The organism is Pantoea sp. S62 (assembly GCF_016658625.1).
In the GTDB taxonomy this organism is placed as follows: domain Bacteria; phylum Pseudomonadota; class Gammaproteobacteria; order Enterobacterales; family Enterobacteriaceae; genus Pantoea; species Pantoea vagans.
The window spans coordinates 55,728-113,398 of the sequence record NZ_JACVVI010000016.1 but is presented as its reverse complement, the minus strand read 5'-3'; the positions used below and the strand labels follow the sequence as shown (position 1 = coordinate 113,398).

Below are 57,671 nucleotides of genomic sequence, written 5' to 3'. Positions count from 1 at the left end.
GCGGCTGATACTTCACATAGCCCTGATGCGACAAGGTCACGACAACATCTTCCTGATTAATCAGGTCTTCGATATTAATATCAGCGGTGTTTGCGGTGATCTCGGTACGACGATCGTCACCAAACTGATCGCGCATCAGCTCAAGCTCTTCGCGGATCACTTCCATCAGACGCTCGGCGCTTGACAGAATGTGCAGCAACTCAGCGATCTGCTCCAGCAGCGCCTTATACTCATCCAGCAGCTTCTCGTGCTCAAGGCCGGTCAGTTTCTGCAGACGCAGATCCAGAATCGCCTGAGCCTGCTGCTCGGTCAGATAGTACTGCCCGTCACGGATGCCGTACTGCGGATCCAGCCACTCAGGACGCGCGGCGTCATCACCGGCACGCTCCAGCATCGCTGACACGTTACCGAGATCCCACGCCTGGGCAATCAGACCCGCTTTCGCTTCTGCCGGGTTTGGCGCACGACGAATCAGCTCGATGATCGGATCGATATTCGCCAGTGCAATCGCCAGACCTTCCAGGATATGCGCGCGGTCACGGGCCTTGCGCAGTTCAAAGATGGTACGACGCGTTACGACTTCACGACGATGGCGAACGAAGGCGTCCAGAATATCCTTCAGCGCCATAATCTTCGGCTGGCCCTGATGCAGCGCCACCATATTGATACCAAACGAGGTCTGCAGCTGGGTCAGTGAATAGAGATTATTCAGGACCACCTCACCGACCGCATCACGCTTGATCTCAATCACGATGCGCATGCCGTCTTTATCAGACTCATCGCGCAGTGCGCTGATGCCTTCGACACGCTTCTCTTTCACCAGCTCCGCAATCTTCTCAATCAGGCGGGCTTTGTTCACCTGATACGGCAGCTCATGAATGATAATGGTCTCGCGGCCCGTTTTCGCATCGGCTTCCACTTCGCCACGCGCGCGAATGTAAATCTTGCCGCGTCCGGTGCGGTACGCTTCTTCGATGCCACGGCGACCATTGATAATGGCGGCGGTCGGGAAATCAGGCCCCGGAATGTGCTCCATCAGCGCTTCAATGCTGATGTTCTCATCTTCAATGTACGCCAGGCAGCCGTTGATCACTTCACGCAGGTTGTGCGGTGGAATGTTGGTTGCCATACCCACGGCGATACCGGACGAACCGTTCACCAGCAGGTTAGGGATTTTGGTTGGCAGAACTTCAGGGATCTGCTCAGTGCCGTCATAGTTCGGTACGAAATCGACGGTCTCTTTTTCCAGGTCAGCTAACAGGTCGTGGGCGATTTTCGACATGCGAATTTCGGTATAACGCATCGCTGCAGCGGAGTCGCCGTCGATGGAACCGAAGTTGCCTTGTCCGTCCACCAGCATGTAACGCAGGGAGAAAGGCTGGGCCATACGTACAATGGTATCGTAAACGGCAGAATCACCATGCGGGTGATATTTACCGATAACGTCACCGACGACGCGGGCAGATTTTTTATAGGGTTTGTTCCAGTCGTTACCCAGTACGCTCATCGCATAGAGTACGCGACGATGAACCGGCTTCAGGCCATCACGCACATCGGGTAAAGCTCGGCCAACGATGACCGACATGGCGTAACCGAGGTAAGAATTTTTTAATTCTTCTTCGATATTGACCGGTGTAATTTCTCTCGCAAGGTCGCTCATGGAGCCGCTATCCCTCTACTTAATCCCGGATTTTAAAGGTGCGAAAGTATATCACACTGCAATGCCCGGGTGAACGTTAACCACCGATATCGCCCGCTTTTCCTTACGCCTGAAAGGTGTGCCATCCGCGGTTAAGCGTTTATACTGTGGGCACATTTTGTCAGGAGTTACGATTCAATGAATGCACAACCGCAGAATCATCAGCAGAACGTCGATGCGCAGGAAATTGCCAAGTTTGAGGCGGTGGCCTCGCGCTGGTGGGATCTGGAGGGTGAATTTAAACCGCTGCACCGCATCAACCCGCTGCGCCTGGGCTATATCGCGCAGCACAGCAACGGTTTGTTTGGTAAAACCGTGCTCGACGTGGGATGCGGCGGCGGCATTTTAGCGGAGAGCATGGCGCGTGAAGGCGCAGTGGTGACGGGCCTGGATATGGGCGCTGAACCGCTGGCCGTGGCACGCCTGCATGCCCTTGAGAGCGGCGTGACGCTGGACTACGTACAGCAGACCGTTGAAGAGCATGCCGAACAGCACACCGGAAAATATGATGTGGTGACCTGCATGGAGATGCTGGAGCATGTGCCGGATCCGCGCTCGGTGATTCACGCCTGTGCGAAACTGGTCAAACCCGGCGGCGAAGTCTTTTTCTCTACGCTGAACCGCAACCCTAAAGCCTGGCTGCTGGCGATCTTTGGCGCAGAATATGTGCTCCGCATGCTGCCACGCGGTACGCATGACGTGAAGAAATTCATCCGCCCTTCCGAACTGCTGGGCTGGGTCGATGAAACGACGCTACGTGAACGTAATATCATCGGCCTGCACTACAATCCTGTGACCAACCGCTTCAAACTGGCCCCGGGTACTGATGTCAATTATATGGTGCACACGCATCGCGCGGTATAAGTGAAAATACCCGCCTGAACGCAGGCGGGTATAAATAATGTCTGAGTCGAATTAACAGAAAATTTAAAATTATTCGCTGATTCAACATCACAATTTTCGCATTGCGTTACACCTCACCTTAAATATATGTAAGCGCTTCATACCAGCTATCTGCCTGATAACATTTATCGGAACATCAAGATAACAACCCTTACCAAAAAAGAATAAATTTCATTTTCACCACCTATTGATAATTAAATTTAAACCTCACAATTCAATTGAAAATAAACTGAGGTGACGGTTTAAAATCCAGTAATTTCAATATATAAAATAAAAAATCTCATCAGTGAAAACTGCCAGCATCATTAATGATCAGATAAAGATCTGCAAAATAAAAATACCTCAACGCGGACCAAAGCAGTGAATTAATAACACTGTGACAGGCTTCAAAAAACCTATCCTGCAATTTAAATATACTAGAATGGTAGGATTGCAAATCGTTTCTGCCTGCAAAAGATTAACCTCAACTTTTAAGGATAACTATGACGCCCTTTTTATCACTCTTTTGCGTATTAGCAGGTATCGCAATATTAGTCGTGCTCAATCTTAAATATAAATTTCACAACGTATTTTCTCTGCTGATTGCAGGCATGTTCGTTGCCATCATGGTTGGTATCCCGGCAGATAAAATAGTCGGCGTCGTCCAGCAGGGTATCGGCAGTATCATGGGCCACCTGGCGCTAATCATTATATTCGGTGCGATTATTGGGAAGTTCATGACCGAATCAGGCGCCAGCCAGCAGATAGCGGATACCGTCATCCGCCATTGTGGCACCCGCTTCCTGTCCACCGGACTGATGTTTATCGGCGTTATATTCGGTATTGCGATGTTTTACGAGGTGGCCTTCCTGATTGCAATGCCGCTGGTGATGAACATCGCTAAAAAAGCGGATATCCCCTACATGAAACTGGTCATCCCTACGGTGGTCGGTGCAACAATGGGACACAGCCTGTTTCCACCGCAGCCAGGACCGGTTGCTCTGATCAGCGCATTCAACGCAGATATCGTGCAGGTCTATCTTTACGGCGTCATGGTGATTATCCCTGCGCTGTTTTGTGCAGGCGTTTTACTGCCCCGCTTCCTGCCAGGAATCAGCCGTATGCCGCTGAACTCCATGATCAAACCAATCAAAGAGCTGGCTCCTGCAGATCTCCCTTCTTTCAGAATCAGTATCCTGATCCCACTGATCCCTGCGGTGCTGATGATCCTGGCTTCGGTCATCAAGCCGCTGGCTGGTGAGGTATCTGAACTGACACGCGTCGTTAAGCTGCTGGGCAGTGCGGAAGTCAGCATGCTGTTCGCTACGCTGGCTGCGATGTGGTTTCTGGGTGTTAAGCGGGGAATGACCTCCGAAGGCATCACGCATAACGTCACCAACTCAATTTCACAGATTTCCAACGTGCTGTTCGTCATCAGTGCCGGGGGTATCCTCAAGCAGGTGATCATTGACTCTGATGTGGGCAACAGCATTGTCCAGCTTATGAGTCATGTGCCCTTCTCACCCTTTATTATCGCCTGGTTAATCACTGCGGTAATCCGCATTCTGACCGGCCAGGGTGCGGTGGCCGCCATTACCTCAGCGGGCATCGTGGCGCCGATGATAGAAGCCTTCCATCTTAATCCGGCGCTGATGGTGCTGGCAGTCGCCTGCGGCAGTAACACCATTACACTGATGTATGATGGCGGCTTCTTACTGTTCAAAGAGACGTTTGGAATCTCAATGAAGGACACCTTCAAAACCTGGGGGCTGCTGGAGTTGATAAACTCAGTTGTCGGTCTGGGTATGGTCATCCTGGTCAGCCAGTTCATCTAGTTTTATGCCTCTGTCGTAAAGGAGTTGCAGCAAAGGCAATCCTCATACACTCGGAACAAAGCGAGTACTCCGGATAAACAGACGAAAAGGTATTCTTTTGTCTGCCAGAGAGTTACGTCGTTATAGCAGTGAACTGTCATAAACCGCGGCAGCGGACTCCCTGCAGTTTCACATCCCGCTAGCGGCTTTTTCCCATTTTTCATCCCTTTTTCTGCTGAATCCTGAGGATTGAATAAGAAATACGCGTCCGATCAAAGTTAGAAAAAAAAGTGTGATCTGGTTGACATGTTGCCAGGCCTTACAAGGCATGGCCTAAGAATTTTCGCCAAAAATACAACCCCTCTATCCATCATTTTTTGCTCTTGTTAAGCGGCCGTAAAATACTAAAATAAGCCCCCATGTAGTTATGGTACTTCCCATCACCCCCAAGATGTAGTGTTTATCCACACATTATTCACAATGAATATGCTGTGCATAAGCCGGGATTTCTTTTAATTTTTGGATACTCACGCAAAGGTAAAAACGCGACATGAACCAGAGTCTGCTCGTTACTAAACGCGATGGCCGCCAGGAGCGCATTGACCTCGACAAAATTCACCGTGTGCTGGACTGGGCAGCTGAAGGGCTGAACAACGTCTCAGTTTCACAGGTGGAGCTGCGCTCCCACATTCAGTTCTATGATGGCATCAGAACCTCTGACATTCATGAGACCATCATCAAGGCCGCAGCAGACCTCATCTCTCGCGATGCCCCTGACTATCAGTACCTGGCTGCCCGCCTGGCGATCTTCCACCTGCGCAAAAAAGCGTATGGTCAGTTTGAGCCGCCGAAGCTTTATGACCAGGTCGTTAAGATGGTCGACATGGGCAAATACGATCGCCACCTGCTGGAAGATTACAGCCAGGAAGAGTTCGCACAGATGGACGAATTCCTCGACCACTGGCGTGACATGAACTTCTCCTACGCCGCGGTGAAGCAGCTGGAAGGCAAATATCTGGTCCAGAACCGCGTCTCGGGTGAAATCTACGAGAGCGCGCAGTTCCTCTACATTCTGGTTGCTGCCTGCCTGTTCTCTGGCTACCCGCGCGACACGCGTATGGATTACATCAAGCGTTTCTATGATGCGATCTCCACGTTTAAAATCTCGCTGCCGACGCCAATTATGTCGGGCGTGCGTACCCCGACACGTCAGTTCAGCTCCTGTGTGCTGATCGAGTGCGGCGATAGCCTGGACTCCATCAACGCCACCTCCAGTGCGATTGTGAAATATGTCTCTCAGCGTGCCGGTATCGGCATCAACGCCGGTCGTATCCGTGCGCTGGGCAGCCCGATTCGCGGTGGTGAAGCGTTCCACACCGGCTGTATCCCGTTCTATAAGCATTTCCAGACCGCAGTGAAGTCCTGTTCTCAGGGCGGCGTACGTGGCGGCGCAGCGACTCTGTTCTACCCGATGTGGCATCTGGAAATCGAAAGCCTGCTGGTGCTGAAAAACAACCGTGGCGTTGAAGGCAACCGCGTGCGTCACATGGACTACGGCGTTCAGCTTAACAAGCTGATGTATCAGCGCCTGCTGAAAGGCGAAGACATTACTCTGTTCAGTCCGTCTGACGTCCCTGGCCTCTATGACGCGTTCTTCGCCGATCAGGATGAGTTTGAGCGTCTCTACACCAAATATGAGCAGGATAAGAGCATCCGCCAGCAGCGTGTTAAAGCGGTCGATCTCTTCTCGCTCATGATGCAGGAACGTGCTTCAACTGGCCGTATCTACATTCAGAACGTCGATCACTGCAACACCCACAGCCCGTTTGATCCGCGCATCGCGCCGGTTCGCCAGTCTAACCTCTGCCTGGAAATCGCCCTGCCGACCAAACCGCTGGAAGATGTTAACGACGAAAACGGTGAGATCGCGCTTTGTACGCTTTCTGCGTTTAACCTCGGTGCCATCGAAAGCCTGGACGATCTGGAAGAGCTGGCTACCCTGGCGGTGCGTGCACTGGATGCCCTGCTCGACTATCAGGATTACCCGATTCCGGCTGCCCAGCGTGGTGCCATGGGTCGTCGTACCCTGGGTATCGGCGTCATCAACTACGCCTACTATCTGGCGAAGCACGGTGTGCGCTACTCCGATGGCAGTGCTAATGGCCTGACCCACAAAACCTTTGAAGCGATTCAGTACTACCTGTTGAAAGCGTCAAACGAGCTGGCAAAAGAGCAAGGTGCCTGCCCGTGGTTCAATGAAACCACCTATGCGCAGGGCATTCTGCCAATCGACACCTACAAGAAAGACCTGGACGCAATCAGCAACGAACCGCTGCATCTCGACTGGGAGAGTCTGCGTGAAGAGATTAAAACGCACGGCCTGCGCAACTCGACCCTGTCTGCGCTGATGCCGTCTGAGACCTCGTCGCAGATCTCCAATGCCACTAATGGCATTGAGCCGCCACGTGGCCACATCAGCATCAAAGCATCGAAAGATGGCATCCTGCGTCAGGTAGTGCCGGAGTATGAGCGTCTGAAAGATCAGTACGAGCTGCTGTGGGAAATGCCGAACAACGACGGCTACCTGCAACTGGTGGGTCTGATGCAGAAATTCATCGACCAGGCGATTTCGTCCAACACCAACTACGATCCGTCACGCTTTGCCAACGGTAAAGTGCCGATGAAACAGCTGCTGAAAGATCTGCTGACGGCGTACAAGTTCGGCGTGAAAACGCTCTACTATCAGAACACCCGTGACGGTGCGGAAGATGCGCAGGATGACCTGGCACCTTCTATCCAGGATGATGGCTGCGAAAGCGGCGCCTGTAAGATCTAATGGTCAGGCGGGAGATTCTCCCGCCTCATTCATTTCACGAGGCCTGGCTTCGTCTACTTTTGGACAACTTTTATGGCTTACTCCACTTTCTCACAGAACAAAAATGATCAGCTGAAAGAGCCGATGTTTTTCGGTCAGTCAGTCAACGTGGCGCGTTTTGACCAGCAGAAATATGACATCTTTGAAAAGCTGATCGAAAAGCAGCTCTCCTTCTTCTGGCGTCCGGAAGAGGTGGATGTCTCGCGCGACCGTATCGACTACCAGGCGCTGCCGGACCACGAAAAGCATATCTTCATCAGTAACCTGAAGTATCAGACGCTGCTGGATTCGATTCAGGGTCGCAGCCCGAACGTTGCCCTGCTGCCGCTGATCTCGATTCCTGAACTGGAAACCTGGATTGAAACCTGGGCATTCTCTGAGACGATTCACTCCCGTTCTTACACCCATATCATCCGTAACATCGTGAACGATCCCGCGGTGGTGTTTGACGATATCGTCACCAATGAGCAGATTCTGGCGCGTGCTCAGGATATCTCACGCTATTACGACGATCTGATTGAGATGACCAACTACTGGCATCAGCTGGGCGAAGGCACCCATCAGGTCAACGATAAGCAGGTTGTGGTCAGCCTGCGTGCGCTGAAGAAGCAGCTTTATATCTGTCTGATGAGCGTCAATGCGCTGGAAGCAATCCGTTTCTATGTCAGCTTCGCCTGTTCCTTCGCTTTCGCCGAGCGCGAGCTGATGGAAGGCAACGCTAAAATCATCAAGCTGATCGCCCGCGATGAAGCGCTGCACCTGACCGGCACCCAGCACATGCTGAACCTGCTGCGCAGCGGTGAAGACGATCCGGAAATGAAAGAGATTGCGGCAGAGTGCCGTGAAGAGTGCTTTGAGCTATTTAAGAAGGCGGCGCTGCAGGAGAAAGAGTGGGCAGAATATCTGTTCAGCGGCGGCTCAATGATCGGCCTGAACAAAGACATTCTCTGCCAGTACATTGAGTACATCACCAATATCCGTATGCATGCAGTTGGCCTTGATCTGCCTTTCCAGACGCGCTCTAACCCGATTCCATGGATCAACTCGTGGCTGGTGTCTGACAACGTGCAGGTTGCGCCGCAGGAAGTGGAAGTGAGCTCTTATCTGGTCGGTCAGATCGACTCTGAAGTAGGCGCTAACGACTTCGACGACTTCCAGCTTTAATCATGAGCCGTGACGTTGTTATTCTGCGCACTTCCGGCACCCGACTGGAATGCACAGACGAGCACACCAACCTGCTGACGCTGCTGGAAGCCAACAATCTCTGCGTGGAGTTTCAGTGCCGCGAAGGCTACTGTGGCTCCTGCCGGATGCGGCTGCTGAAAGGCGAAGTGCATTATCCACAGCGGCCGCTGGCCTTTGTGCAGCAGGATGAGATCCTGCCCTGCTGCTGCAAAGCTAAAGGCGAGATTGAGCTTGAGTTATAACTGAGGCGGCGTTCGTCAGATTGCTGCCCAGGTCAAATGCGGGTGAACCTGACAGCAATTGATTAGCCAGAAGCGCAGGGAACACGGTCAGAAGAGGAAAGCGTCCCACGCCATGGATGGCGTGGGTAGAGCAGGTCAGGGATGACGGGTTTTGCGTCTTTCCGATCTGACCGTGTTCCCTTCGCAGGCTCGGTCTGAAAGCCACCAAGGCTAAACTGGTCAGCATCCTGAAGTAAAACGGGCGCCTCAGGCGCCCGTTTTATTTTCACTGACATTACTGTCTGACAGTTTCAACCACATCAATCCAGCCGTGACCGGTGCTGACTTCACTGCCGTGCAACCAGCGACGCAGCATGTTCATCGCCATCATCGCCACCACCTTCTGCCGCGTTTCAAGGTTATAGCGACCGGTGCTGAACTTCACGCGCTGACCAAAACTGCCCTCTGGCGTATGCAACGCTACCGAAATCTCTTCCTGTTCAAGGCTACCAACAGAGAGTGCCAGCGCTGCCTGCTGCTGCGCGGCAAGATCGCGGGTGCGGCTCACCTGCTGCTCCAGCCCCTCCGACTTTGGTGGCAGAATGTCAGCGCCCCTCAACGGCACGCTGGCGGCCGCCAGTTGCCAATAAAGCAGACCGGCGGTGTATTGCTCGCTGACCGCCAGTTGTTCACCGCGCTGCTCCAGCTCGCGGGCCAGCAGTGCCGGCAGACCTTCGGTGCCTTCAAAAATGGTGCACTCCGCCAGCAGCAGACGCACCTGTTGCCACACCTGCTCCATCGCCACCCGCTGGCTGGCCGGGCCGGTCAGTTTGATCTCAATGATTGGCATCGATGAGCGATACCCCATCACCACCCCTTCCGGCAGGGCGAGTGGCTCCAGTTCGGCGGCTATATCACTTTCACCGCGACCAAAGGTGGTCAGCCGCAGACAAACCGGCGGTTCGGGCGGCGAGAATTTTGTTTTCAGACGCGGAATGATCTGTTGCTCCACCATCACTTTAAATTCAGACGGCACGCCAGGCGTGAAGAACATCCAGCAGCGATTGAGTTGCAGGGCAAAGCCACAGGCGGTTCCGACCGGATTATCAATCAGCTCCGCATTGGCCGGGATTTCAGCCTGCTTGCGATTGCTGGCCGCCATCACCCGTCCACGGCTGGCGAACCAGGCTTCCATCTGCTCCAGCCACTCCTGCTGCATCGCCAGTTCAACCCCACTAGCGCGGGCCGCAGCCAGCGCACTAAGATCATCACTGGTTGGCCCCAGACCGCCATTGACTATCAGCACATCGGCCTCATGACTGCGCGCCTGCAGCGTAGCGATCAGCGACTCGAGTGAATCCCCTACCGTGGTGCGACTGGTCATGGGCAAACCCTGCTGGAACAGCATATCCGCCAGCCAGGCTGCATTGGTGTCGACGATTTGGCCATGCAGCACCTCATCCCCGGTTGACAGCATCTCTACTCTAATCACGTCGGATTCTCCTTTTCACGTTTGCTTCACTGTATGAAGTCCACCCGGGAAACACAATCGGCATGACCAGCGATTGTGATTGTTGCGGCTAAGGCAGCACGTTGCGCTTAAATGTCAGAGGGTTGAGCGGGATTCAATGGCGCAGATGAGTGAATTCAGGGCAGTAAGAAGTCAACAAAAACGGCGGGATTTCCCCGCCGTTTTTCACTGCAGTTGTCTGCTACATCTGAATGAGCAGGTCGCGATTAGCGACGGGCCAGCAGCAGACCGAGCACCAGACCGGCAGTTGCGCCAATACCGACGCCCTGCCACGGTTTTTCATGCACGTAATCGTCAGCGCGGTAAGCCGCCTGTTTAGCGCGATAGTAATAGCTATCTGACGCCTGGCTGACACGGGATTTCACATCGTTCAGCGCCTGTTCGGCTTTGCTTTTGAGCTCAATGTACTTCTGATCGGCCGGATCGCCTGATGCCTTAAGCACTTCTTCCAGCGTTTCGGTCAGTAACGCAATATCGTCATCGAGGTTCGTTTCGAATTGATTTGTCTGGTTTACCATCGTTTCCTCCGTGTGAATTGCAAAGCAGTTCATTAACTATAGTCATAATCTGGCGCTCTGCTGTTTTCCTGATCCAGGAATCACCTGATTTTTCATCTGCTAAAGTTGCTCAACTCAGGCGGTGCACCGTTTCGCTGCGCAAAGAAGTGTAAGACGCCACGGCAACCGCCGAATTTCGCTTCGCTTCTTTGATTAATCTGATAAATTTTGTCGGGACTGAATTTTCCAGTAACCCTACTGTCGTACCCCTCTGTTGCCTGTGATTATCGGGCCATAAAAGTGCATTTGGCACAACAGTCACGACACCCTCGAACAGCTAAGGAATGATCTCTGGCATGAATCGAAGAATGTTTATGAAAGCGTCAATGGCCTTCTCCGCCGTCAGCGGCATGACCGGCCTGTCAACGCTGTTTGCGCAATCCGCATGGGCAGAAGATGGCATTGCTGACGGAACCGCCGTACGCTTCGATTTTGACGTACTGAAGAAAAACGCGGCCGCGCTGGCGAAAAAACCCTGGGGCGGTGCACCAGGCGCACTGCCGGAGACGCTGGCTACACTGACCCCGCAGGCGTACAACGAAATTCAGTATGACGCTAACCACTCACTGTGGAATAACCTGCCTGACCGTCAACTGGATGTGCAGTTCTTCCATGTTGGTATGGGCTTTAAGCGTCGCATCCGTATGTTCTCTGTTGACGGCGCAAGCCGCGAGGCGCGCGAAATTCATTTCCGCCCCGAGCTGTTCAACTACAACAACGCCCACGTGGATACAAAGCAGCTGGAGGGCAAAACTGACCTCGGCTTCGCCGGTTTCCGCGCCTTTAAAAAGCCGGAGCTGGCCCGTCGCGACATCGTCTCTTTCCTCGGCGCAAGCTACTTCCGTGCCGTTGACGATACCTTCCAGTACGGTCTCTCGGCGCGTGGCGTGGCGATTAACACTTTCAGCAACGGTCAGGAAGAGTTCCCGGACTTCACCGCCTTCTGGTTTGAAACGCCAAAAGCGGAAGATACCACTTTCACCTGTTACGCCCTGCTGGATGGTGCCAGCCTTACCGGTGCTTATAAGTTCATCATTCATTGCGAAGAGAAACGCGTGGTGATGGAAGTAGAAAACCACCTGTTTGCCCGTAAAGAGATCCGTCAGATCGGCATCTCGCCAATGACCAGCATGTTTAGCTGTGGCACCAACGAACGTCGCATGTGCAACACTTACCATCCACAGATTCACGATTCCGATCGTCTGGCAATGTGGACCGGTAAAGGCGAATGGATTGCCCGCCCGCTGAATAATCCGCAGCGTCTGCAGTTCAACGCCTATGAAGATGAGAATCCACGTGGATTTGGCCTGCTGCAGCTGAATCACGACTTCAAAGATTATCAGGATGTGATTGGCTGGTATGACAAACGTCCGAGCCTGTGGGTTGAGCCGGTTGGCAAGTGGGGCAAAGGCGCGATCAACCTGATGGAGATCCCAACCACGGGTGAAACGCTGGATAACATCGTCTGCTTCTGGCAACCGGCGGAACCGGTCAAAGCGGGCAGCGAGCTGAACTTCTCCTACAAACTCTACTGGAGTGGTCTGCCGCCAGTGCGAAGCGGTCTGGCACGCGTGGATGCCACCCGTACCGGTATCGGTGGCTTCCCGGAAGGCTGGGCGCCTGGCGAGCACTTCCCTGAAACCTGGTGCCGTCGCTTCGCCATCGATTTTATTGGTGGTGATCTGCAGGCTGCCGCGCCGAAAGGCATTGAGCCGGTGATTACTGTCTCATCCGGCAGCGTGAAGCAGGTTGAAATTCTGTATGTCGATCCGCTGAAGGGATACCGCATTCTGTTTGACTGGTATCCGAACAGTGATTCCACTCAGCCGGTGGAAATGCGTCTGTTCCTGCGTAGCAAGGATGAGACGCTGAGTGAAACGTGGCTTTATCAGTATTTCCCGCCTGCGCCGGATCAGCGCAAATATGTCGATGACCGTCAGATGACGGTGGGTTGATGGAAACAGGCGAGGCTCAGGCCTCGCCTTTTTTATAGCGCAGTTTTCACCATATCAATATGCGGAATGCCATCTTCCAGGTAGCTCTCCCCTGCCGCCACAAAGCCATACTGCCCGTAAAAATTTTCCAGATGTGCCTGAGCGGAGAGAAACAGATCGTGACCCGGCCAGTGCAGCTGACAACGGCTGATCGCCTTTTCCATCAGACGGCTGCCCAGCCGCGCACTACGCACCCGATCGGACACAATCACCCGTCCGATTTTTACCGGGCTGGTCTTATCTTCCGGCGAGAGAAGTCGCGCATAGGCCACCAACTGGCCATCCGCTATCCCCAGCAGATGCCGGTTTCCTGCCTGCAAATCTTTGCCATCCACATCCTGATACGCGCACTGCTGTTCCACGACGAACACGGCACTGCGCAATGCCAGTAAGTCATAAAGTTCCCGGGCGGTGAGTTCGCTATGGTGTTTATCCTGCCAGTCAATGTTCATGGTCTCTCCTTGCTAATCACAACACGCTACATCAGAACGGTGCCGCCATCCAGCATCGGCAGGGTTACCTCGTCTTAAAGGCAAAAAAAAATCAGGCCCGGAGGCCTGATTCATCAGTTGCAGATACCTGCTTACATCAGCGGCTGAGCCATCTGCACAAGTCTGATCAGCGGCTGCGGGTAAACCCCTAACAGCAGCACCAGAATGGCGGAGATCAGCACGACCACACCACCGGCGGTAAATGCCCAGTTAGCCGGGGTGTCACGGGTGTGCAGTTCCGGCGGGCTGAGGTAAAGACTGACCGTCACGCGCAGATAGTAGTAGAGGCCAATCGCGCTGCCCGCGACCACGGCACCGGTCAGCCACCACAGGTGAGCACTGACACCTGACGCGATAACGTAGAATTTACCGATAAAGCCCAGCGTCATCGGGATACCCGCCAGCGACAGCATCATCACTGTCATCACCGCTGACAGGACAGGACGATGCCAGAACAGGCCACGATAAGAGTAGAGTGAGTCGGCATCCGGGCCACGATACGGGCTGGACATCAGGCTCACCACACCAAAGGCACCCAGGCTGCTGAACAGATAACCGGCCAGATAAACACCTGAGGTTTCCAGCGACAGCTGATGATCTTTCACCGCAATCAGCGCCACCAGCAGATAACCAAGGTGGGCGATAGAGGAGTAACCCAGCAGACGCTTGATGTTGCTCTGCGAAATCGCCATCAGGTTACCGAACAGAATCGACACGAAGGCGATCATGGCCAGCACTGTACGTACCGCTTCGCTGTCGGTCACTGGTGCGTACATAAACAGACGCATGATGACACCGAAGATCGCAATCTTGCTGGCGGTGGCCAGGAAGGTTGAAACCGGTGCAGGCGCACCCTGATAAACATCGGGCGTCCAGAGGTGGAACGGAACCAGCGACAGCTTGAAGCCCAGACCGATAATCATCATGCCCAGACCCACCAGCAGCAGTGGCTCGTGGATCATGCTGTCTGTCAGGCTCTGACCCAGCGCAACGAAGCTCAGGTTACCGGAATCAGCGTAGATCAGCGCAATGCCAAACAGCAGGAACGATGAGGCCGCCGCAGAAAGAATGGTGTATTTCAGCGCCGCTTCCAGCGAGCGTTTCTGGCGGAAAGCGTAACCAATCAGACCAAACAGCGGTAGCGACAACAGCTCAATGCCGATGAACAGCGAAGCCAGATGGTTAGCACTGGCCAGCACGATGCCACCCAGCGCCGCAATCAGCACCAGCAGGTAGAACTCATCTTTGTTGTCCGGGTAACCCGCCAGCCATGGATAGGCAAAGGTACAGGTCGCCAGGCTCGCCAGCATCACCAGCGCGGTGTAAAACATCGAATAGCCATCGACGCGCAGCAGCGGCGTGACATCCATTGCCCCGACCTGACCGACAAAGTAGAGCGAGAGCAGCGCCAGGTTCAGGCCAACTACCGTTAGCGTGGCGTTAACGAAGTGGTTGCGTCGCCAGGCAATGGACAGCATCACAACCACCACCGTCAATCCGACGATTAACAGCGGTAGCAACGCAATCAATTGGTGAGGAGTTATTGTCATGGCGAATTACGGCCTTGTAGTTGAAATTGAAGCGGTAAACCACTGCTGAATATTGCTCATGGCAGCGTGCGAAGTATCCAGAATCGGCTGTGGATAGACGCCCAGCAGCACCAGCAGCACCACCAGAACACCGATGGTCATAAACTCACGCGGTGACATGCCTGGCAGCGGATCTTTCGATTTCGCTTCGCCGTAGTAAGCGCGCTGCATCATCACCAGCGAGTAGACGGAGGCGAACACCAGACCAAAGGTTGCGATGACAATAATCATCGGCACCACCTGGAAGCTGCCGGTCAGAATCATAAATTCGCCGACGAAGTTACCGGTGCCCGGCATACCGAGGTTGGCAACCGCAAAGAACAGCGACAGGCCCGGAATCCATTTGATGCGCGACCACAGGCCACCCATCTGACGCATATCACGGGTATGCAGACGCTCATACAGCTGACCACACAGAATGAAGAGTGCCGCAGCGGACAGACCGTGTGCAATCATCTGAATCACCGCACCCTGCAGCGCCAGCTGGCTGCCGGTGTAGATGGCAATCAGCACAAAGCCCATGTGCGAAATCGAGGTATAGGCAATCAGACGTTTGATATCGGTCTGCGAGAAGGCCATCCACGCACCGTAGAAGATACCGATGATGCCTAACCACATGGCGATTGGCGCAAACTCGGCTGACGCGTTCGGGAACAGCGGCAGGCTGAAACGGAGTAAGCCGTAAGCCGCGGTTTTCAGCAGGATACCCGCCAGGTCGACAGAACCGGCTGTGGGTGCCTGACTGTGTGCATCCGGCAGCCAGCCGTGCAATGGCACCACCGGCATCTTGACCGCAAAGGCGATAAAGAAGCCCAGCATCAGCAGATATTCAACACCGTTCGACATTGGCGTCTGCAGCAGCTGTTCGTAGTTGAATGTCCAGACGCCGGTCGCGTTGTAGTGGACAAACACCAGGCCCAGAATCGCAATCAGCATCACCAGACCCGAAGCCTGGGTATAGATGAAGAATTTGGTCGCGGCGGAGATACGGGTTTTACCGTCCGATGCTTTATGACCCCAGAGCGCGATGAGGAAGTACATCGGCACCAGCATCATTTCCCAGAAGAAGAAGAACAGGAAAAGGTCGATGGAGAGGAACACACCGATCACGCCGCCCAGGATCCACATCAGGTTCAGATGGAAGAAGCCCTGATACTTTGAAATCTCATTCCAGGAACAGAGCACCGCCATCAGACCCAGCAGGCCGGTCAGCACCACCATCAGCAGCGACAGGCCATCAATGGCTAAATGGAAGCTGATGCCGAAGCGTGGGATCCACGGAACGGAGAAACTTGACTGCCACTGCGGAATGCCCGCTGCCTGCGTCAGTGAATAGCCTCCCTGCAACCAGAGTTGCAGTGAAAGCGCCAACGTCAGCCCCATGGTGATCAGCGCGATCCAGCGTGGCACCTTCGCGCCAAGGCGCTCAGTAAGCCAGCAGATCAGACCGCCGACGAAGGGTATGATAATTAGCCAAGGTAATAACACGGCACACTTCCCTTTTCTTTGTCTTAGTTCGGGCTATCTTACTTGCCATTTTGCTTCCCGGCAGTGCTCGCAATCCTCACATACCTCGGTATGCTCCGGTTGCTGCGCGCTGGCGGTAACCAAACTGGCTGCGACGATAACGCCCTTGCTCAGGACAATTTTTGACATTCTCAATGGGCAGGTTAACTAACCTGCCCCGCTCATCAATCTTTAAATTACCAGCAGCAGAGCCAGCACCAGCACGGCACCCACACTCATTGACGCCACGTACCAGCGCAGGTAGCCATTTTCACTGACCACCAGACCTTTATTGGCAATGCGTGACAGCAGCGCAGGCAGGTTCATCAGACCATTCAGTGGGTCGCGCTTCAGCAGCCACGCAATACCCAGGTAAGGTTTGACGAACACTTTATCGTAGAGCCAGTCGAAGCCCCATGCCGCAAACCACCAGGTGCCGAAGAAGCGGCCCGGTGCACTGTTTGCGATACGGGTTACCAGCTCACGTTTGCCCAGCCACAGTGCGGCAGCGATCAGAATGCCGACAATCGCGACCACGCCCGAGGTGATTTCCAGTCCCACTTTGCCCGCTTCACCGAACTCATTGGCTGGCAGTACACCCGCCAGCGGTGGCGTAATCAGCGCACCAATAAAGGTGGAGAGCAGCAGCAGCACAATCAGCGGCAGATGATGGGTAATGCCTTTACCGGCGTGTGCATGAATTTTCTCTTCGCCATGGAACACGATGAAGATCATGCGGAAGGTATAGATGGAGGTCAGGAACGCCCCGACCAGACCCGCTACCATCAGATTAATGTGGCCGTTAGCCAGCGCACCAAACAGAATTTCATCTTTACTGTAGAAGCCCGCCGTAATCAGCGGCAGTGCCGCCAGCGCCGCGCCACCGACCAGGAAGCAGGTGTAGACCAGCGGAATGCTCTTACGCAAGCCACCCATTTTGAAGATGTTCTGCTCGTGATGGCAGGCCAGAATCACTGAACCCGAGGAGAGGAACAGTAATGCTTTAAAGAAGGCGTGCGTCATCAGATGGAAAATCGCCGCATCCCACGCCTGAACGCCCAGCGCCAGGAACATGTAGCCAATCTGGCTCATGGTAGAGTAAGCGAGAACGCGTTTGATGTCGGTCTGCACCAGCGCGGCAAAGCCCGCCAGCACCAGGGTAACCGCCCCGATGATACCAACCAGATGCAGCACTTCCGGCGTCAGCAGGAAGAGACCGTGGCTGCGGGCAATCAGGTAAACACCCGCCGTCACCATGGTCGCGGCGTGAATCAGCGCCGAAACCGGTGTCGGACCCGCCATCGCATCGGCCAGCCAGGTCTGCAATGGCAGCTGTGCCGATTTACCGACCGCGCCACCCAGCAGCATCAGCGTCGCCCACTGCAGCATATGGTTGTCTGCAGCAAAGTGCGCCGGAGCCAGTTCCATCATCTCGCGGAAGTTCAGCGTGCCCAGCTCGTTGTAGAGAATGAACAGACCGAATGCCAGAAAGACGTCGCCCACGCGGGTAATGATGAACGCTTTCATCGCCGCTTTACCGTTTTCCGGATTGCTGTAGTAGAAACCGATCAGCAGATAAGAGCAGAGCCCTACCCCTTCCCAGCCCAGATACATCAGCATCAGGTTATCGGCCAGCACCAGAACCACCATGCTGGCGATAAACAGGTTGGTGTAGGCGAAGAAGCGGGAGTAGCCCTCTTCTCCACGCATGTACCAGGAGGCGAACATATGAATGAAGAAGCCGACACCGGTTACGACCGACAGCATGGTCAGCGACAGGCCGTCCAGCGTCAGATTCACCTTCATGTCGAAATTGCCGACATGCATCCACGTCCAGAGTGCCTGGGTGTAAGCTTGCTGGCCACTGGCGAAGAAGTCGAAACCGATCATTGCCGTAGTCAGTGCTGCCAGACCCACCGATCCCATACCCACCGTGGCCGACAGGTTCTCTGACCAGCGACCGCGGGAAAACGCTAACAGCAGAAAGCCGATCAGCGGAAACAAGACAGTTAAATAGAGAAGATTCATCCGCGCATCTCGCTCACAGTATCAATGTTCAGCGTCTGACGACGACGATAGAGCTGAAGCAGCAGTGCCAGACCAATACTGGCTTCCGCTGCCGCCAGGCTGATAGCCAGGATATACATCACCTGTCCATCGGCCTGACCCCAGTAGCTCCCGGCAACCACCAGAGCTAAAGCGGCGGCGTTGATCATGATTTCAAGGCCGATGAGCATAAACAGCAGATTGCGGCGTATCACCAGCGACGTCAGTCCAAGGACAAACAGCACGGCAGCAAGAATCAATCCATGTTGTAACGGGATCATGCGTTCTCCTTTTTCACCTGAGCGGCGTCAGCATTACGGTTACTCAGGACTTCGCCCTGACGCTCTTCACGACCGATATGGAACGCCACGACCAGACCCGCCAGCAGCAGCATCGAAGCCAGTTCAACCGCCAGCACGTAAGGACCAAACAGGCTGATGCCGACCGCTTTGGCGTCGATGATGGTGCCATCAATGCCCTGGTCATTGGCTGTCAGGATGGCGTAGATCATTACCACCAGCAGCAGTAATGAAACGATGCCCGGTCCAATCCACAGCGACGGACTGAGCCACTCGCGCTCCTGCTTCTCGGTCTGTTTGCCCAGGTTCAGCATCATAACCACGAAGACGAACAGCACCATGATGGCCCCGGCGTAGACGATGATCTCCAGGGCACCGGCAAAATAGGCCCCCATCGAGAAGAAGACGCCCGCAATCGACAACAGCGAAACGATCAGGTACAGCAACGCATGTACCGGATTAGTGTGGGTAATGACGCGCAACGTCGTCAGCACCGCCACCAGTCCGCAAAGATAAAACGCAAATTCCATGCCTTGCTCCTTAAGGTAATAAGCCTTTGACGTTGATAGGCTTCGCTTCGTTTTCCGCTTCGCCCTTATCTTTACCGTCAATCGCCATACCTGCCATGCGGTAGAAGTTGTACTCCGGATATTTACCCGGCCCCGAAATCAGCAGATCGTCCTTCTCATACACCAGATCCTGACGCTTAAACTCACCCAGTTCAAAATCGGGCGTCAGCTGAATCGCCGTGGTCGGACAGGCTTCCTCACACATGCCACAGAAGATGCAGCGTGAGAAGTTGATGCGGAAGAACTCCGGGTACCAGCGGCCATCTTTGGTTTCAGCTTTCTGCAGTGAAATACAGCCAACCGGACAGGCAACCGCACACAGGTTACAGGCAACGCAACGCTCCTGGCCGTCCGGATCGCGGGTTAACACGATACGGCCACGATAGCGCGGTGGCAGATAAACCGGCTCTTCCGGGTACATCTGCGTTTCACGTTTGGCGAAGGCGTGCAGCCCGATCAGCCAGATACTGCGAACTGTCGTGCCGAAACCTACGACAATATCTTTCAAAGTCATTTGTTAACCCCTTACGGCGCTGTGTAGAGAATCACTGCGGCAGTCGCCAGCAGGTTCAACAGCGTCAACGGCAGACACACTTTCCAGCCGAATGACAACACCTGGTCGTAGCGTGGACGCGGAAGCGCAGCACGGATCAGGATGAACATCATCATAAAGAACGCCGTTTTCAGGGCGAACCAGATGAACGGCGGCAGGAAAGGTCCATGCCAGCCACCAAAGAACAGCGTTACGATCAGCGCTGAAACGGTGGTGATCGCCACATATTCGCCGACAAAGAACAGGCCGAACTTCATACCGGCATATTCAATGTGGTAGCCGTCCGCCAGTTCCTGCTCCGCTTCTGGCTGGTCAAACGGATGACGGTGACACACCGCCACGCCCGCAATACAGAAGGTCACAAAACCGAAGAACTGCGGAATGATGTTCCACAGATGTGTCTGGCTGTTGACGATATCGTTCATATTGAACGAGCCCGCCTGCGCTACCACACCCATCAGCGACAGACCCAGGAACACTTCGTAGCTCAGGGTCTGCGCCGAGGCGCGCATCGCACCTAGCAGCGAGTATTTGTTGTTACTCGACCAGCCAGCAAACAGCACCGCGTAGACCGCAAGGCCCGCCATCATCAGGAAGAACAGCAGACCGATATTCAGGTCTGTTACCATCCAGGTGGGCGAAACCGGCACGATAGCAAAGGCCAGCAGCAGTGAAACAAAGGCGATAACCGGTGCAAGGGTAAAGATAAAGCGGTCGGTAAACGGCGGGACCCAGTCCTCTTTGAAGAACATTTTGATCATGTCCGCCACCAGCTGCAGCGAGCCGCCCCAGCCTACGCGGTTTGGCCCATAACGGTTCTGGAACAGGCCGAGCAGACGACGCTCGGCGAAGCTCATGAACGCGCCGCAGGCCACCACCACCAGCAGAATCACGATGGCTTTAACAATGGCCAGCAGAATGTCGATAACGTCCGGTGTTAACCAGCTCATTGCGCCGCCTCCTGCAGAGTGTCGATTTTACCGTTCGCCAGGAATGGTGGAACGCCCGGCATACCCAGCGGCAGACCAATCTGTCCCGCCTGCAGTGACGCCGAGAAACGGACCGGCAGACGCACTGTCTCACCGGCACAGCTGAACTCCACCGCCGCGCCATTGTTGACGCCCAGTTTTGCCGCATCCTCCGGGTTAATCACCAGCGCAGGCTCAGCCATACGCTGCTGGAAGACCGGTGAACGCTGTGACATCTCTTCGCTGCCGAACAGCCGATATAAAGGTGCCACGCGCCACTGCGCATCACTGACAAAGGCTTTTGGTACAGTAGTGAACCAGGGTAACTCACCTGCGCTGGCTTCAAACAGGCGCACGCCCGGATCGCCATGACGCAGTTTGCCGCCCACTTCTGCCTGGAACTTGTTCCACGCCTGCGGTGAGTTCCAGCCTGGTGCCCAGGCAAACGGAATCTGTGAGCGCGGTGCAGAGGGCTGGTTGTTCCCTTCCATTGAGAAGGCGAACATCGTGTCCTGGTCCTGCGGCTGACGCGGTTCATGAACGCTGATATTCGCGCGCGCGGCAGTACGTCCACTGGCACGGATCGGAGAGCGTGACAGTTTCTGACCACGGATGCGGAAGCTGGCGTCCGGGGCGGCTTCTTTAATGCCCGCGAGCTGTGGCAGACGGGTGACCACCGCATCGATCACGTGATCGAGCTGGGTCCAGTCCACATGACGACTTTCCAGCGTGCTGTGCAGCGAGTGCAGCCAGCGCCAGCTCTCCAGCATCACAATGTTGTTATCGTAATAGGCAGGGTCGTAAACCTGGAAGAAGCGCTGTGCGCGGCCTTCATGGTTAATCGAGGTACCATCGCTTTCGGCGAAGCTGGCGGTTGAAAGCACCAGACCCGCTTTTTCCAGCGTTGCGGTACGCTGATGATCCACCACAATCACGTTAGTGGTCTGAGCCAGTGCCGCATCTACCAGTGCTTTCGGCGCATGGCGATAAAGGTCATTTTCCAGCACCACCAGCGCATCGGCTTCACCGTTGCTCAGCTGCTCCAGCGCCTGCTCCAGCGGATTGCCGCCAATCATGCCCAGGCCGATGCTGTTCGCGTGACCTGCCAGCAGGGTAATGCCGACATCTGCACCGCGTGCCTTCAGTGCTTTCGCCACGTTAGCCGCGGCTTCAATCACTGCGCTGCTGCCTGAGTGGGTACCGGAGATAATTAATGGCTTTTTCGCGCCAGCCAGCGCCTGAACGACAACATCCATTTTCCCGCTGAGTTTGCTGTCGAAATCGGTGACCGCAGGTGCAGACTCATCCAGTGCACTGGCGATAGCGAAGCCGAGGCGCGCCTGATCTTCAACCGGCGCACGATAGCTCCATGCCGCGATATCATCCAGACGGGTTTCATCAACGTGGGTAACAAACAGCGGATGTTTGGCGTTCTGACCGATGTTCATGATGGCGGCGATCTGCCAGTCTGCGACTTTCTGCGCAGCGGCCATATCACGCGCTTTGCCTTTCACTGCCTGACGCACCGAGAGCGCCACGCGAGCGCCCACCTGTGTCAGGTCTTCACCCAGCACCAGCACCGCGTCGTAGCTTTCAATTTCACGCAGCGATGGCGTATAGATACCGCCCTCGCGCAGGACGTTGAGCATCAGTTCAAGACGGGCCTGTTCGCCCGCTGGCATGCCGGTTGAGAAGTTCTCTGCACCCACCAGTTCACGCAGGGCGAAGTTACTTTCAATGCTGGCGCGCGGCGAGCCGATACCGATCACTTTCTTCGCCTGACGCAGCAAATCTGCACCAGCGTTAACCGCCTGCTCTGCGTTCAGCGTGACCCAGTCATTGCCGCGCAGCAGCATCGGCTGACGAGGGCGATCTTTACGGTTCACGTAGCCATAGCCAAAGCGGCCACGGTCACACAGGAAATAGTGGTTTACAGTGCCGTTATAACGGTTTTCGATACGGCGTAACTCACCATAACGTTCACCCGGGCTGGTGTTACAGCCAACGCTGCACTGCTGGCAGATGCTCGGCGCAAACTGCATATCCCATTTACGGTTATAGCGTTCGGAGTGGGTTTTGTCGGTGAAGACGCCGGTCGGGCAGATTTCAACCAGGTTGCCGGAGAATTCGCTCTCCAGCGTGCCATCTTCCGGGCGACCAAAGTAGACGTTGTCGTGCGCGCCGTAGACACCCAGATCTTTGCCATCGGCATAATCTTTGTAGTAACGCACGCAGCGGTAACAGGCGATACAGCGGTTCATCTCATGGGAGATGAACGGGCCGAGATCCTGATTACGGTGGGTACGCTTAGTGAAGCGATAGCGGCGGAAGCTATGGCCGGTCATGACTGTCATATCCTGCAGGTGACAGTTACCGCCCTCTTCACACACCGGGCAGTCGTGCGGGTGGTTGGTCATCAGCCACTCCACCACGCTTTCGCGGAACTCTTTCGCTTCGCCATCATCGATGGAGATGAATGTGCCGTCAGAGGCCGGCGTCATGCAGGACATGACAAGACGGCCGCGGGTATCTTCGGCATTCTGGAATTGCTTTACCGCACACTGGCGGCAGGCCCCAACGCTTCCCAGCGCCGGATGCCAGCAAAAGTAAGGAATATCAAGGCCCAGAGAGAGACATGCCTGTAGCAGGTTGTCCGCTCCGTTCACATCATACTCTTTACCGTCTACATGAATTGTAGCCATAGTGACATGCTTCCGTAAGGCTCGTCAGAGACGAGCGTTAATCATATTCTTGCCCCGACGCACGACATTGTCCGGGCGGCGGCACCAGGCCTGTTCCGTGTGCTGCGGCGAATTACCAGCGCGCTTTCAGCAGGTTTGGCTGGATCCCGCCAATGGCGCGGGTATTGCCAAACACCTGCGGAGCCATGCCAGCTTCAAACTCTTCACGGAAATATTTAATCGCACTCTGTAGCGGCTCAACCGCACCCGGCGCATGCGCACAGAAAGTTTTACCCGGGCCAAGCTGACGGCAAAGTTGCAGTAAGGTTTCGATGTCCCCTGGCTGACCCTGCTTCTGCTCCAGCGCACGCAGAATTTTCACGCTCCACGGCAGGCCATCACGACACGGCGTACACCAGCCGCACGACTCACGGGCAAAGAACTCTTCCAGGTTGCGCACCAGCGAGACCATATTGATTTCGTGATCGACCGCCATCGCCAGCGCGGTGCCGAGACGGCTGCCTGCTTTGCCGATGCTGGCAAACTCCATCGGCAGATCCAGATGCTGGTCGGTCAGGAAGTCGGTCCCTGCCCCACCCGGCTGCCAGGCTTTGAACTTCAGTCCGTCACGCATGCCGCCCGCATAATCTTCCAGGATTTCACGCGCGGTGATACCGAATGGCAGCTCCCAGACGCCAGGATTTTTAACCCGTCCTGAGAAGCCCATCATTTTGGTACCAGCATCTTCGCTTTTAGAGATGTTTTTGTACCACTCAACGCCGTTGGCCAGAATCGCCGGGACGTTGGAGAGGGTTTCCACGTTGTTCACGCAGGTCGGTTTGCCCCACGCGCCCGCACTTGCCGGGAATGGCGGCTTGGAACGCGGGTTAGCACGACGGCCTTCCAGTGAGTTAATCAGTGCCGTCTCTTCGCCGCAGATATAACGCCCTGCGCCGGTGTGGACGATCAGCTCAAAGTCGAAACCGGTGCCAAGAATATTTTTGCCGAGATAACCCGCTTCCGTCGCTTCAGCAATCGCACGGCGCAGATGCACCGCGGCTTCAATGTATTCGCCACGTAAGAAGATATAGCCACGGTAAGCCTTCAGTGCAAAGGCACTGATCAGCATCCCTTCCACCAGTTGATGAGGCATCTGCTCCATCAGCAGGCGGTCTTTATAGGTGCCAGGTTCCATCTCATCGGCGTTACACAGCAGGTAACGGATGTTCATCGACTCATCTTTCGGCATCAGGCTCCACTTCAGACCGGTAGAGAAGCCTGCACCGCCACGCCCTTTCAGGCCGGAATCTTTCACTGCCGCGACGATTTCATCCTGTGACATGCTTTTCAGCGCTTTTTCCGCACCGGCATAGCCGTTTTTGCTGCGGTATTCATCAAGCCAGACAGGTTGCTTGTCGTCACGCATCCGCCAGGTCAGCGGATGGGTTTCAGCAGTACGAATGATCTGTTTAATTGTCATTGATACTGCTCCAGCAAAGAAGGAATGCCTTCCGGCGTCAGATGCACATGCGTATCTTCATCCACCATCATCGTTGGGCCCTTGTCGCAGTTGCCCAGACAGCAGGTTGGCAGCAGCGTAAAGCGGCCATCAGCCGTGGTCTGACCCGGTTTGATATTGAGCTGCTGCTCCAGTGCGGACTGGATGCCCTGATAACCGGTGATGTGACAGACCACGCTGTCACAGTAACGGATCACATGACGGCCAACCGGCTGACGGAAGATCTGGCTGTAAAACGTCGCCACACCTTCAACGTCGCTTGCCGGGATACCCAGCACATCCGCGATCGCGTTGATCGCGCCGTCCGGCACCCAGCCACGCTGTTTCTGCACGATCTTCAGCGCTTCAATCGAGGCTGCACGCGCATCTTCGTAGTGGTGTTTTTCGTGCTCAATAGCGTGATGCTCTTCCGCGCTCAGCACGAAGACCTCGTTAGGGTCGATCGTTTTAATAGCAATGTGTTGATCGTGCATAATTAGCGGTCCACGTCTGACATAACAAAATCAATACTACCCAGATATACGATCAGGTCGGATACCAGGCTGCCACGGATTACGGAAGGAATCTGCTGCAGATGCGGGAAGCTCGGCGTACGCACGCGGGTGCGGTAGCTCATGGTGCTGCCATCGCTGGTCAGGTAGTAGCTGTTGATCCCTTTCGTCGCTTCAATCATCTGGAACGATTCATTGGCTGGCATCACCGGTCCCCAGGACACCTGCAGGAAGTGGGTAATCAGCGTTTCAATGTGCTGCAGCGTGCGCTCTTTCGGTGGCGGCGTGGTCAGCGGGTGATCCGCTTTAAACGGCCCCTCTGGCATATTATTGAGACACTGCTCAAGAATACGCAGCGACTGCCACATCTCTTCCATCTTCAGCTGAACGCGGCTATACGCATCGCTGACGCCGTCGCCGACCGGGATTTCGAAATCGAAGTTTTCGTAGCCTGAATAGGGACGCCATTTACGCACGTCAAAGTCGAGACCCGTTGCACGCAGACCGGCACCGGTCGTGCCCCACGCCAGCGCCTCTTCCATGTTGTACGCAGCCACGCCTTTAGAACGACCAATCAGCACGGTGTTACGCAGTGCAGCTTTGTCATATTCCTTCAGACGCTTCGGCATCCAGTCCAGGAAGTCACGCAGCAGACGTTCCCAGCCACGCGGCAGGTCGTGTGCGACGCCACCGATGCGGAACCAGGCCGGATGCATACGGAAACCGGTAATGGCTTCAACTACGTCATAGATTTTCTGGCGATCGGTAAAGGCAAAGAACACCGGTGTCATGGCACCGACGTCCTGAATAAAGGTGGAGATATAGAGCAGATGGCTGTTGATGCGGAACAGCTCAGAGAGCATGACACGGATCACGTTAACGCGATCGGGCACCACGATACCGGCCAGTTTTTCCACTGCCAGCACGTACGGCATTTCGTTTACGCAACCGCCGAGGTATTCGATACGGTCTGTGTAAGGAATGTAGCTGTGCCACGACTGACGTTCACCCATCTTTTCGGCACCACGATGGTGATAACCGATGTCAGGCACGCAGTCGACAATCTCTTCACCATCCAGCTGCAGAATGATGCGGAATGCACCGTGCGCCGACGGGTGGTTAGGCCCGAGGTTGAGGAACATGAAGTCTTCGTTGGTAGTACTGCGCTTCATGCCCCAGTCTTCGGGCTTAAAGGTCAGCGCCTCCATCTCTAAATCTTCTTTCTGCTTAGTCAGCGTGAAAGGATCGAATTCGGTGGCGCGCGCCGGGTAATCCTTACGCAGCGGATGGCCTTCCCAGGTCGACGGCATCATGATACGGGTCAGGTGCGGGTGGCCATCAAAGGTAATACCAAACATCTCCCAGGTTTCACGCTCATACCAGTTGGCATTCGGGAAAAGACGGGTGATGGTCGGCAGATGCATGTCGTTTTCAGAGAGTGCCACCTTAAGCATGATGTCGCGGTTACGCTCAATCGACAGCAGGTGGTAGAAAACGGAAAAATCCGCCGCAGGCAGGCCTGCACGGTGGGTACGCAAACGCTCATCCACGCCATGCAGGTCATACAGCATGACGTAAGGCTTGGGTAATTTACGCAGGAACTCGGTAATTTCCAGTATCTGTTCACGCTTAACCCAGACCACCGGAATGCCGGTGCGGGTTGGCTGTACAGTGAAGGCATCCGGCCCAAAACGGTTACGCAACTCGCCGATCACCGGGTCATCAAGGTGATCACGGGTTTGCCATAGAGGCTGAGCGAGATCTTGCGTGGTCAAATCTGTCATACGTTACTCACCATTCCGGCCTGGTCTCAGGCACTCAAATGAAGGCGTCAGGATGGGGCCATGCATTAAATTGTGATGTTCTGCTGCAGGCGCGGTTTTCCATCCATACGGTTTTAAACTTCGTCCGGGCTGCGCAGGTTTGTGACTGCGATGCGCTCTGAGCGTTTTCTTTCACGCTCTGAAGGCATGTTGGCGCGGTAAACGCCCTGGTCGCCAACAACCCACGAAAGCGGACGGCGCTCTTTGCCGATCGACTCCTGCAACAGCAGCAGTGCCTGCATGTAGGCTTCAGGACGTGGCGGGCAGCCAGGAATGTAAACATCGACCGGCAGGAATTTATCGACGCCCTGCACCACCGAATAGATGTCATACATGCCGCCCGAGTTGGCGCAGGCACCCATGGAAATCACCCATTTTGGTTCCAGCATTTGATCGTACAAACGCTGAATAACCGGGGCCATTTTAGTAAACGGCGTACCGGCAATAACCATGAAATCCGCCTGACGTGGCGAGGCGCGCATAACTTCCGCACCAAAACGCGCCACGTCGTGAACCGCGGTGAACGACGTTGTCATCTCTACGTAACAACAGGACAAGCCGAAGTTGTAGGGCCAGAGGGAGTTTTTACGTCCCCAGTTCACCATGTCATGCAGGGCATTTTCGAGTTTGCCCATATAAACGCTGCGATGAACGTGCTGCTCCAGCGGATCGCTGACGATTTCCTGCTTTTGCAGAGGATAACGGTCGTTCTCACCACCGTTCGGGTCTATGCGGGTGAGCGTATAGTCCATCTTATTGCCTCTCTTTTACTGCTTATGAGGATTGGTGTGGCTGACCGTAGTGGTTTTCACCACCACGCGACGACGAGCTGGCGCCCAGTCCAGTGCGCCAATGCGTACCAGATAGACCAGCCCCGCCAGGAGCACCAAAATGAAAATTGCGGCTTCCACAAAGCCGATCCAACCACTTTCGCGGATTGAAGTCGCCCATGCGTATAAAAAGAGGGCTTCGACGTCGAAAATGACGAAAAACATCGCAACCAGATAAAATTTCGCCGACAGGCGGATATGGGTATCACCAACGGATTCGATGCCCGATTCGAATGGCGTATCTTTGTAGCGGGCGCGCGCTCTGCCGCCAAGCAGCCATCCTCCGGTCAGCATGAAAGCACACAGGCCAAAGGCAATAACGATAAATACGATAAACGCCCAGTGCTGAGCGATGATTTCGGTGGTAGTTGACATACTCATTGCTTACTCATCAAAAGTGGCGCTGGCATCCTGCACGCGTTTCACGCAGCAAACTGACCACATCGATTCAAGGGAAGGGTAAAAACCTTTTAAATGTTGCTGTTATCAGGTAATAAGCAGCCATTTTATGGGGTTTTTTACTCCTTTCTATAACCTTTTGTCAACTTTGACAAAAGTATCCAAACATTATTTCACACCTGCATCATATTATTAACAAATGATGCCCCGCTTTCCAGCTAAATCGCTTCAGTCTGTAGGGTTAATTTTAGTGTAGCGGGTATTCACATGCATGGATCGTGCATTTAACAAACATATTTTGACAGGTATCATCCTGTTTTCCTTCCCCTTCTCAGGGGTATTTTCTTGATCCAGAACACACTTCTTTCCTTTGTGCGCTAATTTTCTCCACTTGAAACAGCGATCCAGAACAAATGATTCGTTTTTTCGGTCTTTACGTTTCAGTTCATTGCAGGATGAAATTATTCAGGAGGGTAACGTCAGGGAGAAGAGCTGGTGAGGAGAGTCGGGCGAGGCGCAGACACAAAAAAGCCTCTCGTTCTGTTCAGGGAATGAGAGGCCTATTTATAAGCGTTTGTTAAGGCAACTATGCCTGTGTTGAGTACAACACGTTAGCGAAATTACTCTTCGTCATCCAGCAACAGCGTACCGTCTGGATTATTGCTCAGGTTATACGGGTCGTTGGTGGACTGCATGGCGTTAAAGATAGCCAGTGCCAGCTCATTATCGCTGTCAGGATTGCGGCACAGCAGATATTGCGTATCCGGCAATACCGGCAGCCCTTCCGCCGCACCCATAACACGCAGTTCCGGGCTCATCATCTCTACCGGACGCGCTGTCACGCCCAGTCCCGCTTTCACCGCGGCGCGTACTGCAGCCAGTGTGGAAGCGACGTATGAGATACGCCACGGTATGCCAGCTTCATTGAGATGATCAATCGCCATATCGCGGTAAGGACTTGGCTCATCCAGCAGCACCAATGGAATAGCTTCGCCGCGCTGGAAGATATAATCCGCTGCGCAGTACCACAAGGTAGGTGAAGTACGCAGTACCTGATAGGTAAAGTTACCCGGGCTTGAGGTCGTCACAACCAGGTCCACTTCACCCTGATTGAGCATTTCCATCATAAACGGATTACGTTTAACCCGAACATCGATTGCCAGTTTCGGATAAACCGAGGTTACACGGTTTAACAGGAAAGGCAGAATAGTGTCAGAGGTGTCATCAGAGGCACCAATGGTCAGCACGCCCTGAATATTACTGTACATCAGCGAAGTGCAGGCTTCGTCGTTGAAACGAAGGATTTTTCTGGCATAGCCTAAAAGCTGGATCCCGTGCTCTGTTAACAGCTTATTACGTCCATGTCTGGCAAACAGCTCTTTACCTACCAATTGTTCCAGACGCTGCATCTGCTGACTGACTGCTGACTGGGTTCTGCAGACCGCTGCAGCGGCCGCTGCAAAGGTATTCAAATCCGCAACGGCAACGAAAGTTCTCAGCAGATCGAGGTCGAGATTGAGTATCGGACGATTTGCATTAGTCATGTTTTTTCTTCACTTATAAGATTTTTACGAACTACTACCCTGGTGTTATTACAAGCTTATCAAAGTGATAAGCAGTAATGGTGCTTAATGACAGTCCTGTGTGAAGACTGACACAAAAAAAATTCATCTGGAACCGGCACTGCTGACTCAATTGAAAGGGTCACGGTGCTCTCAAGACAGATACAACTTCTGAACCGATGGCGCTGGGGTGCGCAAATGCAGGAAGCTGCGTAGTTGTCTTATTCCCACCAGAAATTATCGGGCGGGATAAAAATCGCACTTTTCAGGCCAGCAAGACGAAGCGGCTATGTGCATTAAATAATAAATTATACTTAATCATTTTTGACTTCAAAATGGAAATGATTTTGTGAAAAGCGCTGTAAATTTTGTGCTAAAGGCATTTCCGGACCCTTACGCCACATTATTGATCACTTTTTAAGCCTTCAGTGTTCCGAAATTTAGTGAAGAAGTGTTAAGTACTGCTCACAATCCTGATAAAAGCGTGCCAGAAACACCTCTTCATTTGGTACTTTTCCGGCGATCACAAGGCCTTAAACAGGCCACTCTTAAGCAGTGTTAAGGCGTAGTCGTTGCACGCGTCATAAAATTGTCCACAAAGTGAACGTTTATAAAATATCCTTTAACTATTTACCTGAGTGTATATTTCAGGTGCAAAGAAAAGCGTCCTTTCCATAACGTTCATATTTCATTTCACAATACCCAAGCCATATGTTGTCTCTGCCCCGCTTTAGATAGTTTAAAATATTTCTATATGCATCATTTCTAGTTTTATCAACCACCTCGCGCCTTAGTAAATATTTTTTACGCTACTCACCGTCTAAATAGTTGTTGAACCCGCCAAAACGGGGCGGCACCCTTCATTTGTGACCGACAGGAGAGTACATTGTGCTGGTTCGATTTCAGTGGCAGCCAAAAAGGATTCTGCCCGTTAAGGCGGTAACAATGACTTTTCAAATAGATAAATCCGGAAAACTCGATAACGTCTGTTATGACATCCGTGGCCCGGTCCTGAAAGAGGCGAAGCGCCTCGAAGAAGAAGGCAATAAAGTTCTTAAGCTGAACATCGGCAATCCGGCGCCGTTTGGTTTCGAAGCACCGGATGAGATTCTGGTCGATGTGATTCGTAATCTTCCCAGTGCTCAGGGCTATTGCGACTCCAAGGGTCTCTATTCCGCCCGAAAAGCGATCATGCAGCACTATCAGGCGCGCGACATGCGTGATGTCACGGTAGAAGATATCTACATTGGCAACGGCGTTTCAGAGCTCATCGTGCAGGCGATGCAGGCGTTACTGAACAGCGGCGACGAAATGCTGGTGCCAGCGCCTGACTATCCGTTGTGGACGGCTGCGGTTTCCCTTTCCAGCGGAAAAGCGGTGCACTATCTGTGTGATGAGTCAGCAGGCTGGTTCCCTGACCTGGATGATATCCGCAGCAAGATCACCCCGCGTACCCGCGGTATCGTGATTATCAACCCGAATAACCCGACCGGCGCGGTCTACAGCAAAGAGCTGCTGTTAGAGGTGGTTGAGATTGCGCGTCAGCATAACCTGATTATTTTTGCCGATGAGATCTACGATAAGATCCTTTACGACGAGGCACAGCACCACTGCATCGCAGCCCTGGCCCCTGATCTGCTGACCGTGACCTTCAATGGCCTTTCTAAAACCTATCGTGTAGCCGGTTTCCGTCAGGGCTGGATGGTACTGAACGGGCCAAAGAAACATGCGAAAGGCTATATTGAAGGGCTGGAGATGCTCGCGTCTATGCGCCTGTGTGCCAACGTACCGGCCCAGCATGCCATTCAGACGGCGCTGGGCGGCTACCAAAGCATCAGCGAATTTATCATGCCTGGTGGTCGTCTTTATGAGCAGCGCCAGCGTGCCTGGGAATTGATCAACGATATTCCCGGCGTCAGCTGTGTGAAGCCGCAGGGCGCGCTCTACATGTTCCCGAAAATTGACGCCAAAAAATTCAATATTTTTGACGATCAAAAAATGGTGCTGGATTTTCTGCTTCAGGAGAAGGTGCTGCTGGTACAGGGTAGCGCGTTCAACTGGCCATGGCCCGATCACCTGCGCATTGTTACGCTGCCTCGTGTGGATGATCTGGAGATGGCGATTAATAAATTTGGTCGCTTCCTGCAAGGCTATCGCCAGTAATCACGCCCGCGTATACTGACGCTATTTGGGGAGAGCCTGTCTCTCCCCTGCCTGCTAACAGGAACGCTCATGACACAAAGCCACTTCTTTGCTCACCTCTCCCGTCTTAAGCTGATCAACCGCTGGCCACTGATGCGCAATGTGCGTACCGAGAATGTTTCTGAACACAGTCTGCAGGTCGCCATGGTGGCGCACGCGCTGGCCGTCATCAAAAACCTTAAATTCAGTGGTTCGCTTAACGCCGACCGCATCGCCATGCTGGCGCTTTATCATGACGCCAGCGAAGTGCTCACCGGCGATTTACCCACTCCGGTTAAGTATTACAACGCACAGATTGCCCACGAATATAAGAAAATCGAGAAGATTGCCCAGCAGAAACTGATTGAGATGCTGCCGGAAGAGTTTCAGGCGATCTATCGCCCGCTGATCGACGAGCATCTGCATAGCGAAGAGGAGCAGGCCGTGGTGAAACAGGCAGATGCGCTCTGTGCCTATGTAAAATGTCTTGAGGAGCTGTGTGCCGGCAATAACGAATTTCTGCTGGCCAAAGCGCGGCTGGAAAAGACCCTGGCACAGCGGCGTTCGCCAGAGATGGATTACTTCGTTGAGGTGTTTATTCCAAGCTTCAGCCTGTCGCTGGATGAAATTTCGCAGGATACGCCACTGTAAACCCGACGGCATGGCCGCCGGGCGGATCTTTAAGCCTGCTGGCTGAAGGTAAAGCTGCCATCAGACTCGCGGGTGATAATCAGAGACGCCAGTGAGTCGAGCTTAAGCGCCACCTCATCCAGTCGTGGCGTTTCCGCTGGGGGATTAATAGCAATCACCGCACAGCCGGCGTTCAGGCCGGACAGAATACCGGCGGGTGCATCTTCTGCTACCACGCATGACGTCGCCGCTAATCCCAGCTTCTCTGCACCAAGCAGGTAAGGATCGGGCTCAGGTTTGCCTTTAGCGACCTGCTCAGCGGTAATGAAGACGGCGGGCTTCGGTAATCCTGCGGCTTTGTGCCGGGCATGAGCAACCGGCACCGAGCCTGAAGTGACGATCGCCCAGGGAATCTGCAGCTCGTTCAGCCGGTTCAGCAGCGCATGGGCGCCTGGCAGCGCCTGCACACCGTCGGTGTCTGCCGCTTCAGCCTGCTCCAGCGCGACAAACTCCGCCTGAATAGCCTCTTCCGACTGGCCTGCCATGAAATGACGCAGAGAGGTAATCGCCTGTTTGCCATGGATGAAATCCAGGATCTCATCAGCGTCGATACCATGACGGGCACCCCACTGGCTCCAGGCTCGTTCAACCGCTGGCAGTGAGTCCACCAGCGTGCCGTCTAAATCAAATAGAAAACCTCTGTAGGTCACGCGCTCCTCCTCATCAGGCATTAATCACTTGCGCAATTTCGTTTGCACTTAAATGGTACTGGCGCGGACAAGTCTGCCACAAAGCTAACATGCGTTGATACTTTTCCCACATCGGGGTCTGCGCGTTAAAACCGTGGGTACCGGAATCAAAGTGGGTATAACGCCCTTCTGTATTGACCATAAAACGGACGTAACCCAGCAGGCGTGCTTCCGTTGCTGCATCAAAGCCCAGAAAGGCGAGACGGCGCTCTTCCAGCTGACCTTTATCCTTCAGGTTCGACCAGGAGACGTGGAGCGCATGATGCATTTCCATTATATCGATCACGGTCCGGCAGATCGCTTCACTCAGTTCGCCAAACTCTTTATCCAGCTCGCGCATCTGCAGCGCATAACCGCGTTCGATAATGGTCTGGTAACGGCGAAAACGTTCTGCATTTTCCGGCTCAAGCATGGCCATGATTTTGTACTGGTTGGTAAGAATCAGACGCTGCGCATGGGTCATTTCCATCATTCACTCCCGGTCAGAGACCGCTCACTTAATCGACAATGGAGAAATGATTGCACAGCGTTAACGACACGGAAATCACCGTATCGCCTTTCTTTGATTTGGCCGCAGGTTAGCGGTAATTATTTTACCGCCAGCCCGGGAGGAGTCAGAGATCGTCCAGGAAGGTGCGGTCGAGTTGTTTAAACGCCCGCTTAAGCAGATCGGCCAACGCCTGATAGGTCGGCTTGCCTTCAACCGGCGCTATCGCCTGCCCCGCTTCTTCCAGCCGGGCACGCACTTCATGAAACCAGTTAAGCAGCGTCGGCGGCAGCGGCGTGACTGAACGCTTGCCCAGCCACCACAATCCCTGCATCGGCAGGCTGCAGGCAAACAGCGCCGTCGCCACGGCAGGCCCCAACTGACCGCCCATCGCGATCTGCCAGGTCAGGGTAAAAATGGCCAGTGGTGGCATAAAGCGAATGGCGAAACGCGTTGCTGATGAAACGCGGTTTTCCGGGAACACCGGGGCCAGGCGCTTATCAGCAGGCCAGGTTTTCATATAGTGCTGGCCGCGCTGAAACATCCGAAACCAACTGGTACTGCCAGATTCATTCGCCATGGCTCACCTCAACTAATACTGCAAAGATTAAAAAATAGTTATAACCACACAACTTTACGTAACATCCTTCAATTATTTTTGTCTTTAAAGATGACTCCAGCTATTCTGACGCCGTTTTAACACCTTTCCGCACGCGGGATGCGCCGTTGGGAAGAGGCCTGAGCCATATTTCGACAAGGCAATCTTCAAATTTTCGCGTAAGATTGCTGAAATTTTTTGCGGAAATACAGATTTCTGTCTACCGCATGATGTTTGTCATTAATCTACCAGCTTTCATGGGCTACGCTGTTAGTCTGATTGCGTTTTATTTAGCCATTCTCAAAAAATAGGTACTTCCATGTCGAGTAAGTTAGTTCTGGTTCTGAACTGTGGCAGCTCTTCCCTGAAGTTTGCCATTCTCAACCCTGCCAGCGGTGAAGAATTCCTGTCAGGCCTTGCGGAATGTTTCCACCTTCCTGAGGCTCGTATCAAATGGAAGCTGGAAGGCGAAAAACAGGAAGCGCCTCTGGGTGCTGGCGCAGCGCATAGCGAAGCGCTGAACTTCATTGTTAAAACCATTCTGGCACAAAAACCTGAGCTTTCGGCACAAATTGCTGCAATCGGCCATCGTATCGTTCATGGCGGCGAGAAGCTGAGTCAGTCAGTCATCATTACTAAAGACGTGGTACAGGGCATCAAGGACGCCTCTTCTTTTGCACCGCTGCACAACCCGGCTCATCTGATCGGTATTGATGAAGCGATGAAAAACTTCCCGCACCTGTCAGATAAGAATGTCGCGGTATTCGACACGGCTTTCCATCAGACAATGCCGGAAGAGTCTTACCTCTATGCGCTGCCGTACAAATTATATAAAGAGCATGGCGTTCGTCGCTATGGCGCGCATGGCACCAGCCATTTCTATGTGACTCACGAAGCCGCTAAAATGCTTAACAAGCCGCTTGAGTCACTGAACATTATCACCTGTCACCTGGGTAATGGTGGTTCAGTTTCTGCTATTCGTAACGGCGAGTGCGTAGACACCTCTATGGGTCTGACTCCGCTGGAAGGTCTGGTGATGGGAACCCGCAGTGGCGACATCGATCCGGCCATCATCTTCTTCCTGCACGATACGCTGGGTATGAGCGTTGACGCCATCAATAAACTGCTGACCAAAGAGTCTGGCCTGTTAGGGCTGACCGAAGTTACCAGCGACTGCCGCTACGTAGAAGACAACTACACCACCAAAGAAGATGCGAAGCGCGCAATGGATGTCTTCTGTCATCGCCTGGCGAAATATATCGGCAGCTACACCGCGCTGATGGATGGCCGTCTTGACGCCGTCGTGTTCACTGGCGGCATCGGTGAAAACGCCGCGATGGTCCGTGAACTTTCACTGAAAAAACTGGCACTGCTGGGCTTCGACGTCGACCACGAGCGCAACCTGGCAGCCCGTTTCGGCAAATCAGGCTACATCAATAAAGAAGGCACCCGCCCGGCGCTGGTGATTCCGACCAACGAAGAGCTGGTCATCGCCCAGGACGCCGCGCGTCTGACTGCGTAAAACACTTCTCTCCGTCAGCTCAGGCTGACGGAGTTGTTTCTGACACCCTGCCATTACTGAGAGGTTCAAACGTGTCACGTACAATTATGCTCATTCCGACCGGCACCAGCGTCGGCCTGACCAGCGTCAGCCTTGGCGTTATCCGCGCCATGGAACGCAAAGGTGTTCGCCTTAGCGTCTTTAAGCCGATTGCTCAGCCACGTGCTGGCGGCGATACCCCGGATCAAACCACTACCATCATCCGTAAGAACTCCTCGATTCCTGCCGCAGAACCGCTGCAGATGTCACGTGTTGAGTCACTGCTGGGTTCCAACCAGCAGGATGTACTGATGGAAGAGATCATCTCCCGTTACCATGCCAACACCCAGGATGCGGAAGTGGTGCTGGTTGAAGGTCTGGTGCCAACCCGTAAGCATCAGTTTGCCAACGCGCTGAACTATGAAATCGCCAAAACCCTGAACGCGGAAATCGTCTTCGTGATGGCGCTGGGCAATGACTCTCCGGCGCAGCTGAAAGAGCGCATTGAGCTGACGCAAAGCAGCTTCGGCGGTCAGAAGAACAAAAACATCACTGGCGTGATCATCAACAAACTCAACGCGCCGGTCGACGATCAGGGACGTACCCGCCCTGACCTGTCAGAAATCTTTGATGATTCCTCAAAAGCCAGCATCGCCAACATTGATCCTAAGCAGCTCTTCTCAGACAGCCCGCTGCCCGTGCTGGGCTGCGTGCCGTGGAGCTTTGATCTGATTGCCACCCGCGCGATCGATATGTGCCGCCACCTGGATGCACGCATCATTAACGAAGGTGAGATTCAGACCCGCCGGGTTAAATCCGTTACCTTCTGCGCCCGCAGTATCCCGCACATGCTGGAGCATTTCCGTCCTGGCTCACTGCTGGTGACTTCGGCTGACCGTCCGGATGTGCTGGTCGCCGCCTGTCTGGCTGCGATGAACGGCATCGAGATTGGCGCAATCCTGCTGACCGGTAACTACGAGATTGACGATCGCATTGCCCGTCTCTGCGATCGTGCCTTCCAGACCGGCCTGCCGGTGTTTATGGTGAAAACCAATACCTGGCAGACCTCACTGAGCCTGCAGAGCTTTAATCTTGAAGTGCCTGCTGATGACACGCAGCGCATCGAGAAAGTGCAGGAATATGTCGCCAGCTACATTAATGCAGAGTGGATTGAGTCACTGACCGCCACATCTGAGCGCAGCCGTCGCCTGTCACCACCTGCCTTCCGCTATCAGCTTACCGAGCTGGCACGTAAAGCGGGCAAACGCGTGGTACTGCCAGAGGGCGATGAGCCGCGTACGGTTAAAGCGGCCGCTATCTGTGCCGAGCGCGGTATCGCGACCTGCGTACTGTTAGGCAACCCGGAGGAGATTCAGCGTGTCGCTGCGGCTCAGGGTGTTGAACTGGGCAAAGGCGTTGAGATTGTTGACCCGGAACAGGTTCGTGAAAACTACGTGCCGCGTCTGGTTGAGCTGCGTAAGAGCAAAGGCATGACCGAGGTGGTTGCTCAGGAGCAACTGGAAGATAACGTGGTACTCGGCACTATGATGCTGGAGAGCGGCGAAGTGGATGGCCTGGTGTCAGGTGCAGTTCACACCACGGCCAATACCATTCGTCCGCCGCTGCAGCTGATCAAAACCGCGCCTAACAGCTCACTGGTTTCCTCGGTGTTCTTTATGCTGCTGCCGGAGCAGGTGCTGGTTTACGGTGACTGCGCAATTAACCCGGATCCGACCGCGGAGCAGCTGGCTGAGATCGCTATCCAGTCAGCCGATTCTGCCAGCGCCTTTGGTATCGATCCGCGCGTTGCGATGATCTCCTACTCTACCGGCACGTCAGGTGCGGGCAGCGACGTTGAGAAAGTGCGTGAAGCAACGCGCATTGCGCAGGAGAAACGGCCAGATCTGGTGATCGATGGTCCGCTGCAGTATGACGCCGCGATCATGGAAGATGTGGCGAAATCCAAAGCGCCGAATTCTCAGGTTGCCGGCCGCGCTACTGTGTTTATCTTCCCGGATCTCAACACCGGTAACACCACCTACAAAGCGGTACAGCGTTCAGCCGATCTGATCTCCATCGGACCGATGCTGCAGGGTATGCGTAAGCCGGTCAACGACCTGTCTCGCGGTGCGCTGGTGGATGACATCGTTTATACCATCGCCCTGACGGCGATTCAGTCCCAGCAGGCTGAAGGCTAAGCGGCTGGTCATAACGAAAAAGGCATGCCCCAGAGCATGCCTTTTTTTCGCCGGTAACAAAGCGGCTCTGTCTGATGCGGATGAATAACCTGAAGTAAAATGCCTGTTTTCAGGCCCGGTTATCGCCGTTGCGGCTCATCCACAGGGAGAGCGCTTTCAGCGAATCGTCGGTGAACTCATCACAACGTGCGGTAATCTCATCGGGCGTCATCCAGATAATCTCATCGACTTCCGATTCCTGCATGGCGAATGGCCCGTGTGATACACAACTGAACAGACCGCCCCAGACACGACAGTGCTGATCTTCGAAGTAGAATTTGCCATGTTCAGCAAACGGCACCGCGGCAATCCCTAACTCCTCTTCTGCTTCACGTCGCGCAGACTCCAGCATATCTTCACCGCTCTGCACCACGCCGCCCGCGGTTGCGTCCAGTTTGCCCGGCATAAAATCTTTTATCTCGGTGCGACGCTGTACCAGAATCTTACCCATACCGTCATGAACCACAATATAGGTAGCGCGGTGACGCAGGCACTGAGCACGCATCTGCGCACGTGTCGCCTGAGCAACGACTTCATTCTCTTCGTTTACGATATCGACCCACTCGATGCCGTCACCCGCAGTTTGATCCACCATCAGTAACCCTTTCCTGTTTGGCGTACAGTTATGTACGCAGTTTGCCACGTCGTTATTTTTATGTGGCGTAAGGTAATCACTTCCGACAGCCTGAGCAAGCCCTGGCTGTTACCGATTTTTACCACTTTCTGCTAACCATAGTTGTACCGAGGCTCGCTGCCACTGAAACTCAGCATAATGCCGCAGACGGACGGGCAAAGGATCGCCATGTAACACCAGCCGGTTAAGCATTACAGCCAGATCGGTATCCGCAATGGACCACTCACCAAACAGGTTCTGTTGCCCCTCAGGCAGCAGACGATCGACAGCGGTAACCAGTTTATCCACCGCCTGCTGCGCTGACGCAGTCAGTGGCGCAAAACGTTCACCGGCAAACAGCACTTCTGTGGGACGCTCCTGACGGATCCACAGGAAGTCACTGCGCAGCCAGGCCTGAATCTCACGGGCACGGGCGCGCTTTTCCCGGTCGCGCGGATAGAGGCGCTCAAATTCGGGTGCCGGAAAACGCTCTTCGAGATATTCGGTAATCGCCGAGGATTCGCTTAACAGGAAGTCATCAATCTGGAGAGTCGGCACGCGGCAGGTCAGCGACAGCTCGCGGTATGCTGCGGCGTATTGCTGATTCTGCGACAAATCGACACGTTTCAGCTGGAAAGGGATCCCTTTTTCGGTAAGAGCAACATAGGCAGACATAGCGTAAGGACTGAAAAATGATGAATCTGACCACAGGGTGATGGACGGATAATTCATCGGTTACCTCAATTGGCTGTCAGGGTTGCATCATGTTTACCGATTTTTTTTTGCGAAGGCAACGCTGAGCTGCTCCGATCTCTGCCACCGGAAGCAGAAAGCGCGACGCGACTCACTCTGGAATGGCTCGACTCTTCTATGCTGAAAAGTGCAAATAACAAAAACATCAAGGGAGCCGCAACATGCACATTCTAATTACCGGTGGCACGGGACTGATTGGCCGTCACCTGATCCCGCGCCTGCAGCAGCTGGGGCATCAGATTAGCGTGGTGACACGTGATGTGGTCAGCGCGCGTGAAAAACTGGGCGAGAACGTCGCACTCTGGTCAGGTTTGGCGCAACAGTCGAATCTGGATAACATCGATGCGGTGATTAATCTGGCGGGAGAACCTATCGCCGACAAGCGCTGGACGGAGCCGCATAAACAGCAGCTGTGCGAAAGCCGCTGGCAGATCACTGAGCAGATCGCCTCACTGATCAACGCCAGCGCTACGCCGCCCTCAGTATTGATCTCAGGTTCGGCAACCGGCTTTTATGGCAATACCGGCGATCTGGTGCTGACTGAAGAGGATCAGGGGCAGGATGAGTTTACGCATCAGCTCTGCGCCCGCTGGGAGCAGCTGGCGCTTGCAGCAGAAAGTGAGCGCACCCGCGTCTGCCTGCTGCGGACCGGCGTGGTGCTGGCCCCCGAAGGTGGCGCACTCAGCAAAATGAAGTTGCCCTTTAAGCTCGGCATCGGCGGGCCTATCGGCAGCGGCAAGCAATATATGCCGTGGATCCACCTTGATGACATGCTTAACGCCATTATCTGGCTGCTGGATCATGATGATCTGCGTGGTCCGTTCAATATGGTCGCGCCTTACGCCGTGCGCAATGAGCAGTTTGCCGCCACGCTGGGCCAGGTTATGCACCGCCCGGCCTTTATGCGCACGCCAGCCAGCGCCATTAAACTGATGATGGGCGAATCGTCGGTGCTGGTGCTGGGAGGACAGCATGTGCTGCCAAAGCGGCTGGAAGCCTCGGGTTTCAGCTTCCGCTGGTACGATCTGCAACAGGCGTTGCAGGATGTGGTGAAGCATTAACCTGACGCCCGCGCCTGTCAGACGCGGGCGCTGGATTATTTCAGCGATCCCTTGAGGAACTGCTGTAAACGCGGGCTTTTCGGGCTGCCGAACACCTCCGAAGGTGGCCCCTGCTCTTCGATTTTACCCTGATGCAGGAAAATCACGTGATTTGAGACGTGACGGGCAAACTCCATCTCATGCGTTACCACCACCATCGTTTTGCCTTCTTCCGCCAGCTTTTGCATGATGCGCAGCACTTCACCGACCAGTTCCGGATCCAGCGCCGAGGTCGGCTCATCAAACAGCAACACCTCCGGCTCCATCGCCAGTGCGCGCGCAATCGACACACGCTGCTGCTGACCCCCGGAGAGGTGCACCGGATACTTCGCCTGCGCCCGCGCATCAATGCCCACTTTATCGAGGTAGCGGATGGCCCGCTCACGTGCCTCCGCTTTGCTCAGCCCCAGCACCTGAATCGGCGCTTCCATGACGTTTTCCAGCACCGTCATGTGGCTCCAGAGATTGAAATGCTGGAACACCATCGTCAGGCTGGTGCGCAATGCGCGCAACTGCTCTTTGTCAGCGACTTTCAGCTGACCATCTTTGTCACGGACCAGCGTGATGTGTTGGTTATTGACCACGATGGTGCCTTCACTCGGTTTTTCGAGGAAGTTGATGCAGCGTAAAAAGGTACTTTTCCCTGAACCGGACGATCCAATGATACTGATCACATCGCCCGCTTTCGCAGTTAACGAGACCCCTTTCAGCACTTCATGTTCACCGTAACGTTTATGCAATTCGGTGACGCTTAATTTATTGTCAGCCATAGTTCTACTCAATGCGATGAAGAGGGTTTCACGTGGGCCAGCCAGCGACGTTCCGCCAGGCGGAACAGGCTGATCAACACGTAAGAGATAATCAGGTACAACACTGCTGCCAGACCAAAGGCGGTAAACGGCTGATAAGTTGCTGAGTTAATATCTCGTGCCACTTTCAGCAGATCCGGCACCGTGGCGGTGAAGGCTAATGCCGTGGAGTGCAGCATCAGAATCACCTCGTTGCTGTAGACCGGCAGAGCCGTACGCAGCGCGGAAGGCAGGATAATGCAGCGATAGAGTTTGAAGGTGGAGAAGCCGTAAGCCCGCGCTGCCTCAATCTCACCGTGGGGTACCGAGCGAATCGCACCCGCAAAGATTTCCGTGGTGTAAGCGCAGGTATTCAGGGTAAAGGCGAGCAGCGTACAGTTCAGGCCGCTGCGGAAAAAGGCGTTCAGCAATTCTGTGCCTTTGACAATTTCCAGCGTATACATGCCGGAGTAGAAGACCAGCAGCTGCACATAGAGCGGCGTGCCGCGAAATACGTAGGTAAAGAGCCAGACCGGAAAGCTGATAAACCGGTTTGGCGAAACCCGGGCTATCGCCAGCAGAATGGCCAGACAGCCGCCAATGGTGACTGAGAGAATTAACAGCCAAAGGGTGATCGCCACACCGGTAAAACGGTAACCGTCCGTCCAGAGCAGCGATTTCCAGTATTCCTGAATAATCTCAATCATAACTCGCCCTCTTCACTCCGACCGTATAGCGACGGTTCAGCCACCACAGCACGCCGTTCGACAGCGTGGTAAACACCAGATAGATCACACCGGCGACGATGGCGAAGTAGAACGGCTGCCAGGTACTTTTCCCCGCCAGCTGCGTCGCCTTCACCACATCTTCCAGTCCCAGCAGCGAAACCAGCGCGGTGGCTTTCAGGATCACCTGCCAGTTATTTCCGATGCCCGGCAGCGCATAGCGCATCATGGCCGGAAACAGAATGCGGCGGAACACCTGCGCGCCGGTAAAGCCAAACGCAGTGGCCGCTTCAATCTGCCCTTTTGGCACCGCCATAAAGGCGCCGCGGAATGTTTCGGTGAAATAGGCACCATAAATAAAGCCGAGCGTGATGATACCGGCGACCATCGGGTCGATATCAAACTGCGCCATGCCCAGTGCGTCGGTCACCTGGTTGAGGACAATCTGCAGACCGTAGAAGATCAGCAGCATCAGTACGAGGTCTGGCACGCCACGAATCAGCGTGGTGTAGCCTTCAAAAATCATCGCCAGTGGCCGGCTGCGCGACAGTTTCGCGCCTGCACCAATCAGGCCCAGCAGCACTGCCAGCACGACGGAAGTGAGCGCCAGCTCCAGCGTCACCAGCGTGCCCCGAAGAATTACATCAGAATAGCCATACAGCATTGAGAGGGTCCTGTCGTGGGGTGAAAACGAAACGCTGCCCGCCAGCGAGACGGGCAGTTTAGCTTTACCTCTCCGTTGCAGATGCCATCCGCCAGTAGCGGGTCGGCTCCGGTTTCTGCACCAGGCAGAACCGGCTCAGTCCCGGTAAAACGGACACAGAGGGTAAAGCGACAGGATGGTTAGTCGCCGTACACATTGAAATCGAAGTATTTCTTCGCAATCTTGTCGTAGGTGCCATCTTTACGCATGTCAGCAAAGGCTTTGTCGATGGCGGCTTTCAGTTCGCTGTCATCTTTACGCAGTCCCATCCCGGTTCCGACGCCAAAGATTTTGTCATCCTTCACCGAAGGACCCGCGAAAGCGTAGTTTTTACCGACTGGCTGTTTCAGGAAACCTTCGCTGGCCTGCACTTCATCCTGGAAGGCTGCATCAATACGACCGGCGTTCAGATCCTGATACACCAGATCCTGGTTAGCATAAGGGGTGACGTTAACCCCTTTTGGCCGCCAGTTCTGATTGGCATAGGTTTCCTGCGTGGTGCCCTGCAGCAGGCCGATGTTTTTGCCTTTCAGTGACTCAATAGTCGGCTGAATTTTCGATCCCTTTGGTGCGACTAAACGCGCGTTAGCGGCGTAAAGTTTTTCCGAGAAGGCGATCTCTTCCTGACGTTTTGCTGTGATGGAAAGTGAGGAGATGATGGCATCAATTTTCTTCGCTTTCAGGGAAGGGATCAGCGCATCAAAGTCGCTTTCAACGTAGGTACATTGGGTATGAATGCGTTTACAGATTTCGTTAGCGAGGTCGATATCGAAGCCCACTAACTTGCCTTGCGCGTCTTTCGACTCAAACGGTGGGTAAGTTGGATCTGTGCCGATACGGATTGAACCCGGAACTGCCGCGAAGACGCTGGCAGCACTGGTTAAGCCCAGCATCAGGGAAAGAGCCAGAACACGCTTTTTCATAGATTACCCTCAAGTGAAGTGCTTTTTGTTATGTGGTTCGTGATGTGTTTGCGCAAAGTAATTTGCATGTTTCATGCCAGTTCTGCAAGTTATCCACGCCGTTAACGTGATGACAGACAGGCGAAAACGCTGTGTTTGTGAGGGGAATATAGCAGTGAAGTAAAAGAGAAAAAGCGACGTTGTTAACTTTTGGTGCGTCAAATGCACGAAGAGTGATCCGAGGCGCGCTTATGCACTAAATAAGTGCGCCAGCGGAACTTTATGCACCCTGCCAGCGCATAAAGAGATCTTCCGGTAATTCGATATCGAACTGATCGATTACCCGATTCACGGTCTGGTCGATGAGCTGATCGATGGTTTCAGGCCGATGATAAAACGCCGGCACGGGCGGCATGATAATGGCACCCAGTTCAGCCGCGGTGGTCATCATCCGCAGGTGGCCGACGTGCAGCGGGGTTTCGCGTACGCACAACACCAGCTTACGCTGCTCTTTTAATACCACATCAGCCGCACGGGTCAGCAATGAGTCACTGTAGCTGTGCACAATACCTGAAAGCGTTTTCATCGAGCAGGGTAAAATCGCCATGCCCAGCGTTTTGAACGATCCCGACGAGATATTTGCTGCAATATCGCGCACGTCATGCACCACATCGGCCAGCGCCTGCACATCACGCAGCGAATAATCGCTCTCCAGCCCCAGCGTCTGACGTGCCGCCTGGCTCATGACCAGATGCGTTTCTACCTCTTCCACCTGCTGCAACACCTGCAGCATGCGCACGCCATAGATCACCCCGCTTGCGCCAGAGATGCCAATGATGAGTCGTTTCATATTCCAACCTTATGTCAGCCAATGCGCCATCATACGCGGCCAGCGGGTTTCTGAAAACAAACAGGGCGGGATTGCTCCCGCCCTGTTCTATGCTGCCCGACTATGGATGGGTATCAGCCTTCGTTGTGCAGCTCAAGATTTTCGACTTCATTCTGGCGCTGAAGCGCTTTGGCATCATCATTACGCAGCGACTCCAGATACTCCAGATACTGCTGGTCGACATCCTTCGTCACGTAAATGCCGTTGAACACCGAGCACTCAAATTGTGCAATGTCCGGATTCTCTTCACGCACCGCTTCGATCAGATCGTCGAGATCCTGGAAAATCAGTGCATCGGCTTTAATCAGCTGGCGAATCTCTTCCACTTCGCGGCCGTGCGCAATCAGTTCCGTGGCGCTCGGCATATCGATGCCGTAGACGTTCGGAAAACGAATTTCCGGTGCCGCTGAGGCCAGGTAAACGCGTTTTGCACCCGCTTCACGTGCCATCTCAATAATCTGCTCTGAAGTCGTACCGCGCACGATAGAGTCATCCACCAGCAGCACGTTTTTATCACGGAATTCAGCGCGGTTCGCGTTGAGCTTACGGCGTACCGCGCTGCGACGTAACTGCTGTCCCGGCATGATAAAGGTACGGCCAACGTAGCGGTTTTTCACGAAGCCCTGACGATAAGGCTTGTCGAGAATACGGGCGATTTCCAGCGCGATATCGGTGGAGGTTTCCGGAATCGGAATCACGACATCAATATCCAGATCTTCCCATTCGCGGGCAATTTTCTCGCCCAGCTTGGTGCCCATCCGGACGCGGGCACTGTAGACGGAGATTTTGTCCAGGAAGGAGTCCGGACGCGCAAAGTAGACATACTCGAACAGGCACGGATTGCTTTTCGGGTTTTCAGCACACTGGCGGGTCGAAAGCTGGCCGGCTTCAGTGACATAAACTGCTTCACCCGGTGCAACGTCACGGATGAATTCAAAGCCCAGCGTATCCAGCGCGACACTCTCAGAGGCGACCATATATTCGGTGCGGCCATCGGCGATAACGCGCTTGCCCAGCACCAGCGGACGGATGCCGTTAGGGTCGCGGAAGGCCACCATGCCGTGGCCGATAATCATCGCTACGACGGCGTAGGCACCGCGAACCTGCTGATGTACCGCAGCCACCGCAGCAAAAATGTTGTCAGCTTCCAGCGGATCGTTTTGAAAACGATCTAACTCCTGCGCAAAGATATTCAGCAGGATTTCAGAATCTGAAGTGGTATTAACGTGACGGCGACCCTTTTCAAACAGGTGCTTACGCAGCACATGGGCGTTGGTCAGGTTACCGTTGTGCGCCAGGGTGATGCCATACGGGGAGTTTACATAGAATGGCTGCGCTTCAGAGGCACTGGAGCTGCCCGCGGTGGGATAACGCGCGTGACCGATCCCCATATTGCCCTGCAGTCGCTGCATGTGGCGTGCTTCGAAAACGTCGCTGACCAGGCCGTTTGCCTTTCGCAGGCGAAAACATTTCAGCGCATCGATAGTACAAATGCCTGCGGCATCCTGCCCGCGGTGCTGGAGCACCGTTAACGCGTCATAGATCGACTGGTTGACCGGCATGAAACCGGTGATACCGACAATACCGCACATGTTGTCATTTCCTCATTTAGCCGCACACCCGGTCACATCACCGGGGTAAAAAACTCGACGTGCTTTTCAGGTAATCAAAGAACCACCTGATGATATAACTGAACTCGGGAATGAGTTGAGACTGTTGCCAGTCCGGACTTTTGGAAAAGCCAGTGAATGTATCAAGGAAGAACAGCAAAGCGGCTACGATCAGCACACCACGCAACGCCCCGAAACAGACGCCCAACACCCGGTCGGTTCCCGACAGGCCGGTTTTTTCCACCAGCGTGCCGATAACGTAGTTCACAATGGCGCCCACAATCAGGGTCGCCACAAACAGCACACCGATGGCAATACCGTTACGAACCAGTTCGTCGTCAAAACCTGTAAACCAGACTGCAAGGTAGGCGTAGTAATGACTGGCGACAAAAAACGCGCATCCCCAGGTAACGAGAGATAAGGCTTCCCGGACAAACCCACGAACCAGGCTGACCAGAGCCGAAAAACCAACTACCGCAATAATGACGTAATCAATCCAGATCATGAACTCTTCCAGCGCCAGTGCAATTGCACCCCTGCATCCAGTTCGGGGCGCATTCTAACAGAAAAAGAAAACGTTTGCGTAGCGGTTTTCTTTTTCTGCATCCATAAAAAAGGCGATGAAAAAAACCGCAATCGCCCGGGTGATTCTCAGCCGGACAGGCCGTTGAAAATCGTCACTATTTTATGCGGCAGTGCGCGTTAAGCGTACTGCCTGCCCGGCAAAAGACGCTGCCTGTTACTGCTATCGGCAGCGCCAATCATCGCGCTAACGGGCGCTGTACGGCTTAACGACACCGCCCAGTCCTGAGATGCTTTTCAGTTCACCCACCGCGCCTTGCATTTTAGCTTTCGAAGCATCAGGGCCAACGTAGATACGGGTAATCTGCCCCTGAACCGGCGTTGACGGCACGGTAAAGGCGCGATAGCCCGACAGCCGCAACTGCGCGACAATCTCATTTACTTTGCTGGCGTTCTTCAGCGCACCTAACTGCACCACATAAGCCTGCCCCGCCGGAGCCGTGGTCTCTGCCGCTTTTGGCGCTTCTTCCTGCTTCGGCTGCTCAACCGCTTTAGGTTGCTCAACCGGCTTCGGTTTAGGCTGCTCCACGACTTTTGGCTTCTGCTGTTCAACCGGCTTCTGCTTAGGCTGCTCGGTGGCCTTCGGTTTCTGCTGCTCTGCCGCTTTCGGCTTCGTCACCGTCTGCGCAGGCACAGACTGATGAACCGGCGGCGGCGAGACCACTACAGGATCGCTCTCTTCATCCGGCTGCGTCCGTCCCTGCTCCGCCGTGGCGTTGGTTTTACCATTGCCATTGCTGCTATTGACGGCACTGCCTGCGCCTTCCGGCGGCTGAGCGGGCAGCGACTGGGTTACCGGCGGCACCATTTCGCTGTCCTGCTGATCGTCAGGTTTCGGCACCAGCGGAATGGCGGCGAACTCCTCTTTGTAATGCTTTTTCTGACCATCCAGCAGCCCTGGCAGCACAATCACGCCAACGGCGACCAGAATAACGGTGCCGACTAAACGGTTCTGAAACTTACTTGCCACGTCCTTTCTCCGTTTCAATCGATTCCATGACCTGTGCCACCGTGTGGAATGAACCACAGACCAGCACAGTGTCCTGCGGCGCAGCCCGCTCGCGCGCCTGCTGCCAGGCGAGTTCAACAGAACCAAAGGCCTCGCCCTGCGGCAGCGCATCCAGCAGCTGCTCTGCACTGGCACCGCGCGGACCGTCAAGCGGTGCACAATACCAGGCATCAACCATTGGAGCCAATGCCGCGAGCGTTCCGGCGATATCTTTATCATGCAACATGCCCACCACGGCATGCACTTTGCCGCGTTTCGGCAGCGCCACCAGACGCGACGCCAGATAGCCTGCCGCGTGCGGGTTATGAGCGACATCCAGAATCACGCGCGGTGATTCACTTATCGTCTGAAACCGCCCTGGCAGCATCGCCAGCGGCAGGCTGGCGCGAATCTGCGTCTCACTGACCTCAAGCCCTGAGGCCCGCAGCGCCACCAGCGCGGTCGCCGCGTTAGGCAGCGGCACCTGAGGCAGCGGAAGATCGTTCAGCTCGCCCTGCGCATCACGCAGCGACCAGCTTTCGGCCTGCGCATGCCAGGACCAGTCGCGATTGCGCTGTAACAATAGAGCGCCTTTTTCCTGCGCAACCACAGCGATGCTGTGTGGCATATCGGGTTCACCCACGACTGCAGGTTTTCCTGCCCGGAAGACACCCGCTTTCTCACGCCCAATGCTTTCGCGATCCGGGCCCAGCCAGTCGGTGTGGTCCAGCGCAATGCTGGTGACCACGGCGACATCGGCATCCACAATGTTGGTGGCATCCAGTCGTCCGCCGAGGCCGACTTCGAGGATCACGACATCCAGTTGCGCCTGGCGGAACAGATTCAGCGCGGAGAGCGTGCCGAATTCGAAGTAGGTCAGCGAAATATCAGCCCGTCCGGCTTCAATCTCCGCAAAGCTGGCGCAGTGCTGCGCTTCACTCAGCTCCTTGCCCTGGACCCGGACGCGTTCGGTATAACGCACCAGATGCGGCGAGCTGTAGACGCCAACGCGGTAGCCCGCAGCGATCAGCAGCGTTTCCAGGGTGCGACAGGTGGTCCCTTTGCCATTGGTACCGGCCACGGTAAAGACAAACGGAGCGGGTTTCAGCAGGTCGAGACGAAGCGCTACCTGACGAATACGGTCCAGACCCAGGTCGATGGCCTGAGTATGCAGGTGCTCAAGATAATAAAGCCACGTGGCCAAAGGCGACGTGGCTTGAGGAAGGTGAAGATTGTCCATATGTCCCGTTTTGCTTATTTATACCTGGCAGACTGGTGCTGCGGTATACGGTGCATTGGTAAGAGGCGCGACAGGCGCGCCTCTCTATCTCCTGTCAGGCCTCGTTGCTTTCCGATTCAGTCGTCGCGGGAGCGGACGGTTCACCGTCATGCAGCGGTGCCGGCAGGTTCATCATTTTAGCCAGCAGGCTTGCCAGTTTGTAGCGCATTTCCGGACGGCGGATGATCATATCAATCGCGCCCTTCTCAATCAGGAACTCACTGCGCTGGAAGCCCGGCGGCAGTTTTTCACGCACGGTCTGCTCGATAACGCGTGGGCCGGCAAAGCCGATGAGCGCTTTAGGCTCCGCGATGTTGAGGTCACCCAGCATGGCGAAACTGGCCGAAACACCGCCCATGGTCGGGTCAGTCAGCACGGAAATGTAGGGCAGACCGCGCTCGCGCATTTTGGCCAGAGCCGCACTGGTTTTCGCCATCTGCATCAGCGACTGCAGCGCTTCCTGCATACGGGCACCGCCGCTGGCGGAGAAGCAGATCAGCGGACAGTTATCTTCCAGCGCCTGCTCAACTGCACGTACAAAACGTGCACCGACGACAGAGCCCATTGAACCGCCCATAAAGGCAAATTCAAAAGCTGCCGCAACCAGCGGCATACTGTGCAGCTGACCTTTCATCACGATCAGCGCATCTTTCTCGCCGGTATCTTTCTGTGCGGCGACCAGACGATCTTTGTACTTCTTGGAGTCGCGAAACTTCAGCAGATCTTTGGGTTCAAGTTCACTGCCAAGCTCAACCATCGTTCCCTGATCGAGGAAACTGCCGAGGCGCTCACGCGCGTGCATACGCATGTGGTGGTCACACTTCGGGCAAACCTCAAGATTACGCTCCAGCTCGGCGCGGTAGAGAACCTGGCCACAGCTGTCGCACTTGGTCCAGACCCCTTCCGGGATGCTGGCTTTGCGCGTTGGCGTCGTGGTGCTTTTATTAAGAATGCGTTCAATCCAGCTCATTGATGACCTTTCTGTTTAAAACTGACCTGGTCCAGTCGTCTTGATACTGCTGAAAACCGCTTCAGCAGACGGTAAATGTCGCTCATTAAACCACAACCTGTTCAGACTGTGGATAAAAATCTGGTCTTACCCCTGAGCGAAGCCTTACGGCAGCTTCTGCTGCTTCGCCTGACGGCGATGACGCCAGACTTCAATTACACCCGGCAGAATCGAGACCAGGATAATGCCCACAATCAGCAGCTTCAGGTTTTCCTGCACCACCGGCAGATCGCCAAACAGGTAGCCGGCATAGGAGAACAGCAGCACCCATAACAGCGCACCGGTCACGTTGAACAGCGCGAAGTGGCGATAGGACATGTGGCCCATACCGGCAACAAACGGCGCAAACGTGCGGACAATCGGCACAAAGCGCGCCAGGATAATGGTTTTTCCGCCGTGACGGGCATAAAACGCATGGGTTTTATCCAGATGGCTGCGACGGAAAATCTTCGAGTTCGGGTTACTGAACAACCGCTCGCCAAACAGGCGGCCAATGGTGTAGTTCACTGCATCGCCCAGTACCGCGGCCACTACTAACAGTGCCACCATCACATGCACATTGAGATCGTTACCCGGCAGTGCAGCCAGTGCACCCGCCACAAACAGCAGCGAATCGCCTGGCAGGAATGGCGTCACAACCAGCCCGGTTTCGCAGAACAGAATCAGGAACAAAATAGCGTAAATCCAGATACCGTACTGTGCAACCAGCTCGGCCAGATGCACATCGATGTGCAGAATAAAATCGACCAGAAAATGGAGAAACTCCATAGCGCGCCCTTTTAAGTCCTGAAAGTGAATTAATCCGCGAGGAACAACGGTCCCATCAACGGCTGTGGTAACGCAAAGTGAGATGGGTAATCCACCGCCACCAGATACAACCCCTCTGCCCGGGCTGTGGCTGCGGCTAATGTCCGATCCTTCGCCGCCAGCAGCGTTGCCATCCATGACTCCGGCTTATTGCCGCAGCCTATCTCCATCAGGCTGCCCACGATATTGCGCACCATGTGATGCACAAACGCGTTGGCTTTAATATCCACAATCACGTAGGGACCCTGACGCGTCACGTTGAGGTGAATCACGTTGCGCCAGGGTGTGCGTGACTGGCACTGCACCGCGCGGAATGAGGTGAAATCATTCTCGCCTAACAGACATTGCCCGGCGCGCTGCATCTTCTCTGCATCCAGTGGATGGTAGAAGTGCGTCACGCCCTGCGCCAGCACCGCCGGACGCAGACGCTGATTGTAGATCAGGTAGCGATAGCGTCGGGCCGTGGCGCTGAAGCGGGCATGGAACTCATCCGGCACCGCTTTCACCCAGCGCACGGCAATATCTGCCGGCAGATTGGCGTTGACGCCCAGTGTCCAGGCACCATCAGGCCGCTGCGAGGTGGTTTCGAAATGGACCACCTGCCCTGTGCCGTGCACGCCCGCATCGGTGCGGCCAGCGCAAAAAATGCTGACCGGATGATCGGCGACTTTCGACAGCGCGCGCTCTACCTTCTCCTGCACGCTGCGGACTTCATTCTGGCGCTGCCAGCCGTAGTAACGACTGCCGTCATACTCAATGCCGAGCGCCAGTTTTTGCGTCTGACCATCGGACATGCTTACAGATACTCCTGAACCAGTTTCTCAGCGGTTTTCACCGCCATCAGCGCGCCGCCAAAACGAATGTTGTCCGCCACTGACCAGAACTGCAGCAGCTCCGGAATACCGTAGTCGTTGCGCACTGCGCCGATGCTCAGTTCGCCGTTGCCAGAAGCATCCGTCACCGGCGTCGGCACGTCATCTTCTTCGCTCAGACGAATATCTGACGCCAGCGCCAGCTCGGCACGTGCTTCTTCCGCAGAGAGCGGGCGCAGATTTTCGATATGCACAATCTGCGCATTACCGTAGAACACCGGGGCCTGAACGCTGCTGACCGCAATCGGTAAGCCTTCGTCCTGCAGGACTTTGCGCACCTGATCAATCAGTCGGCGTTCACTTTCCACGCTGCCTTCTGCGTCGGCCTGTTGTGGCATCAGGTTAAACGCGAGCTGACGACCAAAGTGATGTTCATCAGCCGGAATACCATTCAGCAGGCGGGCACTTTCCCCCGCCAGCGCATCGACCGCCACTTTGCCGTAGCTGGAAACCGAGATCAGATTCGTCACCTGTAAACGGCTCAGCCCGGCAGCATCTACCAGCGGTTTAATTGCGGTCAGCAGCTGGCTCACCAGGTTGTCCGCCACGCTGATGATGTTGCGATTACGATAATCGGCCAGCACCTGCGGGTTCACATCCGGCACCACCAGCGGCACATCAGGTTCCAGCGCAAACAGCTCACTGCTGTCGATCACCAGACAACCCGCATTGGCCGCTTCATCGGCAAAACGTGCCGAGGCGTCACGGCCTGCCACGAAAAAGGCCAGCTGCGCCTGTGACCAGTCGAAGGTCTCTGCATTATCGACCCGCACCGAGCGGCCCTCGTAACGCTTGATTTCGCCCGCGCTGTTTTCGCTGGCCAGCAAATACAATTCACCAACCGGGAACTGGCGTTCCGCCAGCAGTTCCAGTACAGCGTTCCCTACTGCGCCTGTCGCGCCAAGTAGCGCAATATTCCAGCCGTCAGACATGTTGGTTTACTCCAGACAATGACATAAAAACAGAAGGCGGTGATATTCACCGCCCAGGGATTCAGATTTATCCCCCCCCGAAACCTGCCGCCACACTGGCAGGCATGGATTAGGCGCGTTTTCTGGTCACCGACTGATTCAGTGCAGAAAACGGTGCCATGCCTGCAGCGCCCGTTACTTCGGAGAGTAGATTGCGTTAAAGCCCAGCTGGTTCAGCATCTCAGCCGTTGAGGCGTCATCACAGTTGACCTGCAGCGAAGACCATTCGCGGCGCTCCAGATACTGCTTGCGCAGGCGATCAAACTCGCCGGGTTTCGCCGCCACTTTACGTAGCGGGGCATCATCGCGGCGCACATCATACACCAGATGCGCCAGGCGTTTCAGTGTTGGCTGATCCAGCGGGCCATTCAGGGTAATTTCACTGAATTCCGGCTCCGGCAGTAAGGTGCTGAGCGGCACCTCCTGCGGCTGACCGATAAAGTTACACCAGGCTTCAAAGACCTGGGTGGTGCCGCGTGCTTTGCCTTCCAGCGTGTAGCCCGCAATGTGCGGCGTGGCGATGTCGACCTTATCCAGCAGCGCCAGCGAGAGATCCGGCTCCGGCTCCCAGACGTCCAGCACCACGCTGAGGTCGTGGCGCATTTTCAGCACCTCCAGCAGCGCGCCGTTGTCCACGACCGGGCCGCGACAGGCGTTGATCAGGATGGTATTGGGCTTCAGCGCCATCAGCAGCGCGGCATCTGCCAGATGCCAGCTTTTGTAGGGGCCGTCTTTAAACAGCGGCGTGTGGAAGGTCAGAATATCTGCCTGCTCTGTCACCGCCTCCAGTGACAGGAAATCGCCTTCATCACCGCGATCGGCGCGTGGCGGATCGCACAGCAGGGTTTTGATGCCCCAGGCTTCCAGCCGCTTCTGCAGCCGCCCGCCAACGTTACCGACGCCGACAATGCCGACTGTGCGGTCACGCAGCTCAAAACCATCGCGCTCCGCCAGCAGCAGCAGCGCAGAGAAAACATATTCCACCACCGCGATGGCGTTACAGCCGGGAGCGGCAGAGAACGCAATGCCCGCCTGCTGCAGCCAGTTCTCGTCGATATGATCGGTGCCCGCCGTCGCGGTGCCGACAAATTTCACCGGCTTTCCAGCCAGCAGCGATTCATTCACCTGAGTGACAGAGCGCACCATCAGGCCATCGGCATCGGCCAGTTCAGCCACCGGCAGCGGACGCCCTGGCACCGCGACCACGTCGCCGGTGCGGCTGAATAACTCACGGGCATAAGGCATATTTTCATCGACCAGAATTTTCACCACGGCTTTCCTGTCTGTTACATGTGAGGCAATTATTCTGGCACAAAGCGACGCGTTAGCCTAACCGCGCACGGTAGCGATCGGGCGTGGTGCCTGCCTGTTGCTGGAACATCACAATCAGCGCCGAGGCGGAACTGTATCCCAGCTCATGGGCGATACTCTGTACGCTTTCTCCCTGCTCCAGCAGCACGATGGCGCGCAGAAACCGCAGGCGCTGCCGCCACTCACCAAATGTCATATGCAGATGCTGCTGGCAGCGCCGCGCCAGCGTCCGTTCGGTGGTAAAGACCCGCGCCGCCCAGCCCGCCAGCGTGGTGTTATCGCCAGGATGCGCTTCCAGTGCATGTAACACCGGTGCGAGAAATTTATCCTGCGAGGTGGGCAGATAGCTCTCCTGCACCTGCGCCACCTGCAGGCGATCGCGCAACACCTCGCACAGCCGCCACTGCGCATCCGTTGCGGGTTGCTCGATTTGCTGCTCAGCGAAATCGTCCATGATGGCGTGTGCAATGGGATCCACCAGCATCAGACAGGCGCGCCGGGGTAAATCGGCGCAGAGCGAGGCCGCCAGATTAAAGGTGCGGAACTGCGCCTGACGATGGTTATAGCTACTGTGCAACTGACCTGGCGGGATCCAGACCGGAATGTCGGCGGGCGTCAGCAAGCGCTCGCCCTCGACCTGCATCTCCAGCACGTGACTTTTCACCATGATCAGCTGGCCCCAGGCATGTGAATGTGGCAGATATTCGGTGCGGGCATTGGCCTGTTCATAGCGCATAAAGTAGCGTAGCTGCGGTGCATTCACTGGCGGCTGGTAGGTCACTTTCAGGCTCATTCTGTCCGCTCATTTGCTCATTTTGTCCGATATTAACTATCTGGATAAATCCGGACAAGCGTACACTGCGCCTCATTAATGGTGTGTGATGATGTATGGAGAGTCAGCATGTTTTTCCTGTACCCACTCTTTGCGGTGATGATCTGGTCGATCAACTCAATTGTCAGCAAACTGTCGGCCAGTGCGATCGATCCGGCAGCGATCTCCTTCTATCGCTGGCTGCTGGCGCTGCTGGTGCTGACCCCCTTTGTGCTGCCTGGGGTGTGGCGCATGCGTAAGATCATCAGACCGCACCTCTGGCGGCTGGCGATCCTTGGGCTGCTCGGCATGGTGCTCTATCAGAGCCTCGCCTATTACGCGGCGCACAGCGTCAGCGCGCTCTTTATGGGCATTATCGGCGCGCTGATCCCGCTGCTCACCGTACTGCTGAGCGTGGTTATCCTGCGAATTGCGCCAACGCTCGGTATCCTGCTCGGCAGTGTCATCTCTTTTTGCGGGCTGGTGTGGCTGGTCAGTGAGGGTGACGTGATGCAACTGCTGAATCACGGCATGGGAAAAGGTGAACTGATGATGCTGGCCGCTTCCACCTCTTATGCGCTGTATGGCGTCCTGACGAAACGCTGGGCGCTGCCACTGCCAATCTGGCAGAGTCTCTATGTGCAGATCGTATTTGGCGTACTGCTGTTGCTGCCCGGCTTTTTACTGGCACCAGACGTGTCGCTAAACTGGCATAACCTGCCACTGGTGGCATTTGCCGGACTGTTCGCCTCCATCATCGCGCCCTTTTTATGGATCCACGGCGTGCAGCGCCTGGGGGCCAGCACTACCAGCATTTTTATGAATCTGACGCCGCTGTTCACCGCGTTGATCGCCGTGCTGTTTCTGCATGAGCAACTGCACAGTTACCACTGGATTGGCGGGGGTCTGACGCTAGGCGGTGTGATACTGGCGCAGCGGCTGCGTACACCTTTAACCCGGCATAAACCGGTAACTCAGCCACCATCCTGAATCGCACCCTCTGCGGATGACGGAAGATGGCTGCGGTGAGTAAAGATGCAGCTGAAGGTAGTAGTAAATAAAGGCGGCTGAGGTTCACAACTGAAGCGTAAATCTCGCGCCGAAACGCGAGTCCCCCGTGGGATTTCCCGGGGGGTTTTGCTATCATGGCCTATTCGTTTTCCGGCGCACCCCACGCTGTTCTGTTTTCCCAAGGAATCCGCCATGCAACCTCTCAGCGGCCCCGGTGCGCCGGTCGATCGTTCATCAGTCAATCCGCAAACCGGCGTGCCCCGTCACGGTTCTGTGGCGGGCGAACAACCTCTCTCCCCTGCCCAGCGCACGACGCTAGAGCGCCTGATCGTGCGTATCTTATCGCTCAGCAATCTTAAAGCGCCTGAACTCTGGGCGGGCGTCCGTCATGAAGTGGGTGTAAAGAGTGAAGCCGAGTTACAGTCGCGTCATTTTCCGGCGGCAGAACAGTATCTGAATAGTCGCCTGACGCAGGCGCAGAACGGGCATGGCACCCGCCAGCTGATGACTCAGCTCACCGAGCTGCTGCCGAAAGGTAATAACCGCCAGGCCGTCAGCGATTTTATCCGTCAGCAGTTTGGTCAGACCGTTCTGAGCGCGCTGAGCCAGGATCAGCTGCGCCAGGTGCTGACGATGCTGCAGAACGGCCAGATGACAATTCCCCAGCCGCAGCAGATCCGCGTCAGCGATCGCACGCTGCTGCCTGCCGAGCACCATACCCTGAATCAGCAGGTGGTGCGTCTGGCCGCCGCCACCGGCGAATCCACCGGTAAGCTGTGGTCGGCGGCGCTGAAACTGGTGAATCTGACCAGCGGCGACCCGATTCCCTCACGCCACTTCCCGCTGCTGACACAATACCTGCAGGTACGTCAGACGCTGAGTCAGCACAGTGCACCGACGCTGCAACTGCTGGAAGCGTCCCTGAAGCAGCCGCTCGATCAGCAGGAACGGCAGCAGCTGGAGGATTACAGCCAGCAGCGTTTTCAGGCGACGCCGCAGATGGTTCTGACCACGGCACAGACGCAGGATCTGCTGAACTTCCTGTTCAGCCGTCGCGTTGACCGGGCAGAAAAACTTCTCGAGCAGCCGCTGGCACCCAGCGAGATTAAACCTCAGCCGATCTGGTCACCGTTTGTTGCATCGCTGCCGCCCGCGATACAGCCGCTGGCGCAGCGTCCCCTGCTGGGATTCTTTGTCGCACTGGTGGTCATCACCCTTTTACTCTGGCTGGTACTCTGAGTCAGCAGCCGCAGGATGCTATGGGCGCGGCGGCAGGCCATTCGCCCGCTGCATCACCCCAGGTCAGCGGATGACCGTCACGTTTCCAGAAATCCAGCCCGCCAATTAACTCCTTCACCTGAAATCCCAGCGATGCCAGTTTCCAGGCCGCTTTCGTCGACCCGTTACAGCCAATGCCGTCACAATAGGTGACAAACACTTT

52 protein-coding genes (2 of these 52 cut by a window edge) are annotated in these 57,671 nt (G+C 55.0%); 13 read left to right on the top strand and 39 right to left on the bottom strand.

Annotated features, from left to right (window positions below):
• On the bottom strand, window positions 1-1,660 hold the 5' portion of the coding sequence (gene gyrA, locus IBT54_RS19955) for a DNA topoisomerase (ATP-hydrolyzing) subunit A (protein WP_201252806.1). The gene continues 1,013 nt to the left of window position 1, outside the view; the window shows 1,660 of its 2,673 coding nt (coding positions 1-1,660); its start codon is at window positions 1,658-1,660; the stop codon falls past the left edge of the window.
• Between the two features lie 177 nt (window positions 1,661-1,837).
• On the opposite strand from gyrA, the gene ubiG reads away from it, so the two are divergent.
• The 5 genes from ubiG (at window position 1,838) to yfaE (ending at window position 8,697) form a co-directional block, all read left to right on the top strand.
• The gene (gene ubiG / locus IBT54_RS19950) at window positions 1,838-2,563 is read left to right on the top strand and encodes a bifunctional 2-polyprenyl-6-hydroxyphenol methylase/3-demethylubiquinol 3-O-methyltransferase UbiG (RefSeq protein WP_201252805.1); all 726 of its coding nucleotides are present in this window, start codon (window positions 1,838-1,840) and stop codon (window positions 2,561-2,563) included.
• 521 nt (window positions 2,564-3,084) lie between these two features.
• The gene (locus tag IBT54_RS19945) at window positions 3,085-4,416 is read left to right on the top strand and encodes a gluconate:H+ symporter (protein WP_201252804.1); all 1,332 of its coding nucleotides are present in this window, start codon (window positions 3,085-3,087) and stop codon (window positions 4,414-4,416) included.
• Between the two features lie 529 nt (window positions 4,417-4,945).
• A complete protein-coding gene (nrdA, locus tag IBT54_RS19940; protein ID WP_013358562.1) occupies window positions 4,946-7,231 on the top strand; it encodes a class 1a ribonucleoside-diphosphate reductase subunit alpha in 2,286 nt (761 codons plus the stop codon).
• Between the two features lie 72 nt (window positions 7,232-7,303).
• Window positions 7,304-8,434, top strand: a complete 1,131-nt coding sequence (gene nrdB / locus IBT54_RS19935) for a class Ia ribonucleoside-diphosphate reductase subunit beta (RefSeq protein ID WP_201252803.1) — start codon at window positions 7,304-7,306, stop codon at window positions 8,432-8,434.
• 2 nt (window positions 8,435-8,436) lie between these two features.
• A complete protein-coding gene (gene yfaE / locus IBT54_RS19930; protein WP_013358564.1) occupies window positions 8,437-8,697 on the top strand; it encodes a class I ribonucleotide reductase maintenance protein YfaE in 261 nt (86 codons plus the stop codon).
• A 274-nt stretch (window positions 8,698-8,971) separates the two neighbouring features.
• Here the strand turns inward: yfaE and IBT54_RS19925 are convergent, their stop codons facing one another.
• Entirely contained in the window at window positions 8,972-10,168 is a 1,197-nt protein-coding gene (locus IBT54_RS19925) for a nicotinamide mononucleotide deamidase-related protein YfaY (protein WP_201252802.1), read from the bottom strand.
• A 245-nt stretch (window positions 10,169-10,413) separates the two neighbouring features.
• Entirely contained in the window at window positions 10,414-10,725 is a 312-nt protein-coding gene (gene elaB, locus IBT54_RS19920) for a stress response protein ElaB (RefSeq protein ID WP_013358566.1), read from the bottom strand.
• Between the two features lie 335 nt (window positions 10,726-11,060).
• Between elaB and IBT54_RS19915 the strand changes: the two genes are divergently transcribed.
• On the top strand, window positions 11,061-12,719 hold the full coding sequence (locus IBT54_RS19915) for a glucan biosynthesis protein D (protein WP_013358567.1): 1,659 nt from the start codon (window positions 11,061-11,063) through the stop codon (window positions 12,717-12,719).
• 32 nt (window positions 12,720-12,751) lie between these two features.
• On the opposite strand, the gene IBT54_RS19910 is transcribed toward IBT54_RS19915, so the two are convergent.
• The 15 genes from IBT54_RS19910 to lrhA form a co-directional block, all read right to left on the bottom strand.
• Complete coding sequence (locus IBT54_RS19910) at window positions 12,752-13,210, bottom strand: GNAT family N-acetyltransferase (RefSeq protein ID WP_201252801.1); 459 nt, start codon at window positions 13,208-13,210, stop codon at window positions 12,752-12,754.
• A 131-nt stretch (window positions 13,211-13,341) separates the two neighbouring features.
• Window positions 13,342-14,799 carry an NADH-quinone oxidoreductase subunit NuoN gene (nuoN, locus tag IBT54_RS19905; protein WP_013358569.1) on the bottom strand — a complete coding sequence of 486 codons (1,458 nt, stop codon included), beginning with the start codon at window positions 14,797-14,799 and terminating at the stop codon, window positions 13,342-13,344.
• A 6-nt stretch (window positions 14,800-14,805) separates the two neighbouring features.
• Window positions 14,806-16,326, bottom strand: coding sequence for an NADH-quinone oxidoreductase subunit M (nuoM, locus tag IBT54_RS19900; protein ID WP_201252800.1), 1,521 nt, complete (start codon window positions 16,324-16,326; stop codon window positions 14,806-14,808).
• Between the two features lie 210 nt (window positions 16,327-16,536).
• The gene (gene nuoL / locus IBT54_RS19895) at window positions 16,537-18,372 is read right to left on the bottom strand and encodes an NADH-quinone oxidoreductase subunit L (protein WP_201252799.1); all 1,836 of its coding nucleotides are present in this window, start codon (window positions 18,370-18,372) and stop codon (window positions 16,537-16,539) included.
• On the bottom strand, window positions 18,369-18,671 hold the full coding sequence (gene nuoK, locus IBT54_RS19890; protein WP_003854236.1) for an NADH-quinone oxidoreductase subunit NuoK: 303 nt from the start codon (window positions 18,669-18,671) through the stop codon (window positions 18,369-18,371). The genes nuoL and nuoK overlap by 4 nt, the downstream gene beginning before the upstream one ends.
• The gene (nuoJ, locus tag IBT54_RS19885; protein WP_003854237.1) at window positions 18,668-19,219 is read right to left on the bottom strand and encodes an NADH-quinone oxidoreductase subunit J; all 552 of its coding nucleotides are present in this window, start codon (window positions 19,217-19,219) and stop codon (window positions 18,668-18,670) included. Before nuoJ ends, nuoK begins: the two co-directional genes overlap by 4 nt.
• A 10-nt stretch (window positions 19,220-19,229) precedes the next feature.
• Complete coding sequence (nuoI, locus tag IBT54_RS19880) at window positions 19,230-19,772, bottom strand: NADH-quinone oxidoreductase subunit NuoI (protein WP_201252798.1); 543 nt, start codon at window positions 19,770-19,772, stop codon at window positions 19,230-19,232.
• A gap of 11 nt (window positions 19,773-19,783) precedes the next feature.
• Window positions 19,784-20,761: an NADH-quinone oxidoreductase subunit NuoH gene (gene nuoH / locus IBT54_RS19875; protein ID WP_003854240.1), complete on the bottom strand. Its 978-nt coding sequence runs from the start codon at window positions 20,759-20,761 to the stop codon at window positions 19,784-19,786.
• Complete coding sequence (nuoG, locus tag IBT54_RS19870; protein WP_201252797.1) at window positions 20,758-23,481, bottom strand: NADH-quinone oxidoreductase subunit NuoG; 2,724 nt, start codon at window positions 23,479-23,481, stop codon at window positions 20,758-20,760. The genes nuoH and nuoG overlap by 4 nt, the downstream gene beginning before the upstream one ends.
• A gap of 112 nt (window positions 23,482-23,593) precedes the next feature.
• Window positions 23,594-24,934: an NADH-quinone oxidoreductase subunit NuoF gene (gene nuoF, locus IBT54_RS19865; RefSeq protein WP_175501446.1), complete on the bottom strand. Its 1,341-nt coding sequence runs from the start codon at window positions 24,932-24,934 to the stop codon at window positions 23,594-23,596.
• 2 nt (window positions 24,935-24,936) lie between these two features.
• Window positions 24,937-25,452 carry an NADH-quinone oxidoreductase subunit NuoE gene (gene nuoE / locus IBT54_RS19860; RefSeq protein WP_003854243.1) on the bottom strand — a complete coding sequence of 172 codons (516 nt, stop codon included), beginning with the start codon at window positions 25,450-25,452 and terminating at the stop codon, window positions 24,937-24,939.
• A gap of 2 nt (window positions 25,453-25,454) precedes the next feature.
• Window positions 25,455-27,254, bottom strand: coding sequence for an NADH-quinone oxidoreductase subunit C/D (gene nuoC / locus IBT54_RS19855; RefSeq protein ID WP_013358573.1), 1,800 nt, complete (start codon window positions 27,252-27,254; stop codon window positions 25,455-25,457).
• Between the two features lie 113 nt (window positions 27,255-27,367).
• Entirely contained in the window at window positions 27,368-28,045 is a 678-nt protein-coding gene (locus IBT54_RS19850) for an NADH-quinone oxidoreductase subunit B family protein (protein WP_013358574.1), read from the bottom strand.
• 15 nt (window positions 28,046-28,060) lie between these two features.
• Window positions 28,061-28,504: an NADH-quinone oxidoreductase subunit A gene (locus tag IBT54_RS19845; protein ID WP_010258058.1), complete on the bottom strand. Its 444-nt coding sequence runs from the start codon at window positions 28,502-28,504 to the stop codon at window positions 28,061-28,063.
• Between the two features lie 638 nt (window positions 28,505-29,142).
• Window positions 29,143-30,066, bottom strand: a complete 924-nt coding sequence (gene lrhA / locus IBT54_RS19840; protein WP_013358575.1) for a transcriptional regulator LrhA — start codon at window positions 30,064-30,066, stop codon at window positions 29,143-29,145.
• A gap of 963 nt (window positions 30,067-31,029) precedes the next feature.
• Here lrhA and IBT54_RS19835 point away from each other — a divergent pair.
• Both IBT54_RS19835 and yfbR read left to right on the top strand, forming a co-directional pair.
• Window positions 31,030-32,247, top strand: coding sequence for a pyridoxal phosphate-dependent aminotransferase (locus IBT54_RS19835; protein ID WP_033733369.1), 1,218 nt, complete (start codon window positions 31,030-31,032; stop codon window positions 32,245-32,247).
• A gap of 69 nt (window positions 32,248-32,316) precedes the next feature.
• Window positions 32,317-32,916, top strand: coding sequence for a 5'-deoxynucleotidase (yfbR, locus tag IBT54_RS19830; RefSeq protein WP_201252796.1), 600 nt, complete (start codon window positions 32,317-32,319; stop codon window positions 32,914-32,916).
• A gap of 29 nt (window positions 32,917-32,945) precedes the next feature.
• On the opposite strand, the gene IBT54_RS19825 is transcribed toward yfbR, so the two are convergent.
• From IBT54_RS19825 to yfbV, 3 genes are all read right to left on the bottom strand, one after another.
• Window positions 32,946-33,605 carry a sugar phosphatase gene (locus IBT54_RS19825; RefSeq protein WP_095707703.1) on the bottom strand — a complete coding sequence of 220 codons (660 nt, stop codon included), beginning with the start codon at window positions 33,603-33,605 and terminating at the stop codon, window positions 32,946-32,948.
• A 13-nt stretch (window positions 33,606-33,618) separates the two neighbouring features.
• The gene (locus IBT54_RS19820; protein ID WP_033783734.1) at window positions 33,619-34,113 is read right to left on the bottom strand and encodes a YfbU family protein; all 495 of its coding nucleotides are present in this window, start codon (window positions 34,111-34,113) and stop codon (window positions 33,619-33,621) included.
• A gap of 145 nt (window positions 34,114-34,258) precedes the next feature.
• Window positions 34,259-34,711, bottom strand: coding sequence for a terminus macrodomain insulation protein YfbV (gene yfbV, locus IBT54_RS19815; RefSeq protein WP_013358580.1), 453 nt, complete (start codon window positions 34,709-34,711; stop codon window positions 34,259-34,261).
• Between the two features lie 337 nt (window positions 34,712-35,048).
• Between yfbV and ackA the strand changes: the two genes are divergently transcribed.
• Together ackA and pta are read left to right on the top strand one after the other, a co-directional pair.
• On the top strand, window positions 35,049-36,251 hold the full coding sequence (ackA, locus tag IBT54_RS19810) for an acetate kinase (protein ID WP_147789457.1): 1,203 nt from the start codon (window positions 35,049-35,051) through the stop codon (window positions 36,249-36,251).
• Between the two features lie 86 nt (window positions 36,252-36,337).
• Window positions 36,338-38,467, top strand: a complete 2,130-nt coding sequence (gene pta, locus IBT54_RS19805) for a phosphate acetyltransferase (protein ID WP_033733375.1) — start codon at window positions 36,338-36,340, stop codon at window positions 38,465-38,467.
• Between the two features lie 109 nt (window positions 38,468-38,576).
• Here pta and yfcD read toward each other — a convergent pair whose 3' ends face one another.
• Window positions 38,577-39,101 carry an NUDIX hydrolase YfcD gene (gene yfcD, locus IBT54_RS19800; RefSeq protein WP_003854255.1) on the bottom strand — a complete coding sequence of 175 codons (525 nt, stop codon included), beginning with the start codon at window positions 39,099-39,101 and terminating at the stop codon, window positions 38,577-38,579.
• Window positions 39,102-39,209: 108 nt separating this feature from the next.
• A complete protein-coding gene (yfcF, locus tag IBT54_RS19795; RefSeq protein ID WP_013358583.1) occupies window positions 39,210-39,851 on the bottom strand; it encodes a glutathione transferase in 642 nt (213 codons plus the stop codon).
• Between the two features lie 182 nt (window positions 39,852-40,033).
• Between yfcF and IBT54_RS19790 the strand changes: the two genes are divergently transcribed.
• Window positions 40,034-40,933, top strand: coding sequence for a TIGR01777 family oxidoreductase (locus IBT54_RS19790; RefSeq protein ID WP_195857821.1), 900 nt, complete (start codon window positions 40,034-40,036; stop codon window positions 40,931-40,933).
• Between the two features lie 35 nt (window positions 40,934-40,968).
• Here the strand turns inward: IBT54_RS19790 and hisP are convergent, their stop codons facing one another.
• The 15 genes from hisP to IBT54_RS19715 form a co-directional block, all read right to left on the bottom strand.
• A complete protein-coding gene (gene hisP, locus IBT54_RS19785; protein WP_013358585.1) occupies window positions 40,969-41,742 on the bottom strand; it encodes a histidine ABC transporter ATP-binding protein HisP in 774 nt (257 codons plus the stop codon).
• Between the two features lie 8 nt (window positions 41,743-41,750).
• Window positions 41,751-42,467, bottom strand: a complete 717-nt coding sequence (locus IBT54_RS19780; protein ID WP_013358586.1) for an ABC transporter permease — start codon at window positions 42,465-42,467, stop codon at window positions 41,751-41,753.
• Window positions 42,460-43,149: a histidine ABC transporter permease HisQ gene (locus tag IBT54_RS19775; RefSeq protein WP_033733384.1), complete on the bottom strand. Its 690-nt coding sequence runs from the start codon at window positions 43,147-43,149 to the stop codon at window positions 42,460-42,462. The genes IBT54_RS19780 and IBT54_RS19775 overlap by 8 nt, the downstream gene beginning before the upstream one ends.
• Window positions 43,150-43,328: 179 nt before the next feature.
• Window positions 43,329-44,111 (bottom strand): lysine/arginine/ornithine ABC transporter substrate-binding protein ArgT, encoded by a 783-nt coding sequence (argT, locus tag IBT54_RS19770; RefSeq protein WP_095706851.1) that lies wholly within the window; start codon window positions 44,109-44,111, stop codon window positions 43,329-43,331.
• Window positions 44,112-44,370: 259 nt separating this feature from the next.
• On the bottom strand, window positions 44,371-44,940 hold the full coding sequence (locus IBT54_RS19765; RefSeq protein ID WP_013358589.1) for a UbiX family flavin prenyltransferase: 570 nt from the start codon (window positions 44,938-44,940) through the stop codon (window positions 44,371-44,373).
• A 113-nt stretch (window positions 44,941-45,053) separates the two neighbouring features.
• Window positions 45,054-46,571 carry an amidophosphoribosyltransferase gene (purF, locus tag IBT54_RS19760; RefSeq protein ID WP_013358590.1) on the bottom strand — a complete coding sequence of 506 codons (1,518 nt, stop codon included), beginning with the start codon at window positions 46,569-46,571 and terminating at the stop codon, window positions 45,054-45,056.
• A gap of 37 nt (window positions 46,572-46,608) precedes the next feature.
• A complete protein-coding gene (gene cvpA, locus IBT54_RS19755; RefSeq protein WP_003854265.1) occupies window positions 46,609-47,094 on the bottom strand; it encodes a colicin V production protein in 486 nt (161 codons plus the stop codon).
• Between the two features lie 264 nt (window positions 47,095-47,358).
• The gene (gene dedD, locus IBT54_RS19750) at window positions 47,359-48,141 is read right to left on the bottom strand and encodes a cell division protein DedD (protein WP_147789461.1); all 783 of its coding nucleotides are present in this window, start codon (window positions 48,139-48,141) and stop codon (window positions 47,359-47,361) included.
• Window positions 48,131-49,399, bottom strand: coding sequence for a bifunctional tetrahydrofolate synthase/dihydrofolate synthase (gene folC / locus IBT54_RS19745; RefSeq protein WP_201252795.1), 1,269 nt, complete (start codon window positions 49,397-49,399; stop codon window positions 48,131-48,133). Before folC ends, dedD begins: the two co-directional genes overlap by 11 nt.
• Before the next feature lie 94 nt (window positions 49,400-49,493).
• A complete protein-coding gene (gene accD / locus IBT54_RS19740) occupies window positions 49,494-50,408 on the bottom strand; it encodes an acetyl-CoA carboxylase, carboxyltransferase subunit beta (RefSeq protein ID WP_201252794.1) in 915 nt (304 codons plus the stop codon).
• A gap of 144 nt (window positions 50,409-50,552) precedes the next feature.
• Window positions 50,553-51,215, bottom strand: coding sequence for a DedA family protein (locus tag IBT54_RS19735; RefSeq protein ID WP_033783739.1), 663 nt, complete (start codon window positions 51,213-51,215; stop codon window positions 50,553-50,555).
• Between the two features lie 29 nt (window positions 51,216-51,244).
• On the bottom strand, window positions 51,245-52,048 hold the full coding sequence (gene truA / locus IBT54_RS19730; RefSeq protein WP_013358594.1) for a tRNA pseudouridine(38-40) synthase TruA: 804 nt from the start codon (window positions 52,046-52,048) through the stop codon (window positions 51,245-51,247).
• A gap of 2 nt (window positions 52,049-52,050) precedes the next feature.
• Complete coding sequence (locus IBT54_RS19725; RefSeq protein WP_013358595.1) at window positions 52,051-53,058, bottom strand: aspartate-semialdehyde dehydrogenase; 1,008 nt, start codon at window positions 53,056-53,058, stop codon at window positions 52,051-52,053.
• A gap of 174 nt (window positions 53,059-53,232) precedes the next feature.
• Window positions 53,233-54,366, bottom strand: coding sequence for a 4-phosphoerythronate dehydrogenase PdxB (pdxB, locus tag IBT54_RS19720; RefSeq protein WP_201252793.1), 1,134 nt, complete (start codon window positions 54,364-54,366; stop codon window positions 53,233-53,235).
• 55 nt (window positions 54,367-54,421) lie between these two features.
• On the bottom strand, window positions 54,422-55,201 hold the full coding sequence (locus IBT54_RS19715; protein WP_013358598.1) for a helix-turn-helix transcriptional regulator: 780 nt from the start codon (window positions 55,199-55,201) through the stop codon (window positions 54,422-54,424).
• A gap of 108 nt (window positions 55,202-55,309) precedes the next feature.
• Here IBT54_RS19715 and IBT54_RS19710 point away from each other — a divergent pair, with 108 nt between their 5' ends.
• Together IBT54_RS19710 and flk are read left to right on the top strand one after the other, a co-directional pair.
• Entirely contained in the window at window positions 55,310-56,209 is a 900-nt protein-coding gene (locus IBT54_RS19710) for a DMT family transporter (RefSeq protein ID WP_013358599.1), read from the top strand.
• Window positions 56,210-56,422: 213 nt separating this feature from the next.
• Entirely contained in the window at window positions 56,423-57,469 is a 1,047-nt protein-coding gene (gene flk, locus IBT54_RS19705; protein ID WP_201252792.1) for a flagella biosynthesis regulator Flk, read from the top strand.
• A 1-nt stretch (window position 57,470) separates the two neighbouring features.
• Here the strand turns inward: flk and IBT54_RS19700 are convergent, their stop codons facing one another.
• On the bottom strand, window positions 57,471-57,671 hold the 3' end of the coding sequence (locus IBT54_RS19700; RefSeq protein ID WP_013358601.1) for a rhodanese-like domain-containing protein. Its footprint extends 243 nt past the window's final position; 201 of the gene's 444 nt are visible here — the last part of the coding sequence; its start codon lies off the right edge, out of view — the gene reads right to left on this strand; its stop codon occupies window positions 57,471-57,473.

Excerpts from the sequence above, each read along its gene's own strand:
- ubiG (WP_201252805.1), top strand. The coding sequence starts at position 1,838 with ATGAATGCACAACCGCAGAATCATCAGCAGAACGTCGATGCGCAGGAA.
- IBT54_RS19945 (WP_201252804.1), top strand. The coding sequence starts at position 3,085 with ATGACGCCCTTTTTATCACTCTTTTGCGTATTAGCAGGTATCGCAATA.
- nrdA (WP_013358562.1), top strand. The coding sequence starts at position 4,946 with ATGAACCAGAGTCTGCTCGTTACTAAACGCGATGGCCGCCAGGAGCGC.
- nrdB (WP_201252803.1), top strand. The coding sequence starts at position 7,304 with ATGGCTTACTCCACTTTCTCACAGAACAAAAATGATCAGCTGAAAGAG.
- yfaE (WP_013358564.1), top strand. The coding sequence starts at position 8,437 with ATGAGCCGTGACGTTGTTATTCTGCGCACTTCCGGCACCCGACTGGAA.
- elaB (WP_013358566.1), bottom strand. The coding sequence starts at position 10,725 with ATGGTAAACCAGACAAATCAATTCGAAACGAACCTCGATGACGATATT.
- IBT54_RS19915 (WP_013358567.1), top strand. The coding sequence starts at position 11,061 with ATGAATCGAAGAATGTTTATGAAAGCGTCAATGGCCTTCTCCGCCGTC.
- IBT54_RS19910 (WP_201252801.1), bottom strand. The coding sequence starts at position 13,210 with ATGAACATTGACTGGCAGGATAAACACCATAGCGAACTCACCGCCCGG.
- nuoN (WP_013358569.1), bottom strand. The coding sequence starts at position 14,799 with ATGACAATAACTCCTCACCAATTGATTGCGTTGCTACCGCTGTTAATC.
- nuoL (WP_201252799.1), bottom strand. The coding sequence starts at position 18,372 with ATGAATCTTCTCTATTTAACTGTCTTGTTTCCGCTGATCGGCTTTCTG.
- nuoK (WP_003854236.1), bottom strand. The coding sequence starts at position 18,671 with ATGATCCCGTTACAACATGGATTGATTCTTGCTGCCGTGCTGTTTGTC.
- nuoJ (WP_003854237.1), bottom strand. The coding sequence starts at position 19,219 with ATGGAATTTGCGTTTTATCTTTGCGGACTGGTGGCGGTGCTGACGACG.
- nuoI (WP_201252798.1), bottom strand. The coding sequence starts at position 19,772 with ATGACTTTGAAAGATATTGTCGTAGGTTTCGGCACGACAGTTCGCAGT.
- nuoH (WP_003854240.1), bottom strand. The coding sequence starts at position 20,761 with ATGAGCTGGTTAACACCGGACGTTATCGACATTCTGCTGGCCATTGTT.
- nuoG (WP_201252797.1), bottom strand. The coding sequence starts at position 23,481 with ATGGCTACAATTCATGTAGACGGTAAAGAGTATGATGTGAACGGAGCG.
- nuoE (WP_003854243.1), bottom strand. The coding sequence starts at position 25,452 with ATGCACGATCAACACATTGCTATTAAAACGATCGACCCTAACGAGGTC.
- nuoC (WP_013358573.1), bottom strand. The coding sequence starts at position 27,254 with ATGACAGATTTGACCACGCAAGATCTCGCTCAGCCTCTATGGCAAACC.
- IBT54_RS19850 (WP_013358574.1), bottom strand. The coding sequence starts at position 28,045 with ATGGACTATACGCTCACCCGCATAGACCCGAACGGTGGTGAGAACGAC.
- IBT54_RS19845 (WP_010258058.1), bottom strand. The coding sequence starts at position 28,504 with ATGAGTATGTCAACTACCACCGAAATCATCGCTCAGCACTGGGCGTTT.
- lrhA (WP_013358575.1), bottom strand. The coding sequence starts at position 30,066 with ATGACTAATGCAAATCGTCCGATACTCAATCTCGACCTCGATCTGCTG.
- IBT54_RS19835 (WP_033733369.1), top strand. The coding sequence starts at position 31,030 with ATGACTTTTCAAATAGATAAATCCGGAAAACTCGATAACGTCTGTTAT.
- yfbR (WP_201252796.1), top strand. The coding sequence starts at position 32,317 with ATGACACAAAGCCACTTCTTTGCTCACCTCTCCCGTCTTAAGCTGATC.
- IBT54_RS19820 (WP_033783734.1), bottom strand. The coding sequence starts at position 34,113 with ATGGAAATGACCCATGCGCAGCGTCTGATTCTTACCAACCAGTACAAA.
- yfbV (WP_013358580.1), bottom strand. The coding sequence starts at position 34,711 with ATGGCGAATGAATCTGGCAGTACCAGTTGGTTTCGGATGTTTCAGCGC.
- ackA (WP_147789457.1), top strand. The coding sequence starts at position 35,049 with ATGTCGAGTAAGTTAGTTCTGGTTCTGAACTGTGGCAGCTCTTCCCTG.
- pta (WP_033733375.1), top strand. The coding sequence starts at position 36,338 with ATGCTCATTCCGACCGGCACCAGCGTCGGCCTGACCAGCGTCAGCCTT.
- yfcD (WP_003854255.1), bottom strand. The coding sequence starts at position 39,101 with ATGGTGGATCAAACTGCGGGTGACGGCATCGAGTGGGTCGATATCGTA.
- yfcF (WP_013358583.1), bottom strand. The coding sequence starts at position 39,851 with ATGAATTATCCGTCCATCACCCTGTGGTCAGATTCATCATTTTTCAGT.
- IBT54_RS19790 (WP_195857821.1), top strand. The coding sequence starts at position 40,034 with ATGCACATTCTAATTACCGGTGGCACGGGACTGATTGGCCGTCACCTG.
- hisP (WP_013358585.1), bottom strand. The coding sequence starts at position 41,742 with ATGGCTGACAATAAATTAAGCGTCACCGAATTGCATAAACGTTACGGT.
- IBT54_RS19780 (WP_013358586.1), bottom strand. The coding sequence starts at position 42,467 with ATGATTGAGATTATTCAGGAATACTGGAAATCGCTGCTCTGGACGGAC.
- IBT54_RS19775 (WP_033733384.1), bottom strand. The coding sequence starts at position 43,149 with ATGCTGTATGGCTATTCTGATGTAATTCTTCGGGGCACGCTGGTGACG.
- argT (WP_095706851.1), bottom strand. The coding sequence starts at position 44,111 with ATGAAAAAGCGTGTTCTGGCTCTTTCCCTGATGCTGGGCTTAACCAGT.
- IBT54_RS19765 (WP_013358589.1), bottom strand. The coding sequence starts at position 44,940 with ATGAAACGACTCATCATTGGCATCTCTGGCGCAAGCGGGGTGATCTAT.
- purF (WP_013358590.1), bottom strand. The coding sequence starts at position 46,571 with ATGTGCGGTATTGTCGGTATCACCGGTTTCATGCCGGTCAACCAGTCG.
- cvpA (WP_003854265.1), bottom strand. The coding sequence starts at position 47,094 with ATGATCTGGATTGATTACGTCATTATTGCGGTAGTTGGTTTTTCGGCT.
- folC (WP_201252795.1), bottom strand. The coding sequence starts at position 49,399 with ATGGACAATCTTCACCTTCCTCAAGCCACGTCGCCTTTGGCCACGTGG.
- accD (WP_201252794.1), bottom strand. The coding sequence starts at position 50,408 with ATGAGCTGGATTGAACGCATTCTTAATAAAAGCACCACGACGCCAACG.
- IBT54_RS19735 (WP_033783739.1), bottom strand. The coding sequence starts at position 51,215 with ATGGAGTTTCTCCATTTTCTGGTCGATTTTATTCTGCACATCGATGTG.
- truA (WP_013358594.1), bottom strand. The coding sequence starts at position 52,048 with ATGTCCGATGGTCAGACGCAAAAACTGGCGCTCGGCATTGAGTATGAC.
- IBT54_RS19725 (WP_013358595.1), bottom strand. The coding sequence starts at position 53,058 with ATGTCTGACGGCTGGAATATTGCGCTACTTGGCGCGACAGGCGCAGTA.
- IBT54_RS19715 (WP_013358598.1), bottom strand. The coding sequence starts at position 55,201 with ATGAGCCTGAAAGTGACCTACCAGCCGCCAGTGAATGCACCGCAGCTA.
- IBT54_RS19710 (WP_013358599.1), top strand. The coding sequence starts at position 55,310 with ATGTTTTTCCTGTACCCACTCTTTGCGGTGATGATCTGGTCGATCAAC.
- flk (WP_201252792.1), top strand. The coding sequence starts at position 56,423 with ATGCAACCTCTCAGCGGCCCCGGTGCGCCGGTCGATCGTTCATCAGTC.